This is a genomic window from Lysinibacillus sp. FSL M8-0216 (assembly GCF_038595555.1).
Lineage (GTDB): Bacteria > Bacillota > Bacilli > Bacillales_A > Planococcaceae > Lysinibacillus > Lysinibacillus fusiformis.
Window position 1 is genome coordinate 3,286,757 of the sequence record NZ_CP152007.1, and the last position, 56,893, is coordinate 3,343,649.

Here is a 56,893-nt window from a genome sequence, read left to right on the forward strand (position 1 = left end):
GCTGTTTCTGTTGAGCAAGTGGGAGTCGTAGCTGTACAATCATCAGGCAATATTCAAAACGTAGCAGCTGCCTCCGAGGAGCAATCTGCAAGTATTGAAGAAATTACTGCATCCTCAAATAACTTAGCTGAGATGGCACAAGAACTTCGCCATATCATCCAGAAATTTAAATTATAAATAAACATAACCGCTATGCCTGAAGAAGGTGTAGCGGTTTTTTAGTAGAACAAAAAAATCTTCTACCAAGAAGGTAGAAGATTAAGCAATAATACTTTTCACAACTTTTGAAATCACTGCACCTTCAGCTTGACCAGAAAGTAATGGTTTAGCAATTTTCATAGCCTCTCCCATATTCATTCCTTTTTCAACACCAGCGGCTACTAATTTTTTAGCAATCTCTTCTTCCGATAATTGCTTTGGTAAGAATGATTTCAAGAGTACTAATTTAGCTTCTTCTTTCTCAATTAAATCTGCTCGTTCAGCCTTTTGAGCACCCTCTAAAGCCTGATTTGTTTGTTTGACCTCTCGATTTACAATGGCCATTTCTTCTTCAGCTGTTAAAGCCTCTCCCTTTTCTTTTTCAGCCAAATCTAAAGCCGATTTTAAAAGAGATAATACACCCTTTGCCAAAATATCTTTTTCTTTCATTGCTGTTTTTAATTGTTCAAATACCTCTGTTTTTAACATTGACCTCACTCCTTCAAGCCTTTATATTCCAAAAAATTATACCACAAAACTAGCCTGAACACTTTTAATCAGAACTTCACTTGATAATGGAGCATTCCTTTTAGTTCCCCCTGATAAGAAATGAGCTCCTGTTAAGCCATTTCCTCGCGCAATAAATTCTCTCCAATAAAAAACACACTAACAAAACTAGCTTAAAATTCAGCAGTTCGCCTAGTGTTGTTCATGTGTTCTCCTTTTATTAGGTTGTTAAAAAAACCTTCCCTTTATTAGTATGGCTAAATTCAACGGCGTCTATTGCCTTGTGAATGTCTAATAAAGGAAAGTACGCATTTACGTTCATCATTGTTAATGACCCATTATGTACGAGGTTGATTAGATGTTGCATAAATTGTTGCCATTTTTCTGTTGTCGACTGAAGTTGCCAGTGTCGTAAATGAAACATCCTTGCCTGGACATTTGCTTCCTTCACAATGTTTGCCCAATCCACCTGTACTCCTGATAAAAGGCCAATAGCTAAAAATTCCCCACCAGGTTTCACACAAAATGCAAGTTGATTGCCAGCATCTCCTCCTATGGAATCAATGGCAGCATCTGCACCTCGCCCATTTGTTAATGCCATCACCGTCTCATTCAGGGGCATGTAGGATGTATCAATGACATAGTTGGCACCAAGTTGCTGTAAGGCCTCCGTATGCCGACCATTTCTTGTAACCGCAATTAGCTGGAAACCTAATAATTTCGCAAATTGCGCATAAATATGTCCGATAGCTGAGCCACAAGCGTTCACTAATAAAACATCACTCGATCGTAATTTTAGAACCTCTGTACAAGTTACTAAAGCTGTAAGAGGATTAATATACATTTGTGCTGCAGTAAAATTATCCATGTCAGTAGGGATAGCTACAGCAAATTCAGCTTGGGTTTTCACCATTTCCTGCCAAGTCCCCTCTCCCCGTAGAGGTAGCACTCGCTGACCAAGAAGCTTGGGCGAAACAAGCGATCCGACAGCTTCAACAATTCCAACGCCCTCATAGCCAGGTACTGTTGGTAAAGTGATTCGATGAGCATATTTCCCCCATATTGGTATAAGATCAGATGGATTGATCGGCCTTGCTAGCATACGCACAAGAATTGCCTGTGGAGTAGGAGGTGTAATGGTTTTATTTTCAACCCTTATTACCTCTTTTGGATTTCCATATTCATATATTTTAAGAGATTTTACTTTCACTATTCTTTCTAGCTCCTTTATGGATTAACGATTGAACAGCATCATTCCAGGGGCATTTTTGCGTCACGTTTCTTAAACCAAAGCTTCTGATAAAATGATTGCTTCCCTTTAGCACAAAATAATTGAACCCACTTTATATTTTCCTGCTGACAATGCTTTAACAAGGTCTCCATCCCTATTGTACCAATTCCTTTTCGCTGAAAATCTGTGTGCACCATCACATCACAGATAAAGGTTCGATAGATGCCTATACTAAGTCAACTATTACTATTGCCTTGTTTAGTCGTTCATACAAATAAAGCCCCTTTGCATTCCAGCCAATTGTTTGGTGTCATGCTTGATACGCTTTTTTCGTTGGATAAGAGACTCACCTATTACATTTTAAGGTACTGTCATTGTACGACAGTTAGATGCCCCTTTTCGTTCATTATTAATTGGAGAGTGCCATTTATTTCTATACATATTGGACTGACCTGCGCAATCTTATCTGAAAAATACCACAGACGAGCACTAGGTCCTACTAAAATATTGGCTCCATCTTCATAGTTGCCTAGAAAATTCAGGGAATCTTGTTGAATATTTTTGTTATTAAGAGGCTTTATACCATATTCATTTAACTCTCCTGCTACTGCTAAAATATCATCTGTTGTTAAATTAATTTCACCAATATGTAACACTTGATCGATTGAAAAAGTCGTTGTATTGAGCTTTGGATTCACTTCCTGTCTAGAAATAAACTCCACTATATTGCCCTCTGGATCATAAAAATAACATGAATAGGCCTTTAAAAATTGAAAATAAACTTCATCCTGACCTTCCGAAAAAAGTAGGCCGACTCGTAAATTCGCCCAATCCTTTGCTTGTTGAAATAAATTACTTGGAATGTTTAAAGCAAAATGATACTGTTTTTGGATTTGAGAAGAGATCTTCTCAAAAGTCATCTCACTATCCCCAACAGCTATTGTAAAATAATCCTCTGTACCTTTGACCAATGCAAATCCCATTTGCTCACAATAAAATTGCTGCATTTTTTGTACATCATGAACAACTAGTTTAACCCTCGTAATTTTCATTCAAATCCACCCCTTGCTTGTAGTTAACTCTACTATACTGGTCATACAGGGCATTTTACTTCGTGCAAAAGAATGAAGTTTATTTAGATAACTTACAGATGCTCTCGATTTCCTTTGCTAGTTGTCTGAGAACTAATCAAAAATTCTACATCCCTTTGCCAATCATTTCTCATCTGTTGGCTGATTTGATGGTATTTTCATGTTTCATTAAATCAAACCGTCGTGTTTTTATTTCATGTAATGAAATTTGCCAAATCTCTCATGTTAAAAATTCTGATAAGCTTATTTTCTTTTTTTGATAATCTGCGCCAATCTGTTGTAGTTCTTTTTCTAATTGAACTGCACCCGCTTCGATACCTCTATAAATTAATAACGGCAACTGCTCTAAAGATTTTTTAGCTGTTGAATAATCACAGGACAGTCTCTTTTTAAGCAGTAATAAAGTTTTAAGCTTATCCTTTCCATTGCCGGTAATATACATCTCATAGTAATTGTAAGAATGATCTTCCAACTGCTCCTCCTCTAAATTAGGTGGTACAAGAACACTCTGAAGAAACGCTACGAGATGATCATAAGCCATTTCAAAATCCCAACTACCTGTGCCATGATAGGCAGTGAAAATGGCCGTATCCCCTCTCGATACATCTATACAATATGGATCTCCCTCATCCGTAGCGATGACTACATAATGTTGTGGCCAATCAGAAATGATTTCTTCTGTGACTGGATTATAATTGTAACCATCCTGTCCTCGCACTAAATCCGTAGCCCCGTATATTTGTAGGTTTATATAGTCACCTGTATTCCATGTAATTCCTTCCACGACATAATGTTTCAAAAAGTAGATATATTCATCCGGTAATTGCCAATGGCTATCCATTAATTGACTACCATCTTCTTCTAGTGGCTGGTGAAAAATCATTGGGTATATGGCATAAAATGAAGGATCTTGTTGTTGAATCTCTGAAATAAAACTACGCATGTTCTCTATTACTTCATCTATGTCCTTAAATACTTCATTCATAGGTAGTTCCCTCCTTACTGCTTTGCATTTTATCATACCCCATCATTACCCAATGAAGGAGAACATGTTATAATTTTAAAGTGCACAGCCATAATTATTTCGTATATCCGTCTGTAATCTTATGACTTTTATCCAAGCCGTCACCATACTAAAAACATACATCAGATCTATTAAAAACAGTAAAAGGAGAAATCTCTTTTGAGAAATATAATCATCAGACGCCCTGAGCCAGCAGATACTCCTGTACTACATCAATTCTTTTTACATGTCATTCAGGATACTTTCGCTAAAGAAGGTCTTGCCGAACTGGTGGACGATCAACAACATGAATGGACAACGAAAAAACAATACTTAGCTGCTGACTTTGAAAGTCAGGGCCAAAAAAGATTTTTCTGGCTGGCTGAGGATGGCGAAACAGAAGAAATCATAGGCACCATCGAGTATGGTGAGTCAAATGAATTCATTCAAAAAACGATTATGGAAGACCTGTCAAATTGTCCAGAAATCGGGACCGTTTATGTTCATCCAAACTACCAAGGTTGTGGGATTGGAACGAGATTTGTGAAGAAAATGCTAACAACGTTAGAAATGAAAAACATCCCTAGCTTTTGTTTAGACAGTGGCTATAAACAAGCACAACTAGTTTGGCAGAGAAAATTCGGACAGCCAAACTATGTTCTTGAACATTTTTGGGGAACAAATAATCATCATATGATTTGGAAACGCGATTTTCCATTTCAACTAAAGGAGTAAAAGATGTCCTTACAAATCACACAACAATTAGATGCAAAAAATAAATCTTATGTTAATCACATGCTTTATGAATATAATGTAGAACACTTTCCAAAAGACCTACAAGGGCGCTATAAGGAAATTAATTTATTTCTAACGGATCAAGACAGTCAAATTTTCGGTGGCATATTAGGGGAGGTTTGCTGGAACTGGTTAGAAATACACACATTAATGGTCGATGAAAAATTTCGTGGTCAAGGATATGGTTCAAAATTGTTAGCAGCTATTGAGGAAATTGCTTTAGAGAATAAGTGCGATTTTATTAAGGTTGACACCTTAAGCTTTCAAGCGTTAACTTTTTATGAAAATCATGATTATGAAATTTATGGGACCCTCGATCAAGTAGGAAGAGATTTTAAACATTACTATTTAAAAAAGACTTTACAATATGATTTTGATGAGGCAAGCCGAGATTAAATCTTTGATGTTGAGTGATCCATCTATGTGAGCAGTCCTAAATATTTGTTATACTTTCCGATGAATGTTAGTATTGTTTATACAGATTTAGTTTTTAATAGTGAAATAGTAAAAAATATGTAAGAATTAATAGCTTCAACAGTGACGTTGAGGCTTTTCTCTTTTCGCAATTTGTAAGTGCCTATACTTATTATGTTTGGAGGGAAATGAAATGTTAAAATTCATTGATGATTTAGCCGGTGCGATTTTCGATGTATTTATGCTATTTTGTTATTTCTTGGCAGGCGTAATAATTGTAGGGGTCCCTATCTTTTTATTGGCTAAATTCTTTTTATTGTTTCAATAAATTGCAGGCGACACCAAAAGGAATCACCCGCTTTACGGTGATTCCTTTTTGTTTTCTTATTCATCTATGTCTATAGCTCAGCAAGCCCTTTAAACAATTCAACTCCTGTTACGATCAGGTCATCTTTAAAATCATATTCAAAGGTATGGATGTTTGGATAATCCTCTCCATTCCCTATATAGCAGTAAGAGCCTTTTGTCAGTTTTGTATAATGACCAAAATCCTCTGAAGCACGGAAAGCCTCCTTTAACTCGAGCATTGGTATATTTTTATCTGCACAAACCTGACGTATTTTATCGGAGCTCTCTTCGTGGTTAGCCGTTTCAGGGAATTCATCCTGATATTCAAAACGAATTTTCAGCCCATATTTTTCTGCTTCTGCTTGTGCTACATTTTCCAATTTATGCTGAAGTTTACCCATTTCTTCCTCATATAGAGCTCGGATAGTCAATCGTAATGTACCCTTACTTGCGTTGACACCAAATGCTTTCTCTCCGATATCAACTTGAACGACGGTACATAATACATTACCTTTATTCGCTGTTGAATCAATAAAGCTTGGAATGCTATCAATAATTTTTGCTATGGCAAAAGCAGGGTTTATGCCATTCTCGGGTTCATTTGCATGAGAAGGTACCCCCTCCATATAGATAGACATTCCTTTTGATGCATACTGAGCTGTTCCATTGATAACATAAACCGTATTTTCCTTAATGCCACTCATATTATGCCAGCCAAAAATCTCATCAATTTTCTTTTCTTCTATTAAGACGGCACATTCTACAGCACCATCACCAGTTTCCTCGGCATGTTGGAATAAAAAGAATATATTATTAATCCACTCTTCAGCCTGTTGTGTACGCCCTTGTAGTGTTCCAAGCAGTCTTACCTCTTCCAGCTTGTCCAACTGCCCCCAAGGAATTGTTAAAACAGGGGCAATTTGTTCGAGTGTTTTCATTATATCAGGATAGTTATAAAAATAAGTTGGTGCCACAATTAACTCTGGTTCGAGCTGGCGTATCTCTTCGAGTAGATCAAAGGACTCTATTTCCACAATGGTCGGTAATCGTTTATGCAATAGCTTAGAAGATTGAAGCAACTTCCGTGTAGTAGCAAGGGGTTGAATGCCCAATGCTACCAATGCCCCATGAAATTGTATACTAACTATACGATGAGAATGCCTCCTCTTACGAAAACTACTAGGTGAAAGATGAACATATTTAGTAAAGGTTTTCCCCAAATATGAACCGTCAGCGAATCCTGTTTTCAACGCAATATCCTGCAATTTGTCATTTGCTCCTAGTAGTAGAAGCTTTGCTTGGTCTACCCGAATTTGATTCACATACTCAGCAAAGCTCCACCCTGTTTCCTTCTTAAACAGCGATGAGAAATAGCTTTCGTTAAAACCAGTCATATCAGCCATAAAAGAACGCGTTAGCGGTGCTGCAAAATGTTGTTTGATATATGGAACAGCCTGTTGAATTGCTTGATCGTTCGTCACAAAACTGTTATCAATACTCTTTCTTTCAAAAATGGTATCGAGTAATTCACGCAGAAGCAAATGGAGCTTAGGGGTTGTATTCAGGTTTTGCGTATGCTGGAACTGTTCCAGCGAATTTTTAAGTAAATCTTCTGCATATCTAGGAAATTCCATGATCTGCCCATCTGCAGGCACATGCGTTAAATCAATCACATATAATAACCTAATTTAGTTCATGCTTTATCTGTAATGCAAAATCTTCAATCGTTTTTCGATCTTGATAAATGGTAATTCCAATCCCAGAACGAGTAGATCGACTTGACATATATTCACCAGCATCTATCCAACATTGGAATTGGTAAATTTGTTCTTCAATCAACTCACTTTTGTTTGCCGAGATAGACAACGAAAAGGAAGGATCCGTTGAATCCCATACTCCTGCTTCTAAAAATTCATCCCAATTTCTTAGAATTAACGTATGTAACATCATCAGGTCACTTCGTAAAACGAAAAATGTATAACCCAAATGATTATTACCACAATTAAAACTAATATTAATTGTACTAGAAACAGAACCCGTTTCCACTATCTTAAACTCCATACTTGTTTTCGAGGCACTAAATGATCTATCTTTTATGAATGCCATTCATCTTCACTTCCATACTAGTAATAAATTTTGAAGCAATCACTCTAGCGCTAGGATTACTACTTTTGAATTTTCTACATAAAGAAAATGAATATTTTATCTTTGTATAAGTATACTTGTCCATAGATTTTTCGACCTTCTGTGACCTCCTGATAAAAAGTATTCATATTCATTTACTATACATGAAGTTCACTGCTAGAATTATCTAATTTCTACACATACACAAAAACAACAAAATAAATTAATATGGCAGGAATTATGTAAGAGGAAATACCCATTAAACTCCATTTGTCTTCATCAAGTGACCAAAGAAAAAGAAATAAAGTTATCATAGTAATCCCAAAAGCGCTCATAATAATATTTAATAATCCAATAATCCCCATCCCCTTTTCTACCCTTTACATTACATCTAGTATATTCTTTAACCATTTAGACCATGCTAACCGCCTTTTCATATTTGAAGCATCCTTTACAAATAGCTGATAATTTTCATAAATGGTGTTTCATTAAATTTTAGAAATCTAAACCTCCAAAACTCATCCGATAATACATTTGCAAAAATACTTCGACGCATGAAATTATGTTTGTAATAAAGCGAATTACAAATTTTGTAAGTTAAACAACAATAGAAAGTACAGATTGAGTAGCACTTTATAGGATTTACTGACGGCTTAACAAGGCTGTCAACAAATCAACTATGAACTAAATTTACCCATTGGAATAATAAACTGAGTTAATAAATACTTTATAGCCTTAGTTTTTTACAAAATTTTCTATTTTAAAATAAATAGTAGCGTTCTAACGGGAAACAGAATAATTCACATTTCCAATTTATGTTATGTTAAATTCTTAAAAATGAGTTCCCTAGCTTTTGTTAATGCCAATGCAGTATTACCAACAACATATTTGCGAATAAAGTCAGTTTTTTAGTTTTTTTAAATACAGATATAACATCATGAGGAGAATGAAAGTGGATAATGACAAAAAGGCGAATTTATGGATCATATTTTTAAGTATTATTTTAGTTATTTGTTTGCCTTTTATTATTGGAAAAAGGGAAAATTATAATGATAATTTAGAAAATTTAATAGGTATCTACGGATTTCCATTTGATTGGTTACATATATATGCTAATAAGGGTTTCAGTTTTTTAGGTATGGGTTTTATAGTTAATATTATTTTTTTCTATTTTATTATTAAAAGTTTGATATGGATTTTCAAGAAAATTATTGGCTATGTGCGTTTTTTTTCGTAATTTGTTTTATAACACATAATGAAAGTATTTTCAGAAAAAAGTAATCAAATGACCACCAAAGGGAGGTCATTTTAAATATTTATCGATTAAATTGAAATAAACGAGGGATATTTAATCGGATCAGTTAAATAATATCTGTAGGAGGTGTCAAAAATGAAAAGAGATAAAAAAAATACAGAATTTGCAACAGATGAGCCAACAAAACAATCATTTTCTAGTGGAGCAGACCTAGGAAAAATTAAAGAACCTAATAGGGGTAAGGATGAACTCCCTCACCCAGATAAAGAAGACCTTATTATGAATGAGAAAAAAGGTAAGTCCACTTCATTATAATCTAAGACTATTTAACGTTTATCTATTTAGACCGCTCATTTGAAGTGGTCTTTTTTTACATTAGTAATTAATTTTTATTAATTAGTCAAAGGAACCTACTAATAGCAACAGACATTGACATAGCAAGCTACCATAACAGATTGCTGTCCACCTCAGTAAGAAAGTGGACAAAGATTTTACATACATCTCTTACTCATTCACTCAAGCTCTATAAGAATTGCTTAAATATTTTATAGTGGTAAACCCCCTTACTGATATAAAAGCACTTGTTTTATCCAACGCTGCTATATCAATATTAATTCGTGTCATCCATCTTCAGTACAGCCATGAATGCTTCCTATAGAAATGCTGTATTCATGCGTATCTTTTTATACTTCTATAGAGCCGACAATACTATGATATGTAAGGGTTTGTCGGTAGTTTTTTCATTTAATTTTATTCATGGATATTTTCATTTATCGAGCTTTATTTTCTACGACTGGTGGGGATATGATGGGGGAAAATTTAAGACCACCCATTTCGGAGTGGTCTTTTTCATATCTAACATAAAGTCGGAAAATATTTAGAATGACATACTGTACAGTCAAAGTATTGAGTATAGACTGAATCAGGTTCGCTTGTCACTTTGTCTTGAAAACCACGCATAAGACACATGGCTGCTTCTGCGCTGAAATAGGTTGTATACACATTCACAGGATGTCTATATCCCATTCGATGCGTCCATGCGTGGAATAAAGATCCAGTTAAATTTAGATTACTTATTAAAACATTTTCCAGCGCTTCAGGATTAATTGCAACATCCAGCGGTACACAAAATTCACTATATCCATTGCTACTGCACATTGTAGAATTTAAAGCCGGGTCTAGGTAAAATATTTTTGCTGTCCTTATCTTACCTGTACCATTTTCCCTAAAGAACTCTGTAAGTGTATCCATCAAAAAGTTGAGTGCTTTTTCTCCATTATCTATAAGATAACCCTTTTCTTTATCTATCCATATTGGTGTAATTTCCTTCTCTGCATACTTTTCTGCACATAATGCCCACTGCGAAGTCCCAGAAACAGCCTTTTCTTCATAGTGTTGCTCCCAAAAACTAATTAACATTATTATAGTGTTTTGAGTTCTTTCAAAATCTAAACGAGTATCTATATCAAAAGAAATGCTAAGTGGTAAAGGTTCTACCCCTGGTGGTGTTGGTAATAAAATTGTCATCCTAGTATATTCAGGTATTCAGGTATTCAGGTATTGTGGGTATACAATATTTATACGGTTTATAAGGCTTGTATGGCTTATACGGTTTATAGGGTTTATATGGATTACCACAACAAGAACATTTCTCATTCTCTTCCATCTATTGTCACCTCTAATCTTATTAATTAGTATTAATATATGGATAGAATAATGGAATTGGTGGTCTGATACCTTATTAAATGATTTTTAACAACTATTAAAAAACCACCCATCAAGGGTGGAGTTAATTTATGATTTTTTATCTTCTAATAAAGTTTTTAAAGCAACACTGCCAACACCTAATGCTATCGCACCAACAAAACCAAAAATATACTTAATATGTTTTCTTTCATTTTCCTCTCTATTGGCTTGATAATTACGTTGGTTCTCTTTTTCTTCTCTCATCCTATTTAAAATGTCTTCTCTTTGTTTGTGTAAATCAGATTTTTCTTCAAAAGATTTACACTCTTGAATTTCTTTATCAACAGACTTAAGTGCTTCATTTAGACTAGCCATGTACTCAGAAGTTGAAATAGTATCGTTTTCTGTAACTTTTTCGCTATTCGTATTTCGAATTATTTCTTCTGCTATTCCACTAATGTTTTTTATTACTTCCTCTGAATTGTTTCTATAATCGTTATCATCCATAATTTATATTGCACCTCACTAGAATTAATATAAAAATATTATACACTTCCATTTCTAAAATAAGGTATTTATGTTACATTTCACATACAATATTTTTCATTAATTTACTGTAAAAATTAAATAGCCTTACCAATAGTTCTAAGTATCTCCAAAAATAACGGAGACATCTGAATTAATACATAGCCTTTATTATTTAACGTGTCTTTTTATCAGGGACTTTGTGGATAGTTTCTTCCAAGCTTAAACCGAAGTTTTTTTAAGTTTGGTTTATTGTATATCTCTATTCTTCTATCACCTTGCCAGTTATATATGAAACATTAAATGATATTTTGAACAAAATTTGTTACGAATAAATAAACAAATATATGCAAAAAATAATACTAAATATGGTAAGGAGGAATTAACATGGAGTTAATAAAACAATTAGTTTTTGATAATACAAATGAAATTATTTGCCCTATTGATAGGCCAGGGATGATAAAAATCATTGCCTCAGGCGAACTAGCAGCAGAAGGAAAAGACCACCGATTGGTTATTCGACTTAATGGTTTAAATAGTTCCTATAAAAGTTTTATTCACATGAGTGGAGATGCAAATGAGGGTGAATGGGGAAATCCAGAAGAAGGAATTTATACAGGACGTAATGGTTGGGGGTTAGATGCAACTTTTATGCTCGATTATACCCTTACGATTAACAATGAGTACCAAAAAGTAGTAGGAAGTGGTACTTCATCTTTCGCATTAGGTGATAATAGAATTCTTGGTTATAAATCACATGGTTTCTTTGTATCTGGAAGTCCAATATTTAGTGTGGGATTAGGTATTACAAATGGTGGAAAAGTTAGAATTGGTGACTTGTTAGTGTATCAAATGTAATTTTTTGATTTTAAACAGATAACTACTATGGTTGTCTGTTTTTTTGTATACTTTCTTTGCGTAATTTCCTAAAATGGTAATATCAAGGGAGGTTTTTATTATGAAGAAATTATTTTACATTGGAGTATTGTCAGCATTTTTACTTGCTGCTTGTGGTGAGGAAGAGGCAAAACCAAAAGAAGAAACACCATCTACTGAAGAAAAGGAAGTCAAAGAGGAACCTGTTACTGCTCAAACAGAAGTAAACGAAACTAGTCCATCAGAAGCTCAAAATGCTACAATTGAAGCTTTTAAATCAAATGATTTTATGAAATTCGCAGATGCATTTTATGGATTAAGTGCTTCTGAACGTTCTGATGTTTATCGTTCAACTGTTGAAGGTGCAATGGTAACATGGACTGGAGTAATTACTGATTTAGAAACAATCAAGGATAGCATTATTGTTATGGGGAAAACCGATGCATATAATGGTGCTGATTGGATTACTTTAGGGAATGAAAATGCTGATTTAGTACCTTATGTAATTATCGTAGAGATGACTGATCCGTCGGTTAAAACAGGACTGAAAAAAGGCGATTCAATCACATTAAAAGGTGAGGTTGGCGCGCGTGGAGATAAAGAAGTAAATTATAACTGGAAATTATATAAAGGTGAGATTGTAAAATAATGATTTTAAGTCACTCAAACGAGTGGCTTTTTTAAATAAAAAGATTTTTATTATGGTATTTAAGTGTCATATTGGTTAAAGTTGTTTTTATAGGCTATTTATAATAGTCTTGTTAATTTAAAGGAGGATACATAAGTGGTAAATTTTTTTAAGAAAAGTTTGATTTATTTAGCGTTAATGCTGCTAGTACTAGTTAGCTTTAATGTTGAAAGTGCATCGGCAGCAGAGGTAGTTGATTATGAAGAGGGTGTTACTAATTTAAATAATACTCCTGAAAACAGTGCGGTAGTTGGGAGTAGGCTTTTAAAACCTGAAATCGGTTGGAAGCGATATGATGATTCGAATCTTAAAATTAAGTATCTAGGTGATGTATACAAAACTCAAAACGATCTATATTATAACTCGGGATATACATCTTTTTCTTTAAAGCATCCATTTAATAACGAATTAAATGGAATTAAATTTAACTTTACTGGTACGAAGATTAGACTTATAGGACTTAAAAGTTCTGTGTACCGCTCATCTAATATTGTAATAGAAATAGATGGAGTTATTGAACGTTTTAATCAAACTGGTGTTGATACTAAGATGGCATTAGTATATGAAAAAACTGGATTAACTGATATGCAACATTCCGTTTCTATTTATGCGGATGATAAAACGTCAAAAGTTGGGACTGACAATTCTATACGATATGATCTAGATGCTATAGATATAGATGGAGATTTAACTAACATAGACTCTAGTGAATCTATTTCATTAGATAGAATTTCATTAGAACTTTTGGAAGGTAGTCAAGATAAGTTAATAGCAACAGTTTCACCTGATACAGCAAAAGTAATCTGGTCATCTAGTGATGAATCAATTGCTACCGTAGATCAGGGTGGTAATGTTACGGCCCTTCATGAAGGTGAAGCAATTATTACTGCGAAAATTGAAGGCACTGATATTGCGGCAACTAGTACAGTAATTGTTAAAAAAACAAGTAATGAATCTTCAAATGCTATTCTAAGTATCACATTGGTGAACGGCATAACAAAAGAATATGATGTTACAAATACCGTTTTAAACAACTACTTAATTTGGTTTGATAGTGCACAAGGTCCATCCACATTCAAATTTTCTAAAACAATATCTCCTTATAAAAAAGTAACGGAATATATTGTTCATGATAAAATTGCTTCATTTGAAGTAAGAGAATATTAAATAAAAAAAGACTAGGTACTCACATTATGAACTGAACCCTATAAAGTAGACAGTTTAATAAAAGACCATTTGCTACATTAAACAGCGATTAAATGACTTCGGTATGCTGCCGGAGTCATTTTTTTAACGTCCATTGCTTTCTTGTATTGTTGTAGTGTCCATATAATCATCTATCATATATTTTAATTCTGATAAGCTTCCAGCTTCTTTATATTCTATTTCATCTTTAAAATGCCCAAAGAATGACTCCATTGGCGAATTTTCTAGGCAGTTTCCTCGGCGAGACATTGACTGAAGTAATCCCATTTCTTTGACGCATTTTTGAAATGCTGGGTGTGTATAATGGAAACCTTGATCTGAATGAATCATCGCTTCAGGATGTAAATTGTCATTGATATGCTCTTCTAATTTTTTTAGCGTACGATAAACAAACTCCATGCGTAAATTTGTCGATACCTCATATGCAACGATTTCTCGTGTTGCAACATCCTTTATACACGATAGATACGCTGTTTGTCCGCCACGATATTGTAAATACGTAATATCTGTTAAAAACACTTTGCCTGGCTCTGTTTGATGAAAATTACGATTTAGATGATTAGGTACTTGACGATGGATTTCTGTAGCTTTGGCAAGATTTCGATAAGGGTTTGCACGTCTTACTTTCGAATATAGATTGAATTTACGCATTAATCGTAGAATTTTTTTATGATTCATCGGGATTTCAAGTAGTTCTTCTAGTGCCATGTAAAGACCCCGATAACCAACTTTTCCTTTTGACGCATCATAAATCGTTTTTAGTAGGACGTAGTCCTGAAAATCTGCTTCTTCTCGCATCGCTTGTTTCTCACTATTTTGGAGCCATTTATAATAACCACTGGGGCTTACATTTGCCAAATCACATAAATAACGTGTCATATTTTTCAACTGATACAGCCGAACGGTATCATTAATTGCTTGATACTTTTCCCTTGGTATTAAAATAGCCGTTTCTTTGCCTGCCTTTCCATCTCGTCTAGCTTTTTTAACAGTGTTAATTCAGCTTCAAGTAAACGAATACGTGCCTCTGCTTTTTCTAATTTCTTTTCAGCTGACATGTGTTCTTTTTTTGGTCGACCAGTACCTCCTTTTCCGCGTCTTTCCTCTGAAAATGCTTGTTCTCCATGAGTTTTAAAAGATGCTCTCCAGCGTTTAATCGATGACCTTGCTTTTTCCACACCAATCACTTCTAAATCAAACCCGTTTTCTTTAAAGATTTGTACAGGTCCCTTACCAGCTAGATTTTCTTTGACCGCAAAGATTTTATATTCCGCTGTATATTGAATAGAACGATCTGATACAGATGCTACAAATCGATTCGCTTCTATTTGTCGTATCTGATGTTCGTTAAAAATGATTTTACTCATGCTAATTTCTCCCGTTCTTAATTTCGTATATTTAGTATAACGAGATTTTTTTGTGAAATGAACAAAAAACCCCGAATAGGGTCACTTTTTAAAGTGTCCACTATTCGGGGTTCAGTTCATTAATGAGTACCTGGGCTTTTTTTAGAAATCTCTAGTCGGAAAAATCCTTCTTTTCATTCTTATTCATTAAATATATTCCTGTGTCTGTTTGAATAACAAATTGATTTTTATATTTTAAAAACTCAAACGGTTTAGAATTCAGAGCGATATATTGTTCAATTTTTCCACTGTTTGGATTAAACGTTACAATTCGTTTATTTTCCATATCACAAATATATAATTTCTCATCGATATAAGAAATATATTCTGGGTAATTTAAACCTGTTAGCTCATTTTCACAATAAATTACATTGATTTCATTACTTATACCTTCTGACTTTCGTGGGAGTTCTTCATCAGGCATATAACGGTAGATTTTTTCTATTTCAAAACTCGGAAATTTATATTTTACAACAGAATTCAAAGTGGGAGATACGCCCCAGACTGCTTGTCCATCTGAACAAATTTTATACAATGTATCATAATAGTCAGAGGTTTCCAACAAAATATATTGAACAAGCTTATCATCCTCATTGAAGTGCAATATGATATTATGAGGCCACAGAAGGCAAATAGTTTCATTTCTTATAGCACATGTCATAAAATTAGTAACATCAGAAAAAATATTGTGAGGTATGATATTAATACCATATTCATGCTCCCAATTTTCCCCAAATGCATTAATATAGTATTCACTAAGACTAATTAATTTTCTTTTTCCTTCTTCATTTATCCAACAATTCGCTATACTTTCGATGTATGAATAATTTGACTCCTCCAATTGACTTGATATATCATCCCATTTATCACCAAATTTACTTTCCACATACGTTTTTTTTGATATTTCCTTTAGATTTTCACCATTATATTGATAATAGTAAGTTTTATCCTCTTGTTCAGAAAAACTTACGAAAGATAGTGTATTTTCATTTTGTATAAGTGAATGTCCGTTCGAATGTAATTTTTTCATGAAATTTTTCATCCTCGCCTCTTAATCAATAATCAAATTAGCACCTGGTTTAGGCGTACTTACAGCACGAAAGAAAATATCAAAACTTTCTATTTGACCATCCTTACTCACAAAGCATCTTACCTCAGCTGGCTGGTTATTGATATTTGTCCAAATTTGATTATGCCCTTGTTTCAACTTTCCGTTGTCGTCATTTTTTGATATTATATCAATCCCTCTGTCTACAATTTGCTGTCTATCTTTTCCTAATCTCAGTATACCTCCATCAAGATGCTTTTTTGAAAAAATATGAGCTTCTGTAGCTACAACATTTCTAGCAGTTTTTATTACCTTACCTGTTCTATTCATTGTTGAAATATATTTCCCAGCTTGTAAAACCACTCTGAATATAGCACCTACCCAAAATTGTTGTACTGCTTCCTCACCATCACCAATGTTATCAATAGGAAGGGTATTATCTAATCCTTCGGGATATTCATAATTTTCATTTCCAGATCCTTCATTTGTTTCTTGTGCAAAAGATATGCTTGGTAAAATCGTTGCGCATAATAAAAATGTAGATATTAGACTAATAATAAACTTTTTCAATATATTTACCCTCCATAAATTAATCGAATTTAATATTCTGTTAATAAGCTGATTACTATAGTAAGCACACCCTCGAGTTATTATTATCCTATCATTGGAAACTTTTTCATTTCAATTGTTGAATCACGCCATTTTTTGGCGTTAAATTTACACTAAATTTACAAAGACCGCCACATCACGCCATTAAGTACGCCACATTTTGGCGGTTCTTATATAAGAAAATGATACTAAAGTTACATTATCAACGTTTTCACTACATATAATTTGATGTTAATCGTAATATAGTAACCATTCATTTTGTAATCTTTAAATAACAATTTGTACTTGAATATCTGTTGACATTACATTGAATTTCTGATAACCAAAATAAAAAAACCCTTACCAATTAAGGTAACAGGCATTTGCTTTATCGTTGGGAGATTATAATTTTTAATCCTTCAAAGTCACCACTTGTCATTGTACCTTGGTCGAATTTATCAAGCCATGACTTATCAATTTTCTTTTTATCCACAGATTGTTTAATGTAGTCACGTACAGCAGCTTTAGTTGTTTCATTTGTAAATTTCATTGTGTCATCATCCTTTTCAATATTATTCGGGGGTGAAGGTTGCATATTTGCTTTAACCATTTGTAAAAAACTGCTCCACGGAATAGGTGCGCTTGTGGAACGCATCTTACTAGGACAATTTTTTCCGCTGTAAAAGTTGTGCTGTACCACATCATTAATTGTTAAACTTTCATCTTTAAGAATTTTTGCAACTAATGCTGCTGTATTTTGTACAGTCCTTACATAATCGCCATCACTATTTACACACATTTCTATATGGATAGCCTCATTGTCCCTGTGTACTACCTGCCGCCCAACATTGATAATCATGTGTAAAAGATTGAATTGCTTCTCTGTCGTCCACAGACCAATGCCAACTAGCTTGACGATTATTACCATTAGCTTGTAGTCGAGCGTGGTTGTCTGCTCCACTACCTTTTTTGGTATTATCAGTTTCATGAATACATACTTTTCTACGAGCGTTTTTTCGTCCTCCTGTTACTTTAATAGCAATGGCTGCTAACACTAAATTTCGTCTGATGTGCATCATTATTTTTCACCCTTTGGTTTGTTATAATTCAATGCTTGCTCACTGTCTGAGGTACCTTTGGTAGTCGGGTCGATAATAATACCAAGCAAACCTAATATGCTTAATACAGTCTCTGAAATGGCTGTGATTTGTGCATTGTAAATCGTAATATCGACATTAAAAATGCCCGCTGTTTGATTAGCGAGCACTAGTAATAATGCGATTAATGATACCCAAAATTGCTTATGTTGTAGACGTACTTTCCAGTTGATTTTCATATTACATCAATCCTCCTTTACTAATAAAAGCCAATACTGCACTTGCAAGACCGCCAATTAACAATCTCAATATCCATGTTGTATTGTCTTTAATCCCGCCTAAATCCTCTCGAATTTCCTTGATATTTGATTCAGCTACGGCAAGACGTGTTTTCACATCGGTCATATCACTCTCTAATCTTTCTATTCGTTGATCCATGTCAACACCTCACAAATAAAAATAGCACTGTTCGGCACAGTGCATTGCTTAGGTCTTGTTGTATAAAAATAGCCCTCCACAATTATCTGTGGAAGGCTTTAAAAAAGATTCACCACCAAATGGTGAGGTTTAATAATTAGTTGTCAACATTTATTACATACATACCTGTAACACCCTTACTATCAATATAATCTACTGTTATTACTGAACTTCCAGTTGATACCTTATTTATCTTTATTGCAGCACCATTTTCTAAAGATACTGTTACTACTGATGAATTCGAAGATGTTGGATTTCTAAATGTAACGGTCCCTCCTGAGTTTTCAAATATTATTGCTTCTAAATAATAAACAGTAACACTATTTATGGACATAGAACGTGCATGTCCACTCTCAAATCCAGGCATTATTGTTACATTCGGTGTTGATGGTACGCTATTCTCGTCTTATACCATTTTATCTCGGTTTTATAACGAGCCTTCACCGTACAGGCAACTTTCATCGCATACGGCGATCCGTCAACAATAGATAACTTATTTCCCCACTTTAACTATATGCATATATATATAAATTAAATATTGAGGAATGTTAATAGTTCTTCAAAATGTTAATGGTTAAGATTAATGCATAACGCTAGCTTATGTTGCGTCTACTTGTTTTCGATATCGTTTATTAAATGCTCGGATTTTTTCGCTTGAAGTGATACATCTATTCCTTCTTTTAAATCAGGTCGTTTGATAATGCATTCTTTATACGCCAATGCTCCAGAAGTAATACGATATACTAGGAAATCAATGATAACTTGATTCATATAATAGCCCCTCTTTCTCTAAAATAAGTGTTTGTATTATTTCTTCTAGTTGAGCGATTTTTTCCGAATCAGAAATTACTGGTTGTATAGGTTCTAGTGAATCTATGAAGTCTTTATATTCTTGCTCGGTAACTTGCGTGATGAACTCGTTATCTGGAACTGTATAATCAGTAACGTTGTAAATAAGATAACAAATCTTATAATCGGAGTTGTAGATAGCTGAGTTGGGGACAACCGAGTTTGGTGAGTTAATATCCAGACCATGATAATCCATATTTCAATTACGCGTTAGGTTTGGACATCCGGGTTTGTTGCATGGTCGTAGGTGTTTACTGTTCATGCTGCTCTACCTCTTGCTTCACCCTCGCCATGTCCTGTGCTATGGTGTCCTTAAGCTGTGCCTCGTCCTGCTTTAGTTGGTCTAGCTTATGAGCATCAGCCCACTTCATCTTGCGGTGTAGCTCACGCATCTTTGCCTGTAGCTTACGTGTTGATTCATCTGTATAAAAACAGACATACTCACGTCCACAGTTAGGGCAGTTGAAGTATGTCTTTTGGACTTTGTTATTTAGTTTGTCTAGCTTGAAGTGTTGGACATTGAACCTGTGACCGCATGACTTGTTGCACTTAACAATGATTGGTTCCATGTTATTCAATACCTTGTAATCGTGTTGATAAACGCTTCAAACCATTTGCAATATCCTCAGCGTTTTTATTATTTAAAGTACCAATTGATACTGTAAATTCTTTTTGCTTTTCAATATCTGCATTATCAATCGCATCCAACTCATCAGCCAATGCACCTACATGCTTGGCTATTGCTCGTAGCTTTAATTTAGATTTGTCATCGAAATTCAAATCAATAGTGATTGCAGACTTTCGTTTTGACGATTGTTTCTTTAAGTCCCTGTAATACGGAAGGTTACTATCCTTCCTCTCATCGTAAGGCTTAGGTAAGACAGGTCCTCCACAAATAGGACAAGACACACCATCACACCATCTAAATGTCTACCTTTAAATACATGAGACGAGTCATTCATACATTCACAAACTTGCATAATTCATCCCTCCACAATTCTTAGTTAATTGTATAATAAAAAGCCATCTCGATATGAGATAGCTTATAGCTATAACATTGGTTTGAATAAAAGAAAACCATATGCTAACCCTTTTACTCCATAGAACAGACTTGGAGCGAGTATGAACCATGCTAATTTTTCATCCAATTCTTCAACCTTTTCTTTACTAGTCTTTTTCTCTATAACTTTTTCTATAAACAAAGCAATAATAATAATCATACCTGCCAGTAGTAATGAAGAAATCATTTTCCACATTAATGAAGAAGCTAAGAAAAGATAGACTTCTGGGAACAGTATGAAATCGAAAATAGGTATGAACCAATCTATTATTGTTCCATCTAAAATGTTCTCTATTGATGGTTGTTCATTTGTTAGTTGCCTTTTAACTTCTTTAATAATTTCCTTTAAAAAATCTCTCATTATCTATTCACCCACAACTCATTTTTTATTTCCAATTATTTCTACGGAATTGGAGGTGAAAAGTTTCGTTGTAGATTTCAAATACCATCTCTCAAGGCATAATAAAAAGCCACACTCTAAATGAATGTGACTTGGTTACCATTTTTTATTTACCTGTTTGAAAGAAATTCTAAAGCTTCTCTTACATCTTCAATTGAATTTATTGGATAATCTGGCACTCGACGTTCAGAGATAAAATCTCTGGCCATTAAAAAAAGATGCTCTTCAAAATCTTTTTTGATTACTTTGTATTCCCATACTATCTCATTAAATTCTGATACGTATACGCCTTCTTGAACAACATTGTAAAAACCAGATTGCATACCCATGTACTTTTGGCACCTCCCATCTACCTATATCATAGGATAAATGGAATAGATTGTCATTATAAGAAATATAAAGATAATAATAAGCCGCAACTCATAATGAGTGCGACTATTATGTATTACTTGTTCGCTTCTACATATCTAAGTGTACTTAAGTATGCATCTAATTTATTAATTTGCCTGTTTGATAAAAAATAATAAATGGATAAGATAAATACATATCCAGCAACACCCAATAATGTCAGCATTCTTTCATTTTCAAAAGTAAACAAAACTATTGCCAAAGCAATCAGAGTACTAAATGATGACGTAAATAAACTTTTATGTCCAAGCAGTTGTTGTATTCCATACTCAGTTGTGCGAATCATTATATTTAATTCTTCTACACTTAATTTTTCTAAGGACTTTTCATCCTTATACTTTTTCATGATTTTACTAGTGTAAAATAAATCTTTATTATACTTTTGAATGATATTTGACAAATCAACCACACCTCCTTTGTACTATCATCTTAGTTTAAAGGGATTAAAATGTCACTTCTAGGAATATAATCATAATAAAAAGCCACACCCCATTAGATGGTGTGACTTCAAAACTTCCCATTTAATTTCTAGCAAATGTTTTATTTAACGCTTCTATTGCATGTTTGATTGATTCATTATTATCTTGACCATTAAAAATAATATCAATTTCTTTTTTTAGTGTATTGTTAATATCGCTTACCTTTGCAACATTAATATCTTCTGAAATTACAGGCTCATAGTTTATAATATTAAATGACTTTAACAACATAAATCGGCCTTGTACGATATAATTCCCAATTTCTGATCCCGATTTATCCATCCCCATGTTTTCAAACCACTCTACGGTAGATTGGAAATTGTAATTTTTTTTATGGATAAATAAATAATATGCATAACTTATAATTAAACCTTCAAATGTAAGGTCTTTAGTAATATTTTTATGTACATATTTTTTCCAATCTTCATCACTCATATTTAGATTAATGTCTACTGGAGAGTTATCTACCTTTTGCTCTGAAAATAAAGAAAAAGCACGAAATTCATTTGTAATTTCGTTTTGCATTTTTGAGAGAATGTTACTTAATTTTTCTTCTAGTTCTGAAACAACCATTTTAACGTTATTGTTTTTCAACTCTTTTGTTGTTACTTCCACTCTATTTGCAGATTCTTCTAGTTTCTTAGTAGATGCTACCGTAGTTGAACTTTGGTCAAATGTATACAAGATAGCAATTACAGCTAAAATTATCGAAACAATTGTACCAGCAAATGCCCAATTATCTAATATTAAGCTTTCATATTGGCCTATATCCAATTGCTTGTTTCTGACACACATTTACAAGATCCTCTCAAGCATAATAAAAAGACAATGAAAAAAAGCGTGGATTAGTTATCATTAACTCTCAACTTATTTTAGTTTTTCTCTTATTTCTTCTCAGTTAAACTTATAATATATTCATCAATTATTGATAAATCATTAAATTGCTTAAAACTCTTAAAACTCTTTCCGAGTTCATTACATTTATTAATTATAATTTCCTTATCCTTCTGTGGAATTTCTTCAAATTTACTTAAAACCCCTAAGTCTCTCATAATTGTATGAACAACTCCCATGGAAGCGTACATTGTACCTCTAAAAAACTCATCATTATTCCGACTCATAGTTAATTTTTTCGAAATATCCCTTTTTACTTCATTAGTTACAGCTTGATTATATTGCTGTAACTTAAAAATTGTATACGTGAATAAAACAATTAGGTACGGAGATTTGGGTAAAAATTTATTTACAAACGAATCTAATTCAATAATATCAATACTATCCCCTTCAGATGTATTACTAGAATACATCCTTTCAAATCCAGATTGAGCTAACTTGCTTATTTGTTCCTGAGTTGAATTAATTGAGTTTAGTTTGTCCTCAAAATACGATAATTTCTCTTTTAAGAAATCCGCAGCTTCATTCATTATTTTACTTGATTCAGTTAATCTTTCAGAATCTAAGTCAATTGTAGCTTTTTCTATTTTATCTGCAGATACAGCAATTTTTTCACTTGAAAGATTACTAGATAGTGTTTGAAACAAAGTGAACCCTATAGCTACCACGGCCAAAATAATTGAGACAATAGTTCCAGCAAATCCCCAATGACTAATTACCTCTGTTGCATCTTTATATCTAAAAGTAAAAAGACTAATTGTTCCTAAGCAAATAATTAAAAGCCAGTATAATAAATCCTTTTTTTCTATCCAACTCGTTAGGGTTTTATCATCACATTTTTTGTTTTCACTATCCTCTCCACTTATTTTTCTCTGCTTAGTGTTTGCTAATTGGTTGACTATTAATACAATTATTCCAATTAAGAGAAATAATAAAATCGGAATTATTAATAGCCACCAAGCAGAAATACTTATTGGAACCTGAGTACTCATAAATCATTTCTCCTTTTATGTAAATAACTACTAAATTATACATAAAAGAATACTAAAAGACTACCTCTCATTTAGAAATGTAGTCTAATATACTTGTTTCCGAAATACACGTACAAGCGAGCGTGTTTATTTTGTAATGCTTATTTTTGTTAGCGTATTTTTGTACGCTTTTGATAAAACTTGATAATATCAATTTACACTGTTTTTTTGCGAACTTCCCTAGTGTTAAGAAGTTCACTTTTATACCCATCCAATTCTTTCCGCTGTTTTATCTATTAAGATGTTACGTTTACGCAATACCTTATGACAAGAAATATATAACTTGTCAGCTATATCCTCCCATTCATAACAGCCATCTGTATCCCAGTAACGCATATCATCGTCTAACTCATTGTATAGGTCTTCCACAGTCTTGATGATGCGTTTTAAGTTTTGGTAATAATCGTCATTGGTTAGAAGCATTGCCTTCTTGGCTGTCGTGTCAGAAATCGTATTACTACGACCCCCAACCATTTCCCCACCTTCATTATGTGGATGCAACAGCTCCCATTCACGATATTTTAATTTCTTTCTATTTTACTCCAGCTCAATCCAATATCTTTCGATTGTCTGTATATCACTACGCGATAACGTAGGCATGTGCAGCACCTACCTTGTTTGTTTATTTCTTAAAAGTGAGCTATAGTCATTCCTTGCTACACTTTTAGTTTTATAATCTTATCCATTCAACTTTAAATGCATCTTGATCACCAACTTCATCGATAAAACAATATTCAACGTAGCCAATTCGATCTATAACTTTGCCTTCTTTATCGTAAAGTACATAAACATAAGTTATGATAATGTCGCATTCAAGACTATTTTTCTCGATAGTTTCTTCTTCTATATAACCTGCTTCTAATAAATACTTGTCAGCGCCTGAAAGTGATAAACCTTGTAAAATAAATAAACTAACCATTATATCCTCCAAATCCCTTTAATTGAATTACCTAGGATATATTTTAAATTATTTTAGATTATTAGCTAGCTAAGAAATGTATTTTTTTATCATTAATCCGCGTTCCCATTCCACATGTTCATGATGGTTAGAACGCCCCTCTCTTTAGATAGTTCTTCATTTGGTAATAGAAATGATGATATATCCAATTTCCACTAAACTTATTATCTAAGTAGACAATTTCGAAGCCGTAACGAGCCTTGAAAGTATTTAACGAGCCAAGCAAAGCAAGTGGATCGTATTTACTTCTATAAGTTCCGTTTAGAATTTTTTTATAGCCTTCTGGATCTTCAAGAAGGCTTGTGAAAGGCATATTTTGCGCTCGAATTAATTCATTTTCAAAGCGTGTACGCTCGTCCTTACCTAAGTTGCCCACAATCTCATCAACACTCGCTTTTCGTTCAACTCCACTGTTTAAATAAATATCTCGCATGATGCCAAGCTCTTCATTTTTCGGTAACATCGCTGTGTAATCGCCAGTGTCTAGCTTCTTCAATTTGATTGGTACATCCTTGCTTCGTAAATATTCAAGTATATGGCCATTTACTTGTTCGCGAGTATCAACTACAATCGTCATGGTTTTCATGATTTTGTTTAGCTCTGAATCGGTGTAAGCGTAATGAATCATTGCGAATCACCTAGCAATTCAGGATTTTCGTAAATGTTGGCAACAACTACATAAATATTATTTAGTTGGATTCTCGCACCCATGTCATTAATTTCATCTGTTTTACTGAAGTGATTTTTTGAATTACCATATGATTGATTTATTGAAAGTTTAAATGCACCTTCATCGAAAATTACAGTACCTTTCCAAGTAGCAAATTCATTTTTGAGTAAAACAATATCGCCTTCATAAATCTCCTTGCCGTTCTTGTCTTTTAAGCCTGTGTATTGCATCCACTCATAATCAGTGTGGAAATTAATATCAGCAATCGTATGATTTAGAGCATTTTCACTGAACCGTTTAAATTCTTTATCCCAAGCCCGAAACTTAATCTCTCTCATTCTCTTAACCTCCTTATTTTCACCTAATATCAGCACCGTACATACGTTCTATTTCGAAGTTGGATATATTTATCATCCGTCCTCTAAAACGTCTTAAAACGGCTGTAAATCACTTATTTTGATTAGAATATAAAACAGCACGTTCATACACTTTTTCTTCATGACATTCGAAGCTTCATTTTCAAATTGTCGATAGTCTGTATAAATGTCATTCCATCCGTTCTTAGCTAACGTTTCTTGCCACTCCATGAACAACATCAATGAATCAACGTCCGCGCATACCCACTCATTCAATTTCGGATTGTGCTGCCATCCACAGGCTTCATGTACCATATTTTGCATTGTTTGGTCAATACCGTTGGCACCTTCCCATGATTTAAGCCACTCTTTTACATCTTCAAAAATGGTTTCTCCAACCTTTATTGCATCTGCTGGAATATTATCACCATGATCTATATGAACATCATCTTCTTTCAGATAAATCGTTGCTCCTGATTTCCAAATGATTGATAGAAATTTTAAAACTTGCAATCTATCACCTCGCAATTAACGAAAGTTAAAAATCCGTTATCAAATTGTTACTGAAAATAACTATAAATTACCGAAGTGTTACTAAAAATAACCCTAACGAACCTCAGAGCCCCAAGGGTTTGAGGATTTTTGTTATTTTTATTACCTGTTACGGAGTTTCAGCCCTTATATATATTTTTTTTATTTTTTAATTTTTTATTAATATCCAAAACAATCCAAAACAAATAACAAAAGTAATTATTAACAATAAAAACAACCTTCAAACCATTGATACATAAGGAGATTTCTAAGTGATTTTAAAAGTGTTACTTTTCGTAACTTTTTCGTCCATTTCGTCATTTTCCAATAACTTTTGCTGAATTACAGTATCTTTTCGTTCTATGAAAGTAACCCCATAAATGAAATATTTATTTTGAGCTCCCCGTTCTCTCTTGAATCCTTGTGATTCTAAAATTCTATAAAACGCTCGATTTTTGAGTTGGTGTTCGCCATTCTTGTAGCACCAATTTGAATAAACTTCATACAATTCTTTTGCTTCAATTTTCGCGTTAACCTGTTTATGACAGCGTTCAAACATAAACGGCCCAAGGATGTCCATTTCATCTTTATAATCACCTGTAGCTTTCATCACGATCCTCGGTTCATTCAACCCCTTCTGCTGCCACTTCAAGCAACCTTCGATGGCCCAATTCAGGATGCCCGGCATTTCGAGCGACAACTTTTCAAGAAGTTTTTATCACACTTTTCTTTTGGCAGTTGTAGGTTAAATGGAATTAATCGAATACGTCGCCAAATACCTTCGTCCACACCTTTGATTACAGGTTTATGGTTAGTTGTAAAGAACACTTTAAATTCAAGAATGAACTCAAAATATTCTTGTCTTAAGAAGCGTGCTAACACTGGCTCCCCACCTGTAATTTGCTTTACGAAAGCCTCCGACAATTGTTCTCCATCTTCCGATTCAATCGCTGATACAAAACGGCTGCCGACCAATCTGGCAATGTCATTGTTCGCGCCAGTTTCCTTTTTCTTAATAAACGTGTCCGATTTAGCTTGTTTGCCGTATTCGCCCATGAGGTCCTTAACAGTATTAATAAACGTTGATTTACCATTACTACCCCCTCCAATCAGGAAGACCATGATTTGTTCGCTTATTTCACCTGTTAAGCTGTAACCGATTAAACGTTGCATATACTCAATCAACTCTTTGTCACCCTGGAATATTTGCTCTAAGAAACTTAACCATTCAGGGCATTTAGCTGATTCATCAAATGTGATATTTGTTATTTTTGTTAGGCCGAGCTCACGATCATGTGGGTGCAACTTACCTGTTTTCAAATCTACGATGCCATTCGCAACATTGAATAAATATTTATGTTTATCAAATTCTTCTCGATCACCTGGTACCAGCGACATTAAAAATGACAAACTGTTTTTATGAACATTTAATCGTTCACACATCTTCGCCCATTTTTGCTCGCCTTCATCTTCAGATTTGTACAACCCTCGTAAAACCTTGGCTGCAATGCGATAAATTTCTTTCCTGTTATCAATCTTCCATCAACAAAGGTTTATATAGCGATAACGTTATATGGATAAATAAATTGCTACCCACCCTACTAGAAAAATACTGCGTGCTTGCTGAGGAGGTCGGGCATTACCACACAACAACTGGTGATATTCTCGATCTAACCAGCATTGAAAACCGTAAGCAAGAGTTAAGAGCAAGGTCCTGGGCATATGAAAGACTTATTCCCATTTCAAAAATAATAGAAGCACATAAATTACACATAGTAAATCGCTACGAACTTGCTGATTTCCTCAATGTTACAGAGGAGTTTTTAGATGTTGCTCTGGAATGGTACAAGAGTAAATACGGATTATGTGTATATATCTATAATTTCACAGTTTGCTTTGAACCCTTGGGCGTCATTGAATTGTTTGAATGGCTTGATACACCAATTTTAACTTATGGCTCATGAATTAACTTTATATATTTTTTACCCCAAAACAGAACATATGTACTCAAAGGTGGTGATTACTATGTGAGATTAGCGAAAAAAACACTAACGTATGAGAGGAGATTGTTTTATGAAAGGCGGAGTTCGCAAGCGTGGGAACACGTGGTATTACTACTTTGATATGGGCATTGTGGATGGCAAACGTATTCGCCCAGAGTATTCAGCAACAGCTGAAGGAGCCAATACTAAAGCCGAAGCAGAGGCAATTTTAAGAAGAAAGATTTTAGAATATGAAAATGCAGGAACTGTTTTTAAACCCCAAGAAATTACATTACATGATTATTTAGATTTCTGGATGAAGGAATATGTTGAACTCGAATTAGAACCAAATACGTACTATAACTATGAATCAACTATTTGCAATCATATTACACCATACTTAGGAAAGTATAAAGTTAAATCACTGACTCCACATGTGTTGCAGCAATTCATTAATTTAAAAACACGTGAAGGTTACGCTCGGCAAACATTAAGTATAATCATAGGTATCTTAAGCAAAGCATTGAATCATGCAGTATACCCCTACAAATACATTAAAGAAAACCCAATGCATTATGTTGAGTTAATGAAAGATAAGAAACGGAAACCAACTCGTGAGGAATTAAAGATACAAACTAAAGAAAATCTAAGGCTTATTAATAGTTCTTTAGATGAAGAACACCCTTTTTATTTACCATTTCATATTGGGTTACATTGTGGGTTGCGGGTAGGAGAAGTTTGTGGACTCGAATGGAAACACATAAACTTTGAAGAAATGACATTGGAGGTTGAACAACAATTAGTTGCCATTAAAGATGAAAATGGGAAAGCACAATGGCAACCTAGACCTCCAAAATCAAAGGCTGGTTATCGAACAATTCCATTTGGTAATACGCTCGCAGAAATGCTTAAACGTATTAAAAAAGCACAATTAGAAAATCGTTTAAAATACGGTGAGTTTTATCTACAGGATCCTGAACATGATTATGTATGTAAAAAAGAAAACGGCGAACATTGTACGCCAAGTGTCATTAAATATAATACTAGAAAAATAAGCGAAAAGTTAAATATTAGTTTTAACTTTCATTCCTTACGCCACACACATGCTACAACTTTAATCGAAAACGGTACACCTGTCAAAACAGTACAAAAAAGATTAGGACATAGTCGAGCTGCCGTAACAGAAGATCGCTATGTCCACCTCACTGAGAAAATGGCTAGAGATGCTGCTAACATCTTTGACTCATTTGCTCAAGATATATAAGAAAAGAATTTCTAACTTATTTTTTTATGGTGGGGAATTGGTGGGGAACCCCACCAAATTGACACAAAATCAATTATTTAAAACCCCTATAAACGCTGTTACATCAACCTTACTTCGTATCATCCATCTTCAGTACTGCCATGAATGCCTCTTGTGGGACTTCGACTGAACCTACTTGTTTCATACGTTTTTTACCTTCTTTTTGTTTATCAAGAAGCTTGCGTTTACGTGAGATATCCCCACCGTAACATTTCGCTAACACATTTTTACGGATAGCTTTAATTGTTGAACGTGCCACAATTTTTTGGCCAACTGCTGCTTGAATTGGAACTTCAAATTGTTGACGTGGGATTAATTCTTTTAATTTTTCAACGATAATTTTACCACGATCATAGGCAAAATCACGGTGTACGATAAAGCTTAGTGCATCGACTTGCTCAGCATTTAGTAAAATATCCATTTTCACTAATTTTGATTGCTTGTAACCGATTAATTCGTAGTCAAATGATGCATAGCCTTTTGTATTTGATTTCAAATAATCAAAGAAATCATACACGATTTCTGATAAAGGCATTTCATAAATAATACTTACACGAGTTGTATCAATATAATCCATTGTCATGAAATTACCGCGCTTCATTTGACATAGCTCCATGACCGCTCCTACATAATCATTTGGCACCATAATTGTAGCTTTTACATAGGGCTCCTCTACACGATCAATTTTTTGTGGATCTGGCATAAAGGAAGGATTATCTACTTTGATGGAAGAGCCATCTGTCATATGGACTTCGTAAATTACCGAAGGCGCAGTTGTAATTAGGTCAATATTAAATTCACGCTCAATTCGCTCCTGAATAATCTCCATATGTAGTAATCCTAAGAATCCACAACGGAAACCAAAACCAAGTGCTTGAGATGTCTCAGGCTCATACTGTAGAGCCGAGTCATTTAACTCTAATTTTTCTAAAGCTTCACGTAAATCATTGTATTTGGCTGTATCGATTGGGTATAAACCACAGTATACCATTGGATTTAAGCGACGGTACCCTGCTAGTGGCTCAGTAGCTGGACGGTTTGCATAGGTTACTGTATCCCCTACTCGTGTGTCCCCTACATTTTTAATAGATGCTGTTAAATAGCCTACATCCCCAACCGTTAATTCAGATTGTGGCACAACTTTTGGTGTATGTACCCCAACTTCAATAACTTCGAATTCCGCTCCTGTTGCCATCATGCGGATTTTATCTCCAGGCTTTACAGTCCCATTGATAACACGAATGGAGATGATAACACCTTTATAGGCATCATAAATTGAGTCAAAGATTAAGGCTTGTAGAGGTGCATCTGGATCACCTGTTGGTGCTGGTACCTTTTCAACGATTTGCTCTAAAATATCCTCAATCCCAATTCCTGCCTTAGCAGAAGCTAATACTGCTTCAGATGCATCTAACCCGATGACATCCTCCACTTCTTGACGTACGCGTTCAGGATCTGCTGCTGGTAAATCAATTTTATTAATAACAGGTAATATTTCTAGATCATTATCAAGAGCTAAATAAACATTTGCCAGTGTTTGCGCTTCAATACCTTGTGCAGCATCCACTACTAAAATGGCGCCCTCACAAGCAGCTAAACTACGGGAAACCTCATATGTGAAATCGACATGTCCTGGTGTGTCGATTAAATGAAATGTATATACTTCACCGTTTTTTGCTTCGTACTTTAATTGAACTGCATTTAATTTAATCGTAATGCCTCGCTCACGCTCTAAATCCATTGAGTCGAGGAGCTGTGCTTTCATTTCACGGGATGTTAATGATTTTGTTTGCTCTAAAAGACGGTCTGCAAGCGTTGATTTCCCGTGGTCAATATGTGCAATAATAGAGAAATTCCGTATATTCTCTTGTCGTTTTAAACGTGCTTCTCGGTTCATCTTTTCCACTCCTAATTAAACTATAATGAATTATACTATGAACGCTACTCAAAGTACAACAGCAACTAGACTAGAAAGCCTATAATATCAATACTTTGGATGTTTGCTACCGCAATTAAATTTCATAGTTTTAAGTATATAAATACAGTGGGATTGGACTCCTCAATAAGAATTGATTGAAAAAAACATTATATTCTACGAAATAAAAAAAGTCAGCTACACAGACAAAAGCTGTATATACTGACTTTTTTATTCATTTATTTGTTGATGGATTGTTGAATAAGATTTGTTAAAACTTCTACACCCTTTTTCTCTAAATGAACACCATCTGGAGCGAAGTATTCTGGATGATTAAGGGCTGCCGCATGCCAGTCAATGAGTGTAATATTTTCATGTTCCTCTGACTTTTGGAGTAAAGACGCATTCACTTTCCCTTCCCATGAACGAGGCACACGTGTATTTACTAAATAAATATCTGCATGAGCAAATGCAGCAAGAAGTGTATCTATTTGGTCATTCGTAAAATAGCCATTTGTCCCTAATTGGATTATTATCGCATTATTAGATTGATTAAAACTCGCATAATTTGGTGCTAGCTTGACAGCTTGTGAAACTTGACGACCTATCTTCCCATCAATTGTAATGTTCGGAAAAACCTTATGTAAGCTCGTTGCTATATCGATCATAACAGAATCACCAATTGCTAGTATGTTTTGATAAGCATCCTCTTTCTCAGGCACAACATTTGTTTCGTGTTCTTCTGGCTTTGGTGTTTCTATATCTGGAACATCAACTTCTTCTTCCTTACTAGGTGAAGGATTGTCAGTTGTTTTGTCCGGTTCTTTTATTGGATTAGCAGTAGGTTCATCACCATTAATTTTAATGGCAGTTGGATACGAATCCTTTGAACTTTGCTGGCCTTCTCCCACGACCCCTGTAATCCCTGTGAAAAATACAAGAAGGAAAAGTGGAGCCATGACAGTAGATACTTTTCTTGAAAATGTGAGGCTCCCCCATTTCTTTTTATTGAATACGAAATATTTCCGATAATATGCCCAGAATCCTTCTTTACGGATCGGCATTTCAATAAAGCGATAGGAGCATTCTGCAATCGTCACGATGAGTACTAACTGAAGCGCAATTCGCCAATAGGAGGGGTTTCCAATTTCATGAATAGGTGTGCCTAATACCATGACGGGGTAGTGCCAAAGATAAATACCGTAGGATCGTGAGCCAATCCAACATAGTGGTTTCCACGCAAGTATTCTTCCTAAAATACTAACTGGATGACAAACACAAGCAATTAATACGGCTGCATTCAAGCAAAATAGGAACATTCCGCCTCTATAAAGGAATGTTTGAAATTCATCCACATACATAATGCTGACAAGAAAAATAGTAAACGAAATAAAGCTAATACTATTTAATTTCTTCATATGGTTTATTGATAATTTTTGTGATGATAGTCTTTTCATTGGCCAAATAAGCGCTAACCAGCAGCCAATTAATAATTCAAAACAGCGTGTGTCCGTTCCATAATATACACGACTCGGATCAGCACCTGGCTGGTAAAGTATTGCCATTAATAGGGCCGAGCAAATAGCTCCAATAAAAACAATCTTTGCTAGTTTACTTTGTTTTTTTACAACATACAGTCCTATCATTAAAAGTAATGGCCAAATAACATAAAATTGTTCTTCAATGGCTAATGACCATAAATTTTTTAAGGGTGATGGAGAACCGAAACTATCAAAATAAGAAAGTTTATGAAAAATGAACCACCAATTACTTGAATAAAAAATAGAAGACAGTGCATCTCCACGTAATGTATGAAGGAGCTCTTTATGAAAGAGCATTGCCCAAACAAATGATGTAATAATCATAACGTAGGCAGCCGGTAGTAACCGTCTAAATCGTCCAATCCAAAATTTCTTTAGACTGACTGTTAATTGGTTGCCCTTTAAAGGTAACATGGTAGAGGTGATTAAATAGCCTGATAGCACAAAAAAGATATCAACTCCTAAAAAGCCACCTCTAGCCCAACTGAAGTTAAAATGATAAGCAATAACTGCTAATACAGCTAATGCTCGAATCCCGTCTAGTCCAGGAATGTAACGATGATTTAATGACTTGCCTGACATACTATTCCTTCCTTCAATAATCTATAAAACCTATTGTCAAGTATTGTGAAACCTTGATTGAAAACCATCCCCTCTCAAATGATTAGTTTGTTCACTTATATGTTTGACGTTTGAGAAACGATAAAAGTTTTAGAGAAATATTGAATGTCATTACTTTTCTAGTCTCTTATAAAATTCATTCTCTACATATGTATTTCTAAAAAGGCATTACCATAAATGGTAGATACTACAAAAGCTCTTTCACCCTGTTAGCATATGCCTTCATTCATTATAAAATCGTGAGCCAACTTGAAAATTATAAGGCAAGAATTGAGCAATGGAAAGCCCAATAATTAGATTTTTTTCTGGAAATTTTTATTATAATAAAATATCAAAAAGCGAGCCTATAGGAGACTCACTTTTTGATTACTATGTTTATTTTTTTGAATCATTAACAAATGCCTTTGATATGGCTTTCCCGATTACCGCAATCGTTCGATTTACCTCTTCTTCTGTATTGCCAATCCCACCGATTTCAATAATCATCATTTGCTTTGCTAAATCTTGATTATATCTCCCATCGACACCATCTCCACTTTTGGAAATAACACCTTTTGATATTTTCGGAACGATGGCATTCAATGTGGAAGATAAACTCTCTGCATAAGCTGTGTTCCAGCGGTAATTAGCATGCTCTGCCCCAACGACGATAGCGATTTTCGCATAGTTTTCCCCATTATATGAGATCGTTGTAAGATCATGTTTTAAGGAATCACGATGTAAATCTAGTATTAAATCATAATTATTGGTTTCTAAATGTTTACTAAGAAAAGGTCTTATCACATCATAGGATTGATGATAGCCCTTCCCCTGTGCTTGTAATTCCTTCATAGTATCTACATCAAGAATATCCGTCTTTAAACCATTGACATTAAAATGATTCACAATCTTATCCTTCAAGCTCATAATGTTGACCGTTTCATGAGAAGTCGCTACCTTACCACTCACAGCTTTCACCATCGGTTCGTATGCTTCATGCGTATGCGTAAATAATACTAACACCTTAAACGGATCTAAATCTGGTTCGGGCTCTTTCGTTTGTTCAAGTACATTCTGTTCTTCTAGATTAGTAGCGGCAAACACGACTTGTTTATCTTCAGGTTGTTTAATCGGAGTCGATGCTTGCTTGTTGAACGGAAGTTGCCCAGCAATGACAGGTAATACGAAAAAGAACAATAATATACCAAATGACCATTGTAGTTTTTTTAGCAAAGTCACACCCTCCTCCCCATATCGTATGGAGGGGGGGTGTCATTTAGAACGTAAAAATTTTTCCTGATTTATGCATAATGTTAGCTAATTTTTATAAATCACTGGCCCAGTTCATCAGCATTGAAGCGACTAAATTTGCGTAACGATCAATCCAGTAATCCGCTTCTTTAGGCGTTACCATCAATTGTCTATGTGAGGCTGCAAAAGTTTCTTCAAACAATTGCTGACGTTCCTCTCTCGTCCATGTTGCCCATTCCCCGAAAATAGGTTCTACCAATGACATATCTAGCTCTTTGTCGATATTTGGCTGCCATGAGGATAATGATAGCTTCGATGAAGGATTACTACGTTCAGCTACGCGAGCCGCTATTGATCGCAGCATAACTTCTACCGCATCAGCAATTAAAACAGGCGCATCTACCACTGTCGGTATACCAATGGCTGTTACAGGAATGCCAAGCATTTCATAGGAGATTTCTTGCCTTTGATTCCCTACACCTGACCCTGGATGTATACCTGTATTCGTTAATTGAATGGTTTTGCAAAGTCGATTACTAGCTCTTGTCGCAAGCGCATCAACGACAATGACTAATTTTGGCTTTAATCGCTCAGCAATTGCGGCTACAAACTCTCCCGTTTCATAGCCCGTTTGTCCAGTGACACCTGGGGCATACATAACAAATTTATCATCAATCACATCTAAACTATGCAAATGATCAATCAGATACGGACCAATCGCATCAGGTGTAATCGTGCGATTACCCAAACCAATAATTAAAATTTTATCGTTCTCTTGCCAGGAGAGCGATTCATGTAATTTTTTAAAATTCTCTAGCAATTCTTGCTCCAGCTGTACAAATCCGTCCTGATCTTCTAATGTCAGTGTCGGAACAGAAAGGGTAATATATTGGCCTTCTTTTTTGCCAATTTGCTTCTCACCCTCTCCATCCACTAGCACATCCGTAATTTTCACTCGTCCGGCTGTTCGGTCCTCAATTTGAACGCCACTCGATTGTTTAAGCTTTTCTTTTTGCTCTTTCGTCTGATGGACAACTACCTCTTCAGATTCATCGATTAAATCTGTCCGATACCAGTTAAAATTTTGCATACAAATCACCTCAAGCAGTAGTTTGTTCAAACTGTCAAGTAAATATTCTTTGCATTTATCTATTGCAATTTAGCCAAGCGTTTGTTAAAATGATTTTTGTTGTATTGACACAAGAAATCAATGAGAAGATATCATCTCGTACCTAATTTAGGAGGTGAAATATATGCCAAACATTAAATCTGCGATTAAACGCGTAAAAGTTAACGAAAAAGCTAACATTGCTAATTCTCAAGCTAAATCTGCTATGCGTACTACAGTGAAAAAAGCTGAAAACGCTGTTGCTGACAATGCTGAAAACAAACAAGAACTTTTACAAGCAGCTTTCAAATCATTAGATAAAGCAGCTTCAAAAGGACTTATCCACAAAAACGCGGCGGCTCGTAAAAAGTCTCGCCTTGCTAAAAAAGCGTAATTGTTTAAAGGATCAGATACTCTATTAAGAGTAGCTGGTCTTTTTAATTTTTATCGAAAACATAAAAGCTGTCCGCTATTGGACAGCTTTTGTATTAAAGTTGACGAAGTAAAAAGAGCTCCAAATATCGTTCGCGATTACCACCTGTTGATTTCAACTGTAAATCGACCTCCGCTAGTTGATATAATGCTCTCAGTAAGCTTTCTTCTGACGGACGATTACGTTGCTCCGTCATTAATTTGACACGATACGGATGTATTTTTAAATTTTTGGCGATTTGCTGCGGATGGTACCCTTTTTTCAATAAATAAAAAACATTCGACATTGTGCGAACATTGGATGCTAGTAGTCCAACAAGCATAATCGGCTCTTGCTTTTGTCGCAATAAATCATGATAAATCGACAAAGCGCTGACCGAATCATTGGCCAAATAGGCGTTGAGCATTTTAAAGGCGTCCTGCTCCAATGTTTTTGCCACTAAATCCTCCACTAGCGATACCGTAATTTCTCCGCCTTCACCAAGATAAAGGGTAAGCTTGTCTATTTCCATTTGTAATTGAAGCATGTTCGCCCCAACCATCGTCACAAGAAGCTCGATCGCATCCTGTGTAATGCTATTGCCCTGTGCCTTAACATTACTTTGAATCCAAACAGCTAAATCCTGCTCTTTAGGTGTTTCTGCTTCGACCAGTAATGCATGGTCTTTCATCATTTTTGTCACTTTTTTACGCTCATCTAACTTTTCATATGGAGCAATAAAAACGGTTACGGAAAAATCAGAAGGGTTGGACAACCATGTCTCCAGTCGTTTCACATCATGGTCAATCTTTTCTTTGCCTTTCTCTGTCGCCTTTAAAAATGAAGCATTTTTGGCAATAATGAGCTTTTGCGCAGAGAAAAAGGGAATGGTATCCGCTTCATCCATAACAGCATCAACAGGCACTTCATCTAAATCAAAAGTACTCATTTCCAGCTCGTCTTCTGGTCCCATTGCTTCTTTTATACGCTTAATGGTTTCATCTATAAAATAGCTTTCTTCACCAACTAGTAGATATACTGGTGCCAGCTCACCTTTTTTTATTGTTTTCCAAACCGTTGAAATCATAATTTTCCCTCCATCTAGCAATACTATAAGTATACATGATTTTATCTGGATTGAGCAGGCTACAACCTTGATAGATGCCATACTTATATGGCGTTCATTTGGTAAGCCAATCCAAGATTACGGCTCTGTCGAGCAATCACCAAGCTATCTTAGGTGTCCTGTAGTGAGTTTGACCGAATTGTGTCGATTCCTTGCCAGCCGGGGAATTCTCCTTTTCGATATAGCTTTTATGTACATGTTGTCTTATAATAAATAACAGAATTGGAGGGATAACAATGAATCCATTTGAAGGAAAAAACATACAATGTCGACGTAACGATGCAATCGATTCAGGTGTTGGTTTCGGTGTATCATTTGGCGTTTTCACACTAATGTTTATTATCGCGACAATAGTAGAGTTCGTATCACAGTAATCAGACTTAAATACGAAGGAAAAAGACCTTGATCATTGGACAAGGTCTTTTTCTTTTGCTGTGACTGTCAAACGATTACCCTGAATACGTACTTCGATTGTGCCATCCACCCCCGTTGTCCAAGTAGCTAAATTCCGATTGACAAATCGCTCAACTACCTCTTCATGTGGATGACCATAACGATTTTGAAGCCCAGCACTGAAAACGGTGAATTGAGGTTGTACGAGCTCTACAAATGATTCGATACTAGATGTTTTACTGCCATGATGACCAGCCTTCAGAAGGGTTATATTAGCTATTAGAGGTCCATAATGCATCATAAGCTGTTGTTCGCCATATTTCTCTAAATCACCTGTAAATAACGCTGTAAACGCCTTCTGACGCATGTATAAAACAAGGGAGTCATCATTACCCTCGTAATAGGTATCCCGAGGCCATAAATAAGAAAAGCTAGTCTCGCCTTTCTGCCATGAAGTGCCCTTCATCTTTTCTTTTATAGGAACGTTTTGCTTTTGGGCTTCCCTTAACAAATCTCTCATAATAGGCTGTCCCAACGAACCAGGTGTAACGTGAATTTCTTTCATCCCAATCTCTTGTAAAATCTCCTCGGCTCCTTCCACATGATCAGCGTCTGCATGCGAAACAATAAAAATATCAATGGTTCGTATTCCTTTCCCTTTCAGAAATGGGACTACCACTTGTTTCCCCACCTCGTAAACTTTATTTGGCTTCTTCCATTGCTCTTGTTCAAAGCGTAAAAGGCCACCAGCATCAATGACATATACAGCCTCCCTAAATGGCAATTCAATCACAATGCAATCACCCTGCCCTACATTTAAAAACGTTATCTTTGTGTCACTATAAAGCATTGGGTAAACATGAATCCAGATCGCTGGGATGACTAAAACAACAATCGCATGCCCAAAACGTTTTGTTTCTAAGAAATAGAAACACTCGAGAACGCTTAGCATCGCTAAACAACAAAGCCAGATGGATGGTTTACCGGGTGACCATAATTGAAAAGGCAGTGCTTGTATTGAAAAAATGACATTCGTTAGCCCATTTCGCAGGGGCTCGTAGCCTGCAAATAAAAGGTTTGCTAATGGTAAGGAAATATACGTAAGAACTAACGCTACAATATTAAAAGGTAAAATAACGAAGGAAAACAATGGAACGAAAATAATATTGACAAAAAACGAGGAAATGGAAAGTTCATAAAAATGATGAAGTAATAAAGGATAGACGAGTAGCTGACAGACGAATGTGACGAAAAAAGAACGGGATATCCAATTGCCAGTCTGTTTAAAAATAAAACTCGAATAAACAAGACTAGCCGCTGCTAAATAGGACAGTTGGAAACCAATATGAAAGATTACTCCCGGTTCAAGTAAAACAAACCCTATAAAGCTAATAGCAAGTGAATCATCGATTGACAGCGTCCACTTCAAATAACGGAGCAACATCATTAATTCTACGACTGAAACTGCACGCCATACAGACGGAGCACCCCCCGCAATGACCCCGTAGATCGGTAGTAAAATGAGCAAGGCCACAGTCGCCATCTCTTTGCGAATACGTATGCGTAGCAAGCCTTCAAAAAATAACCATGACATCAGTGCTACATGTAAACCAGAGATTGCAAATAAATGAGTGATTCCTAGCTTTTGATAGGCTCGTTGTAGCTCATCATCCATTTGATCCTGCTCTCCAATGAGAAGGGCTTGAGCCTCCGCTACTAGTGTTTGGGGAAATGTCATTTCTATATGTCTTTTCATCTGTTGTCTCAGTTTAGCGAGAAATATGGTGGGGGAACTGCGCTTCTCCATAAAGGTCCAACTAGTGATTTCAACGATACCAGTTGCCCCCTTACTCGTTAAATAAGTTGACATAGAAAAGGCGTAATCATGGGCTGATGGAGAAGGAGTCACAAACTCACCTTTCGCAAGATACGTCATTCCTGCTATAGATGTATGTTCATAATTAACTTTTTCTTGTTCTGAGGAAAATGTATATACTACATATAACTTTTGACCATTTGTAGTTGTAGCAAATCCACGGAGCTTTTGGCCGCTTATTTTATAGTCGTTTGACCAAGTTAAAGGGAAAGAGGATGGCAGTGGGGTAGGTGCTATTAATTGAATTGTCACAAAAAAAATATGCGATAATAAGCCACCTATTAACACAATTATCACTAAGAAACGTGACTCACCCTTTAAGATGAGCCACAGGGCTAAAAGAAGTACTAATACGAGTAGCCATGCCGACTTGTGAGCAGCTAAGGAAGCGACAAGTACAGCGAGAGCTATATAAATCCATTTATGCCTTAAAGCTTTATACCAAATAGTGCACTCACCTTCTGTTCATACGGAAGCAATTTTTCTGCTGGCAATCCGTTCTCGCGAAGTTCATGAAGCATCTCTGTATACAAGGCTAGTTTTTCATCTCGTAAAAAATCGATTTTCCGTTCATCAAATGGTACATGGACGACTGTCACACCTGCTTTTTCAAATAATTCTTGAGCATATGGATTATTTTTATAATCAGTTGCATAACAAACACGCTCAATGCCTGCTTGAATAATAGATTTTGTACAGGGGAGACATGGGAAATGAGTCACATATAAATCTGCACCTTTTGTTGGTGTGCCGTATTTAGCACATTGTAGTAACGCATTCATTTCAGCATGCACAGTACGCACACAATGGTTGTCCACCACATAGCAGCCTTTTTCGATACAATGCTCATCACCCGTAATGGACCCATTATATCCCCCTGCTATAATCCTCTTATCGCGGACAACAGTCGCTCCTACCGCTAGTCTTGTACATGTACTACGCAATGCGAGTAAATGGCTTTGAGCCATAAAAAATTGATCCCAAGTAATTCGCTCCATATGACTACCTCCAAAATTTTGCCTTACAAGTTTTTCGATCACGTTGCTTTTCTACTATAGTGTAGCCCTTTTGGAAAAGGGGCGTCAATATGTCATATGCTATTAGCTTTACTTAACTGTAATAGAATCCTTTAATTTCTCAAATGTTTTCTCACCAATACCACTAACATTTCTTAAGTCATCAATAGTTTGAAAGTGTCCGTTTTCCTCCCGATAACTAAGAATACTTTGAGCTTTTGAGGGGCCAATTCCTGGTAATGTGGCAAGAGTCTCCGTATCAGCGATATTGATATTAATTTTTTGATCCTTATTCTCGCTCTCTATAGGTGAAATGAGCAGATTTGTAGATGCATCTACAAGATGCTCACCCTTGATGGGAATATAAATGACCATTTCGTCCTGAACTTTTTGCGCATGATTAACAAGTTGCGTATCCGCATTCTCAATATAACCACCTGCAAGCTGAATGGCATCGATAATACGATTATCTGGCTGAAGCTCATAAACGCCCGGATACATAACAGCACCCTTTATATCAACAAATATCTGCTGTTGGACCGCCTCTTCCACAGTAGATACCACTTGATTTATTTCTTCAATAGGTTGGATGGTTTCGATGAGCTCTTCTTGGGGAAGTGAAGAGTCAGAACTCGAAAAATAGAAGTAAAAAAATAGTCCACTGATTACTAGTACGCCAGGGATTAGCATACCTTTTTTGTACTTTTGCCATAAAGATTGCAACATAGTACCATCCTTTCAATGCAAAAGGTCATCATATGGAGGTACCCTCATCATACACTAACAAACCTGAATTGCAAACCTGAAAGCAGGGACGGAAAGCTCTCATTTGATCGCTCGATTGGTTATTTTTGTGGTTCTATCCGCCACTTTTGCGGTTCTATCCGTCACTTTGACTACTTTATCCTTCACCCTCGCTGTTTTATCCGTCACTTTTGTTGCGCTATCCGTCACTTTCGCGATTCTATCCGCCACTTTGACTACTTTATCCATCGCTTTCGCTTTTATCCTTCACCCTCGATGCTCTATCCATCACTTTTGCGATTCTATCCGTCACTCTTGCTGTGCTATCCGTCACTTTTGTGATTCTATCCGTCACTTTGACTACTTTATCCATCGCTTTCGCTTTATCCGTCACTCTCGCTGTTCTATCCGTCACTTTCGCTGTTTTATCCATCACCCTCAATGCTCTCTCCACCAGCTTCACAAAAAAAATCCACACTACCAATCGGCAGTGTGGTACTTTCCCATATTTACTTTACCGCACGGATGAAAATGCGTTCGCTTTCATATTCGGGTGCTTCGTCTGTAAAATCTGATGTTACTTCCAGATCACTAAAGCCGATGTCGTGAAGCCAAGTCATATATTGGTCGATAGGAAACGTGCGTTGAATATGTTCCTCATCAAAGCGTTCATATAAATCACTCGTAGCATCACGCACATAAAAGGTCATTTGATGGATAATGGAATGCTCAAAGTCTCCGGGCTCTGTATGCCATACATAACTAATGTCTCCATCGTCATACGTAAATGGACCATCTAAAAAGATTTCTGTCATTTTAAATAGTGAATGGACATCAAAAAATAGCTGGCCCCCATCTCGTAGTGCTTTATAGATCCGTTCTAATGTCGTATAGACTGCTTGCTCCTCTACAACATAATTCAGAGAATCAATGGCAATTGTGACCACATCGACTTCCTCAAAGCCATCGAGTTCGTCCATGGACATACAATAAAACGGAGCCTCGTATCCTGCATCAGTAAAACGCTCAGTCGCAATGGAAAGCATCTCTTCTGATAAATCAACGCCGCTGACTTTGTAGCCAGCCTGTGCAAATAACAAGCTAAGCACACCAGTTCCACAACCAATATCTAATAGCTTTTTGTATTGGCCGCTAGGTGCATGCTGTACAACCCAATCTACATAGAGATTGTAAGGAATATCAGTTTGTAGCTCATCATAGACATGGGCGAAGCGTTCGTAACTACTCACTTAGGCCTCTGGCATGTCTAATTGTGGTGCATCGCCCCATAGACGCTCTAAATTATAATAAGCACGCTCATCTTTATGGAATACGTGTGCTACTACATCTCCTAGGTCTACTAGAACCCAACGAGCTCCATCAAAACCTTCGACACGGCGAATTTCATAGCCATCTTTTTCGGCTACATCCTGTAATTCGCGTGCAATTGCTTGCACCTGACGATCTGAGTTACCATGGGCAATGATAAAGTAATCTGCTAAAAGAGAAATTCCTTGCATATTTAAAACGACAATATCCTCACCATGTTTGTCGTCGATCGCTTTGTAAGCTGCTTGTAATAAAGTTGAAGTCATCCTTCACTATCCTCTCTGTTCATCATATCGTTATAACATTCTATTGATAACGGATAAATAGGCTGCCTTGTGTCGATTAAAAATGCCAATGTATGACGGACACATGCACTCATGGCCTTATCCAAATTTTTTTGCGCCTTTTTGCGCAGACGATCCACACCAGCAAATTGGCGATTTGGTTCAATCATATCTGCGACAAAAATAATTTTTTCTAAACGACTCATATTAGGTCGTCCTGTCGTATGGAAACGAATAGCATTCAACAGCTCATCATCTTTGATGCGGAATTCACTTTCTGCAATATATGCACCAACTGGGCCATGAAGTAGTTCACTGCCCCAGCCAATGAGACGTTCATCTAACTTTTCCGTTCGGACGATTTGCTCCATCCATTCTATTTCTGCATATTTAGCAATATCATGAAGGATTGCAGCTGTTTCAGCCTTTTTCTCATCCTCGCCGTACATTCGTGCAAGATCGATGGCCGTTTCCATAACACCGATTGTATGAATATAACGTTTTTCCGGCATTCTGGGCTTAATCGCCGCTAAATACTGTTCGCGTTCCATAAAGACCTTCCTCTCGTATGAACGACTCTACCGCTTCTGGTAGTAAAAGTGTCACCGTTCCTCCAGTCGCTAGGCGTTCACGAATCAGCGTGGACGATAAATCGATTTGAGGCACCTCCACCATGCATATAGGGTACTCTGTAGTGGCTGCCGTTCCTGGACGCTTGACACCAACAAATTGGACTAGCTCTACTAAGTCATCTATACAATGCCATGTATGTAGCGAATCAATCATATCGCCACCGATAATAAAGTAGAATTTTACAGAAGGTTCCTTTCTACATAATGCCGAAAGTGTCTCATAGGAATAGGATACGCCACCCTTGTCTACCTCATACGACTCTACCGAAAAATAAGGAAATGGGCGAATTGCAAGCTCCACCATTTCAAGTCGTTCCACATTACTGGCATCATACCGTGCATGCTTATGTGGCGGTATGGCATTCGGCATAAAGCGTATTTCATCGAGTTGCAATGCATGAAATACCTCATTTGCCATTAATAAATGCCCCATATGTGGAGGATTAAACGTACCTCCTAGTAAACCGACCCTTTTCATCGTCTCACCTTATTTCGTTGCTTTTGGTAATACAATCTTTTTTTGATTGCGTGATTCTTTATATAAAACAACTGTAAGGCCGATTAATTGGACTAGCTCTGCATGTGCACCTTTTGCAAGTGCTTCTGCCACTTCATGTTTATCCTCTTCACAATTATCTAAAATACGCACTTTAATTAGCTCACGTACTTCTAATGCCTCACGAATTTGCTTAGTCATTTCATCATTTACGCCACCTTTTCCCACTTGGAAAATTGGTGATAAATGGTGTGCTTCTGCACGTAAAAAACGTTTTTGTTTACCTGTTAACATAAAAATTAGTTTCCTCCTAATTGCGCCTTTAGCTGCGCAATCATTGAATTTGTATTTGGATAGTTGCCCAACCAGTGCTCAAAAGATATGGCTCCTTGATGCACAAACATCCCTAAACCTGTCACAATTGTTGCCCCTTTTTCCTCAGCCGCTTGTAAAAAAGGCGTCATTAATGGATTATACACAATATCCGCAACAATTGCTCCTTTCTCAAGACGATTTAAGGAAAATGGCATTGAAAAATTGCCCGTAGCAAGACCTGCCGAAGTCATTTGCACAATGATGCTGAATTCAGCCAATGTCTCTTCCGCTTCCTTTAATGAAATGGCACGGCCAATACCCATTTCATCCACAATAGCTTGGGCATTGGCTACTGTACGATTGGTAATGGTCACATCATTATAGCCTTGCTGCTGCATAGCAAATGCTATACCTCGGGCAGCGCCACCTGCGCCAACAAGTAATACAGGCTTGTCTTTATGTGATGAACCTACTGCTTCTTCTAGTGAACGCACAAAGCCGACACCATCTGTATTAAAGCCTTTCAGCTTTCCGTTTGTTGTTCGTACAACTGTATTCACTGCTCCCATTTTTTGCGCCAACTCATCTAGCTCATCTAAATAGGGAATGATTGCTGTTTTATGAGGAATTGTTACATTCCAGCCACTTGTCCCTAAAGTTTTCAAGCCAGCAACTGCTGACTCTAATTGCTCAGAAGATACATGTATTGGAATATATGTCGCATCTATGGACATTTCCTCAAACCAAGCATTGTGCATGGCTGGTGATTTTGAATGTTCGATCGGATCACCAATAACTGCAAACCACTTCTTCATTTCCTAGTCCCTCTTCTCTCCTTCATCCTTCACCTTCTATATAAGTGATGGACGTATTGAAACTTGTACACCTTTAGGCGCGTATGCTGCTACTACTACATTTGCATGCTGTACAGTAATCCAACCTAGCCCAGAAAATACAATATCTGTTTTGGCTTCTTTGATGGAAAACTCATGGCGAACTAAAGGTGGAAGTTGGTCAATAAACTCTGCAGTCGGTGGTGCCAAAAGTTCTCCCTTATGTTCTGCATACAGCATATCTGCCTTCTCAAGCTTTGTTCGGTGAATCGGTAAATCATTTGCCACATGGATGGTAAAGGCAGAACGGTCTCCTTGAATAAAATCAAATCTCGCCAATGCCCCAATAAATAAGGTTTGTCCCGCATTTTGTTGGTAGACTTTAGGCTTGATTTCTTTTTTTGGCATAATGTATTTTAATTCACTTGAATCAATATGATGGGCCATTTGATGGTGATTAATAATACCAGGCGTATCATATAATGCACTTCCATCATCCAATGGAATTTCAATCATATCTAATGTAGTACCTGGGAAATGGGATGTAGTAATAACCTCACCCTCTCCTGTTGCCTGCTTAATAATGCGGTTAATGAATGTGGATTTTCCTACATTGGTACAACCCACAACATAAACATTTTGCCCTTGTCGATATTCATCAATGGCTTCCATTGCTTCGGCCATTCCCTTACCTTTATGGGCACTTACTAACAGCACATCAACAGGCTGAAGTCCTAACGCTTTTGCTTCGCGTTTTAACCAATTGATAACTTTTTTCGGTTTAACCGATTTCGGTAATAAATCAGCTTTATTCGCAATCAAAAGCACAGGATTCTTCCCTACAAAACGGTGTAGGCCAGGTAGCCAGCTCCCATTAAAATCAAAAATATCAACAATTTTTACGATTAAGCCTTGCTGTGTACCAAGGCCATTTAAAATGCGTAAAAAGTCGTCATCAGTTAATGACACTGGTTGAATTTCATTGTAATTTTTCAAACGGAAGCAACGTTGGCAAATGACCGCATCCTTTTCTAGTGATGATGGGGGTGCATACCCAACTGCTGTTTTATCTTCTGTTTGAATTGTTGTACCACAGCCAATACAATTTGGCATTTCAATCATTCTTGTTCCTCCCAAGTTATAATTCCTTTTCGTTTCAAATCATTAAACACTCGACGTTCAATGAATCGATTCAGTTTTGTTACAAGGCCATCAGACTGTGCAACAGGTTTTACTAGCACTGTATGCAAGCCTAAGCGATTCGCACCCATTACATCTGTAAGAAGCTGATCGCCTACCATGACTACTTCATTAGGACGCAAGCCTAATTGAATAAGGGCATTATAAAAAGCATTTCGCAATGGCTTTTTTGCCTTATGAATATATGGAATACCTAAAGGCTCTGCGAAGCGTTTAACACGTGCCTCCTTGTTATTAGACGCAATAATAACACGAATACCGGATTCCTTCATGATGCGCAGCCAGATAATCAATTCCTCTGTTGCATCCTCACGATCCCACTCCACAAGGGTATTATCTAAATCGGTAATGATCCCTCTAATACCTAATTCTTGTAGTTTTTCAGGTGTAATTTCGAAAATATTCGTCACAAATTCGTTTGGTAATAAAAAATTATACAAAATAGCGACCCCTAATCTTAACGTATTATTCGACCATTATAGCATATTTGCAAAGGCTTCACCCATTCGAATTGGGTTGCCCTGAACAACATTTTCAGTAAACTCAATTGAATCCTTTTCAAACAGCATCACAACTGTTGAACCAAATGAGAAATAACCGACTTCCTGCCCTTTATACCAGTGTATTGTTCTATTCGTGAGCACAATTGAATTCACGAAGGTCGCACCCACTTTTATAAACGCTACTTGCTGATTATGTGCAGTTTTCAACTCTGTCACTAAACGGTAATTATGGGAAATTGGCTTTTTACCGTATGTAAGACCTATTTGATTCACAGGATAAGATTTCTGACCAAGCGTATACTGTCTTAGTACTTCCCCATCAATCGGGCTGTGAATACGGTGATAATCAGCAGGACTTAAATAAAAGACAATAAAATGGCCGTCTACATAGTTGGCTGCTCGCTCCGAATGACCAAGTAAATCCTCAAGTGCATATGGCTTACCCTTTACAAGAAAAGTCATATCCCATTCAATCCTTCCAAAGGATTCTACCTTGGCATCTACAGGACTTACATACACCATCGGATTTTTTTCAATTGGTCGTGCTTCTTCTAAAAGCTCTCTTGTAAAAAAATCATGTAAACTTGCAAATTGTTGTTGTTTTTTTGAAACTTCTTCAAGGTTTATATCGTATAACTTCATGTAGCTTGGAATTATACGTTTACTCCACTTAGCTTTCGCAATAGCTTGCAAAAGGTTGGAGGATTGCTTACCATTCGTTAGTTCTATCAAGCGTTGATATAGTTTTTCTTTCATTAGTAAAAACCCCTATCCATTAATTTAGACTGTCAATTTTTTCGCATTCGAAGTATAATGGTACAATATCTTAAGTGCAAAGGAGTGATCCCCCTTGTTTTTTTATCACAAGTTGGTGGATACCACGGTTAAGAAAATGAAATCGCACGCAGCTAACTTCATTACAATTAGTAATATGTCCTTTGGAGGCGCGGCTATAATGGCCACTTTACATGAATACTATAGCTATAGTGTCTTGTTTATCTTTATTGCAGCTCTACTTGATCGCTATGATGGTAAGGTAGCTAGAGCACTCGGACAAGTGTCTGAGTTAGGTAAACAATTAGATTCTATGAGTGATATTATATCATTTGGCGTGGCGCCTGCATTATTAATGTACGAAGTTGTTCTAGTTGATTTTGGTTTTGTCGGCATGATGATGGCCGTCCTGTTTATCGTTTGTGGTGCGATGCGATTAGCCCGCTTTAATATTAGTGAAGCAAATGGCTATTTCACAGGTTTACCTATTACAGCTGCTGGTACGTTCTTAACTTTAACGTATTTTGTAGCGACTACGTTCCATCCGGCCTTTTATCTTTTCCTTTTTCCAATTTTAGCTTTCCTCATGATTAGTACATTTACGTTAAAAAAAGTGTAACAGCACAATTGCTGTTGCACTTTTTTCATTTCCCACAGCTTTGAAACATATACTGTCGAAAAATGGGGAAAGGATGAAATCATTCAATGAGCGGAATTTTTACATCAATGTTGCAGTTATGGCTTGAGATCCCAGCGTTACTTGGCTATTTAAAGGGGCAAACATTCCATAAACCCTTTTCAAAAGAAGAGGAAGCTGCTTGTATTGAACGATTTTTAGGTGGCGACGAGCAAGCACGCCTGGACCTAATAGAACGCAATATGAGGCTCGTCGCGCACGTCGTAAAAAAATTCCATCCAAAACATGAACAACTAGATGATTATATTTCCATCGGGACGATCGGGCTAATGAAAGCAGTAGAAAGCTATACCCCGGACAAAAAAACAAGACTTGCCACATATGCAGCTCGATGTATTGAAAATGAAATTTTAATGCATCTACGCACACAGAAAAAAGTGCAGAAGGACGTCTCTTTATTTGAGCCCATCGGAACAGATAAAGATGGCAATGCGCTTCAAATTCGAGATTTACTTCAATGTGATGAAGAAAGTGCAACCGAGAAAATCGAACATAAAGAACATGTGGCACAGCTATATCATTACTTGCATATGCTTGATGAACGAGAACTAGAAATTGTGACACTTCGCTATGGATTAAATCAACAAGATGCCCTCACACAAAAGGAAATTGCAGCTCGTTTAAATATTTCTCGAAGTTATGTATCTCGGATTGAAAAACGGGCACTCATTAAACTCTATCAATTATACAAACGAGACCAAAAGTCAATTGAGTAATATATTGTAAAATGTTCACTAGGAAAATTCAATGTATCTTTGGCGGAGAATGTGCCGATTTTATGGCATAAAAAAAGCCCTTTGCGACATTGCTATGTCGCAAAGGAACTTTTTACATTTTATGAATGTGCTGATTCTGATAATTCTGCCGTAATCAATGTACCTATTAAAGTAGTGATAATCACTACACCTACTGTTAATAATAGCATCATGAATGCCTCCCATTCTAATATGAAGAGATTTATTACAGCTAGTGTAGCATTTATACTATTCATTCACTGTGATTTTTCTCACATTAGAAACTACCCATTTTGACCGTTTTGTGTATTATAGTGAGGCGATCGCTTGTAAGACAACTTGTGTCGAGTGTTTTGCAGCAACTGGTAAAAACTCATCAAAGCTAATGTTTGACTCTTTACCTGCAATATCTGATAAAGCACGAATTACTACAAAAGGTGTAGCAAATTGATAACAAACTTGCGCAACCGCAGCCGCTTCCATTTCCACTGCTTTCATTTGAGGGAAATGATGACGAACTGCTTCTACACGCACAGGATCATTCATAAATGCATCCCCTGAGCAAATTAAACCAATACCGTATTGATGCTCTCCAACTGCCTTAACAGCTTCCTCAGCTACTTTCATTAATCGTTCATCTGATTTATAAGCTGCTGGCATACCAGCCATTTGTCCAATTTCATAACCAAAAATTGTGACATCCACATCATGGTGACGGACTTCATCCGAAATGACTACAGCTCCCACCTCAAGGGCTTCGTCGTAACCACCTGCAGAACCTGTATTAATCACAACATCGGGCTTAAACTCATGCAAAAGAATGGTAGTGGACATAGCCGAATTGACTTTACCAATACCACTTTTTAATAACACGACTTCCTTGCCTTCATATGTTCCTGTTGTATACTCACTACCTGCTATTGTTGTACTTTGTGCATTGCTTAAAGATGCTCGTAGTAATTCTACTTCCTGTTCCATTGCGCCAATTACTGCAATTTTCATGTAATGTTACTTCCCTTCTTTATCAACTCTATTAAAAATAATCAAAAGAGTGATTTTCGTCAATAGGCGCCTTCTAATGTATTCAGCTGCTCAAGCTTTACAGGCAACCATCCTTCATTATCCACCCATTCCATACTGACACGGTACATCTGTGATTTATCTTTTGTTGAAACTGTGGCAATTGAAGAATTAGGACCACCGTTATTTTGCATACGCCAAATAATCAAATTATCTTGATTAATACCCGTTACACCTGTAACAGTTGCTACTTTTTCAGACCAGTCTATGGATGAAGAGTCGTAGGAAGACACATGCTGTCCCGTTTGAGTTGTAGGTGTTGGCTGCCAATTTTTATTTGTGATAACTTTCTCTACGTTTGGATTATCTGAAGTTGATTCTTCTGGCACACCTTGTTCCTGCTGATTTTCTTCAGGGTGTGATCCATCCTCTTCCTCTGAAGCTTGATCTTCTTCTACTGCCAGATCCTTTTCATCCTCTTTCACAGGCTCTTTATCCACTTCTTTGTTGTCGTCTTTTTCCTCTTGAGCCGGTTCATCTTTCACTGTTTGTTCTGCATCATCTTGCCATTTAAACACATAAGTTGCTGTGATAATAATTAGTACAACTACTACACCAATTAAAACATTCAATAGTTTATCTAGCTTTTTATTACGAGATGGCTGCAAATGACGACTACTACGAGTTTGTCGTTCACTCATATTTCCTCCCCCTCTCTAGCAAATATTCTATCAAGTTCGACAGCACTTGCAAAACAATTATACTCATTAATTTATTTCGTGGCATTTCAGCCTGAAATATAAAAGCAGCTAGCCTCCCTGAATTAGAAAGACCAGCTGCTTGTCCACTTACATATTATTTAATTGAAACAATCTTAACTTTCATTTCGCCACCAGGTGTTTGAACAGCTACTTCTTCGCCTTCAGCGCGGCCAAGTAAGCCTTTCGCAATTGGCGATTCGTTTGAAATACGGAATTCCATTGGGTCTGCCTCAGCCGAACCTACAATTGTATAAGATTCTTCATCAGTTGATGGTTTACCATTAATAATTTCTACAAATGTAACCGTTTTCCCAAGTGATACCACACTGTTATCTGTTTCATCCTCAGAAATAATCACTGCATTGCGAATCATTGATTTTAAAGTTGAAATACGACCTTCTAAAAAGGCTTGTTCTTCTTTTGCTGAATCATATTCAGCATTCTCAGAAAGATCACCAAAATCACGAGCTATTTTTATACGTTCAACGATTTCTTTACGTGTTTCAGTTTCTAATTTCACTAATTCTTCTTCTAATTTACGTTTTCCCTCAGCTGTCATAGGGTACTGTTTTTCATTTGCCAAAGTCCTTCACTCCTTGTTTCTTCAATATAAAAACATAAAACTCGACTAAATGCTTGGTAGGTGCATTTAATCGAATTTTATTATTTTTAAACGTTTTTCAAATTACGCTTTGACCTAATAGTATGCATGCTTTTTTTAAATATGCATGTAAATATTGTCAATACCACTCTATCTTATTACAATACGTTGTCGGTTTCAAGAATAGTTTTAATTTTCGTTACCATTAAATCAATTGCTACCTCATTATCCCCACCTTCAGGAATAATGATATCAGCATAACGTTTTGTAGGTTCAATAAATAAATTATGCATTGGTCGAACCGCTGATAAGTATTGATCGATAACTGAATCTGTTGTACGTCCACGTTCTTTAATATCGCGCATAATACGACGAATAATTCGTAAATCAGAATCGGTATCTACAAATAATTTAATATCCATTAAATCACGCAGATCAGCATCTTCTAGCACGAGAATTCCTTCTAGAATAATAACATCTACCGGCTCAACATGGATCACTTCTGCTGCTCTAGTATGCTGCACATAATCATAAACTGGCTTCTCGATTGGTTGCCGCACTAAAAGTTTCTTGATGTGCTGTATTAATAAATCATTATCGAATGCTAACGGATGATCGTAGTTTGTTCCTAATCGCTCTTCAAATGTTAAATGACTTTGATCTTTATAATAAAAGTCTTGTTCAATAACAACAACTGAATGCTCTCGGAAAACATCATAGATGGCGCGCGTCACACTCGTTTTACCTGAGCATGAGCCACCAGCGATACCGATAACAACAGGACGCTTCACTTCCATTAGTTATTCTCCTTTCGCATCATGTTATGCGGCATTAATGGTGTGTCACATTTAAATTTAACAATTTGTAATGGATGACGTGCTGCATCTAGGCTATTGCCATCTTCATCCCAAATTTCTCCCATTGTCAGACGGAAATTCTCGATTTCTGGGCCAAAGAACTCTACTTCGTCACCAGGTTTAAAATAATTTCGTTGCTGCATCGTAACCATTTTTGTTTCTGGATCATGTTCTAAAATTAAACCAGCAAATTCATATGTTGTTTTTCGGCCATGAATACCAAACATTTGCTCCTCTGAGCCAGGTGCATCATGGAAGAATGCTTCAGCTGTATCACGGTTTGCACATTTATCTAGCTCCTCTAGCCATTCACGTTTAATTTTAAAATTATCAGGATCAGCACAGTAAGCATCGATAACTTTGCGGTATACGGATACAACGGTTGCCACATAGTGAATCGATTTCATACGCCCTTCTACTTTTAAAGAATCGATACCAAGCTCGATCATATGTGGAATCGCTTCGATTAATTTTAAATCTTTTGGACTCATAGCAAAGGATGCGTGATTATCATCAAACAGTGCTTTTTCTTCCCCATCTTCTAATTCATATAAATCGTAATCCCAACGGCATGATTGGCAGCAACCGCCACGGTTAGAGTCACGAGCAGTCATATGGTTAGATAGAACGCAACGGCCAGAATAAGCAATACACATGGCGCCATGAACGAAAGCCTCGATTTCAATATCGACTTTTTCCTTCATCATTTTCATTTCTTCTCCGCCTACCTCACGTGCTAATACAACACGATGTAAGCCCTCTTCCTTCCAGTACTGCACTGCCTTCCAGTTGGACAATGACTGCTGTGTAGAAAGATGAATTTCAAGTTTAGGGGCAGCTGTACGACATGTTTCGATAATTAGTGGGTCTGCAACGATAATACCTGTCACACCTGCCGACTCAATATCTTTTAAATATCGCTCCAAGCCTGCCATATTTTCATTATGTGCAAATATATTTGTCGTTACATAAATTTTCGCACCATATTGATTAGCAAACTCTACCCCTTCACGCATTTCATCTATAGAGAAATTATCTGCATTGGAACGTAGACCAAACTCTCGTCCCCCAATAAATACAGCATCCGCTCCGTAATGCACGGCTACTTTTAATTTTTCTAAGCTACCCGCTGGGGCAAGTAGCTCTGGTTTTTTTGTAATTACACGTTTACCGTCGACAATGTCACGGATTTTGTCATTTTGTTCTAACGCTAATGCCATGTTATTGCCCCCTCTTAGTAAACAGTTTCCTTGAAGATAAAGCCTGTATCTAATGGTCTAATGGCTGGTTGAATATCTTCAATTTTTGCTAATAATTCATCTTTTATGTCATCATATGCTTCTTCGGATAAGTCAAAATATGCATCGATGGCTTTGCGATAGGCCTCCGTCACAGTTACCACATATTCTGGAGTTTGTAGCACACCCTCAATTTTTAAGGCATCGATGCCACCTTCGAATAATTCGCCAAGTTCATCAATAACACACATGTCATTAGGACTAAAAATATGTGTACCGTTTACATCTTCGTAAATTGGATATTTATTATTGCGCTCATCATCATGTAGGAACATGTTACGATTATCTTTACGATTTTCAATTTCCATCACTTTATCTTGATATAAGAAATAATGGCCAAGAAGCGGGCGTTTTGATTGGAACATACAAGTCATACCATGTACTTGTACTTCAATTTCTAATTCTGCACTTTCTTTAATTTCTAAAACCTCATCAAGAGAAAGCTCACGTGCTAACACTGCACGAGTCGCGCCGCGTTTTCCCCAATAATTAGCCGTAAACCAGTTTGTTGCAGTCGTCTCAGGATTCCAATGCAATGGAATTGTTACGCCTTGCTCACGACGAATAATTAATACTGCTGGGTCGCCATAAATTAAACGATCCACACCGATACGTTGCATTTCTTTTAAATAGTCGGCAAGCGCCTCCAGTTTTTCATTATGGAAAAGGCCATTCACTGCAACATAAACTTTTTTACCTGCCGCGTGAATGAGCTTCGTTGCCTCTTCCACCTCATCTACTGAGAATTCTCCTGCTAGACGTAGACCAAATTGTTGTTCACCAATAACAAAAGCATCCGCTCCAGCGTCTAAAAGTGCTTTAATATGTTCTAATGATTGTGGTGTCACAAGCAATTCTGGTTTTTTCATAGTAGTCACCTCTTCAAACATAGTAATAAACCGTCACCTACTGGTAAAAAAGCACTAGTGTAATCTGGGTGCTGCATTATCCATTCTGTGAAGTTTTTTAAATTGCGGATCATTGTACGTTTTCGACGTGGGACATCCTTCAAATCTAGATCTGACAAGCCATGCATATACATATTGTCGATATACAAGACTCCGCCTGATTTTACGAGAGGCGCGTACTTTTCAAAGAAGCGCTGATATTGTCCCTTTGCGGCATCGATAAATACTGCATCGAACTCTGTGTCAATGGCCTTATCTTCTACCTCTAAAGCGTCGCCTTCAATGACCTTAATTCGATCAGATACGGTTGACCGTTCAATATAGGCTTTAGCTTTTGTCACACGCTCTATATCGCGTTCAATCGTAACGATATGGACATTTGGTAAAGCTTCTGCCATGCGAATAGCAGAATAACCAATTGCCGTGCCAATTTCTAAAATTTTTTGCGGATTTTGAATGCGCAACAATTGATTTAAAGCATCAATACCTGCAAGTTGCATAATCGGTACATGATTCTCCTCCGCGTATGCTTCCATTTCTAAAAGCAATTCATTACGTGGCTGTATAAATGATTGTATATATGCATCTGATAATTCCATTGTTCCACCCTCAATTAAAAGGCAACGTGCGCATGTAGCCGTTGTCCGTACTTCATCATTTATCAACAAAAAGAAAAAGACCAAACGTGATGTCTTGGTACTTTGCCATACAAAAATGAGCAATTGTTTTTGACATGCTCAAACAATTGCCACCACGCATATTTGTCCCGAATAAACGGATTGATCAAAAATCACACTTTATAATAGCATGAAAATAGAAGGAAAGCTATTTTTCTTTCCTTCTATTCCCTATGTTTGCTCTATGCCATTTACTCTTTGCTAACGCTTATTCTTCTTTTCGTAAATATTTTGCTACTTTCTGTAAATGTTCATCATATGTTTTCGAGAAGTGGTTGACACCCTCTTTATCTGCTAAGAAATAGAAATAATCTGTTTGACTAGGGTTTAATGTCGCCTCAATAGAAGTCTTTCCAGCACCCGCAATTGGGCCTGGTGGTAAGCCTTTATTTTTGTAAGTATTATAGGCATTATCTACTTCTAGGTCTTCATACAGCACACGATCTTTATGATCACCAAGCGCGTATAAAACAGTTGGGTCTGTTTGTAGTGGCATCCCTTCATCAATACGATTATAGAAGACACTTGCTATTGTCTCTCGATCTGTTTGAGCCGTAGCTTCTTCTTCCAATAATGATGCAAATGTTAACAGTTGGTGAACGGACATTTGTTTTTCCACTAAAACATCACTGTAATTTTTCACCACATTGTTCATAGCCCCTATCATTTCTTCAACAATCGCTTCTAGAGATGGTTTCTCCTCATAGTACGAGTAAGTAGCTGGATATAAATAGCCTTCTAAATCATAGCGAATATTGTCAGCTAACACTGCATCCGTTACTAGCTCAGGGTAGTTGGCCATCATTTGTTGAACAAATGTGTCACTTGTTACTAAATCCATAAATTCCTTTTGTGTATATGGCGTTTTCTTTTCAATAACTTTCCCAATTTGCTCAATTGTTAAGCCTTCAGGAATCGTCATTGTAAAGACAGGTTTTCGGTATACCTTCCCTGTTTTTAAGCTTTCGATAAGTTCATCAAATGTCATCGCTTGCGTTAAATCGTAATTCCCTGCTTGGAATTGAGATTCGTTTTTAAATTTTGCATAGTATTTAAAAACACGCGCATCTTTAATAACACCTTTTTTCTCTAATAATGTAGAAATTGAACTCAAGCTAGAACCGATTGGTACTTCTACTGCAATTGCTTTTGTCGCGTCAGGATCCAGTGGTTTTAAAGCACCCTTAACATAATTGTACCCAAATAAACCGACAATCCCTATAACGAGGACAAAAACAATTGCCACAATGGCAACGATTTTTCTCACGATTTTTACCTCTGATTTTTTTTCTTGCATTTTTGAAAACATTTCTTGTTTTTTAGTACCGTTATCCACGGGTTTCCCCCCTATCACTATCCAATATCATACTAGAAATCAACTATCACGACAAACAGAAATCGACAATTCAGGAGAATTTGCATAAATAAAAAAATCTGCCAGCTATTTTTGCCAGCAGATTGTCTTGCTAAAAGCTTTGTGAAATAGCTTTAATATCATTACTTTACAA

72 protein-coding genes and 2 pseudogenes (1 of these 74 only partly in view) are annotated in these 56,893 nt (G+C 36.2%); 15 read left to right on the forward strand and 59 right to left on the reverse strand.

Annotated elements, in window-relative coordinates; genetic code table 11:
* On the forward strand, window positions 1-177 hold the 3' portion of the coding sequence (locus MKX57_RS16110) for a HAMP domain-containing methyl-accepting chemotaxis protein (protein WP_043990609.1). 1,521 nt of this gene lie to the left of the window's left edge; the window shows 177 of its 1,698 coding nt (coding positions 1,522-1,698); its start codon lies off the left edge, out of view; it ends in the stop codon at window positions 175-177.
* 81 nt (window positions 178-258) lie between these two features.
* Here the strand turns inward: MKX57_RS16110 and MKX57_RS16115 are convergent, their stop codons facing one another.
* The 5 genes from MKX57_RS16115 to MKX57_RS16135 all read right to left on the reverse strand — a co-directional run bounded on the left by MKX57_RS16115 (window position 259) and on the right by MKX57_RS16135 (window position 4,012).
* Complete coding sequence (locus MKX57_RS16115) at window positions 259-687, reverse strand: GatB/YqeY domain-containing protein (protein WP_008179502.1); 429 nt, start codon at window positions 685-687, stop codon at window positions 259-261.
* Between the two features lie 238 nt (window positions 688-925).
* Window positions 926-1,915 (reverse strand): zinc-dependent alcohol dehydrogenase family protein, encoded by a 990-nt coding sequence (locus MKX57_RS16120; RefSeq protein ID WP_008179503.1) that lies wholly within the window; start codon window positions 1,913-1,915, stop codon window positions 926-928.
* 41 nt (window positions 1,916-1,956) lie between these two features.
* Window positions 1,957-2,133 carry a GNAT family N-acetyltransferase gene (locus MKX57_RS16125; RefSeq protein ID WP_342551130.1) on the reverse strand — a complete coding sequence of 59 codons (177 nt, stop codon included), beginning with the start codon at window positions 2,131-2,133 and terminating at the stop codon, window positions 1,957-1,959.
* A gap of 174 nt (window positions 2,134-2,307) precedes the next feature.
* The gene (locus tag MKX57_RS16130; protein WP_107922087.1) at window positions 2,308-2,988 is read right to left on the reverse strand and encodes a VOC family protein; all 681 of its coding nucleotides are present in this window, start codon (window positions 2,986-2,988) and stop codon (window positions 2,308-2,310) included.
* A gap of 259 nt (window positions 2,989-3,247) precedes the next feature.
* Complete coding sequence (locus tag MKX57_RS16135) at window positions 3,248-4,012, reverse strand: SMI1/KNR4 family protein (protein ID WP_008179507.1); 765 nt, start codon at window positions 4,010-4,012, stop codon at window positions 3,248-3,250.
* A gap of 198 nt (window positions 4,013-4,210) precedes the next feature.
* On the opposite strand from MKX57_RS16135, the gene MKX57_RS16140 reads away from it, so the two are divergent.
* The 3 genes from MKX57_RS16140 (at window position 4,211) to MKX57_RS16150 (ending at window position 5,567) form a co-directional block, all read left to right on the forward strand.
* Window positions 4,211-4,765 (forward strand): GNAT family N-acetyltransferase, encoded by a 555-nt coding sequence (locus tag MKX57_RS16140; RefSeq protein ID WP_342550411.1) that lies wholly within the window; start codon window positions 4,211-4,213, stop codon window positions 4,763-4,765.
* A gap of 3 nt (window positions 4,766-4,768) precedes the next feature.
* Window positions 4,769-5,221, forward strand: coding sequence for a GNAT family N-acetyltransferase (locus MKX57_RS16145; RefSeq protein ID WP_090002555.1), 453 nt, complete (start codon window positions 4,769-4,771; stop codon window positions 5,219-5,221).
* Between the two features lie 211 nt (window positions 5,222-5,432).
* Entirely contained in the window at window positions 5,433-5,567 is a 135-nt protein-coding gene (locus MKX57_RS16150; RefSeq protein WP_255250367.1) for a hypothetical protein, read from the forward strand.
* 70 nt (window positions 5,568-5,637) lie between these two features.
* Here the strand turns inward: MKX57_RS16150 and MKX57_RS16155 are convergent, their stop codons facing one another.
* Both MKX57_RS16155 and MKX57_RS16160 read right to left on the reverse strand, forming a co-directional pair.
* Window positions 5,638-7,221, reverse strand: coding sequence for a M20/M25/M40 family metallo-hydrolase (locus MKX57_RS16155; RefSeq protein WP_090256461.1), 1,584 nt, complete (start codon window positions 7,219-7,221; stop codon window positions 5,638-5,640).
* Window positions 7,222-7,270: 49 nt separating this feature from the next.
* Window positions 7,271-7,693: a hypothetical protein gene (locus MKX57_RS16160; RefSeq protein ID WP_008179514.1), complete on the reverse strand. Its 423-nt coding sequence runs from the start codon at window positions 7,691-7,693 to the stop codon at window positions 7,271-7,273.
* 970 nt (window positions 7,694-8,663) lie between these two features.
* Here MKX57_RS16160 and MKX57_RS16165 point away from each other — a divergent pair.
* Both MKX57_RS16165 and MKX57_RS16170 read left to right on the forward strand, forming a co-directional pair.
* Entirely contained in the window at window positions 8,664-8,948 is a 285-nt protein-coding gene (locus tag MKX57_RS16165) for a hypothetical protein (RefSeq protein ID WP_090002557.1), read from the forward strand.
* Between the two features lie 153 nt (window positions 8,949-9,101).
* Window positions 9,102-9,281, forward strand: coding sequence for a hypothetical protein (locus tag MKX57_RS16170; protein WP_008179517.1), 180 nt, complete (start codon window positions 9,102-9,104; stop codon window positions 9,279-9,281).
* 540 nt (window positions 9,282-9,821) lie between these two features.
* Here MKX57_RS16170 and MKX57_RS16175 read toward each other — a convergent pair.
* Both MKX57_RS16175 and MKX57_RS16180 read right to left on the reverse strand, forming a co-directional pair.
* Window positions 9,822-10,493 (reverse strand): hypothetical protein, encoded by a 672-nt coding sequence (locus tag MKX57_RS16175; protein ID WP_342530091.1) that lies wholly within the window; start codon window positions 10,491-10,493, stop codon window positions 9,822-9,824.
* 267 nt (window positions 10,494-10,760) lie between these two features.
* Complete coding sequence (locus MKX57_RS16180) at window positions 10,761-11,159, reverse strand: hypothetical protein (RefSeq protein ID WP_342530093.1); 399 nt, start codon at window positions 11,157-11,159, stop codon at window positions 10,761-10,763.
* A gap of 405 nt (window positions 11,160-11,564) precedes the next feature.
* Here MKX57_RS16180 and MKX57_RS16185 point away from each other — a divergent pair, with 405 nt between their 5' ends.
* From MKX57_RS16185 to MKX57_RS16195, 3 genes are all read left to right on the forward strand, one after another.
* A complete protein-coding gene (locus MKX57_RS16185) occupies window positions 11,565-12,035 on the forward strand; it encodes a hypothetical protein (protein ID WP_342530095.1) in 471 nt (156 codons plus the stop codon).
* Between the two features lie 100 nt (window positions 12,036-12,135).
* Entirely contained in the window at window positions 12,136-12,702 is a 567-nt protein-coding gene (locus MKX57_RS16190) for a hypothetical protein (RefSeq protein WP_342530097.1), read from the forward strand.
* 135 nt (window positions 12,703-12,837) lie between these two features.
* Complete coding sequence (locus tag MKX57_RS16195) at window positions 12,838-13,908, forward strand: Ig-like domain-containing protein (RefSeq protein WP_342530099.1); 1,071 nt, start codon at window positions 12,838-12,840, stop codon at window positions 13,906-13,908.
* Window positions 13,909-14,031: 123 nt separating this feature from the next.
* Here MKX57_RS16195 and MKX57_RS16200 read toward each other — a convergent pair whose 3' ends face one another.
* From MKX57_RS16200 to MKX57_RS16310, 23 genes and pseudogenes are all read right to left on the reverse strand, one after another.
* A complete protein-coding gene (locus MKX57_RS16200) occupies window positions 14,032-14,946 on the reverse strand; it encodes an IS3 family transposase (RefSeq protein WP_342551131.1) in 915 nt (304 codons plus the stop codon).
* Window positions 14,886-15,314, reverse strand: a complete 429-nt coding sequence (locus tag MKX57_RS16205; RefSeq protein WP_342550412.1) for an HTH domain-containing protein — start codon at window positions 15,312-15,314, stop codon at window positions 14,886-14,888. Before MKX57_RS16205 ends, MKX57_RS16200 begins: the two co-directional genes overlap by 61 nt.
* A 151-nt stretch (window positions 15,315-15,465) precedes the next feature.
* Complete coding sequence (locus MKX57_RS16210) at window positions 15,466-16,383, reverse strand: hypothetical protein (protein WP_342530100.1); 918 nt, start codon at window positions 16,381-16,383, stop codon at window positions 15,466-15,468.
* A gap of 21 nt (window positions 16,384-16,404) precedes the next feature.
* A complete protein-coding gene (locus MKX57_RS16215; RefSeq protein WP_342530102.1) occupies window positions 16,405-16,971 on the reverse strand; it encodes a hypothetical protein in 567 nt (188 codons plus the stop codon).
* Between the two features lie 406 nt (window positions 16,972-17,377).
* Window positions 17,378-17,788, reverse strand: coding sequence for a hypothetical protein (locus tag MKX57_RS16220; protein ID WP_342550413.1), 411 nt, complete (start codon window positions 17,786-17,788; stop codon window positions 17,378-17,380).
* Window positions 17,789-17,804: 16 nt separating this feature from the next.
* A complete protein-coding gene (locus MKX57_RS16225; protein WP_342530106.1) occupies window positions 17,805-18,068 on the reverse strand; it encodes a hypothetical protein in 264 nt (87 codons plus the stop codon).
* Entirely contained in the window at window positions 18,068-18,325 is a 258-nt protein-coding gene (locus MKX57_RS16230; RefSeq protein WP_342530108.1) for a phage holin, read from the reverse strand. Before MKX57_RS16230 ends, MKX57_RS16225 begins: the two co-directional genes overlap by 1 nt.
* 1 nt (window position 18,326) lies before the next feature.
* Entirely contained in the window at window positions 18,327-18,524 is a 198-nt protein-coding gene (locus tag MKX57_RS16235; protein ID WP_342530109.1) for a hemolysin XhlA family protein, read from the reverse strand.
* Between the two features lie 136 nt (window positions 18,525-18,660).
* The gene (locus MKX57_RS16240; RefSeq protein WP_342530112.1) at window positions 18,661-18,930 is read right to left on the reverse strand and encodes a hypothetical protein; all 270 of its coding nucleotides are present in this window, start codon (window positions 18,928-18,930) and stop codon (window positions 18,661-18,663) included.
* A 242-nt stretch (window positions 18,931-19,172) separates the two neighbouring features.
* Window positions 19,173-19,334 carry a hypothetical protein gene (locus MKX57_RS16245; protein WP_342530114.1) on the reverse strand — a complete coding sequence of 54 codons (162 nt, stop codon included), beginning with the start codon at window positions 19,332-19,334 and terminating at the stop codon, window positions 19,173-19,175.
* A gap of 329 nt (window positions 19,335-19,663) precedes the next feature.
* Window positions 19,664-19,981, reverse strand: coding sequence for a hypothetical protein (locus tag MKX57_RS16250; protein WP_342550414.1), 318 nt, complete (start codon window positions 19,979-19,981; stop codon window positions 19,664-19,666).
* 1 nt (window position 19,982) lies between these two features.
* Window positions 19,983-20,321, reverse strand: a complete 339-nt coding sequence (locus MKX57_RS16255) for a hypothetical protein (RefSeq protein WP_342530118.1) — start codon at window positions 20,319-20,321, stop codon at window positions 19,983-19,985.
* 140 nt (window positions 20,322-20,461) lie between these two features.
* Entirely contained in the window at window positions 20,462-20,833 is a 372-nt protein-coding gene (locus tag MKX57_RS16260) for a hypothetical protein (RefSeq protein WP_342530119.1), read from the reverse strand.
* Window positions 20,834-20,982: 149 nt separating this feature from the next.
* Window positions 20,983-21,201: a hypothetical protein gene (locus MKX57_RS16265; protein ID WP_342530121.1), complete on the reverse strand. Its 219-nt coding sequence runs from the start codon at window positions 21,199-21,201 to the stop codon at window positions 20,983-20,985.
* A 116-nt stretch (window positions 21,202-21,317) separates the two neighbouring features.
* A complete protein-coding gene (locus MKX57_RS16270) occupies window positions 21,318-21,680 on the reverse strand; it encodes a hypothetical protein (RefSeq protein ID WP_342530123.1) in 363 nt (120 codons plus the stop codon).
* A 121-nt stretch (window positions 21,681-21,801) separates the two neighbouring features.
* Entirely contained in the window at window positions 21,802-22,554 is a 753-nt protein-coding gene (locus MKX57_RS16275; RefSeq protein ID WP_342550415.1) for a hypothetical protein, read from the reverse strand.
* Between the two features lie 89 nt (window positions 22,555-22,643).
* Window positions 22,644-23,645, reverse strand: coding sequence for a hypothetical protein (locus tag MKX57_RS16280; RefSeq protein WP_342530127.1), 1,002 nt, complete (start codon window positions 23,643-23,645; stop codon window positions 22,644-22,646).
* Window positions 23,646-23,885: 240 nt separating this feature from the next.
* A pseudogene (locus tag MKX57_RS16285) lies at window positions 23,886-24,206 on the reverse strand (transcriptional regulator); the annotation flags it as partial.
* A 148-nt stretch (window positions 24,207-24,354) separates the two neighbouring features.
* Window positions 24,355-24,603, reverse strand: coding sequence for a hypothetical protein (locus MKX57_RS16290; protein WP_342530129.1), 249 nt, complete (start codon window positions 24,601-24,603; stop codon window positions 24,355-24,357).
* Window positions 24,604-24,730: 127 nt separating this feature from the next.
* Window positions 24,731-25,270 carry an ERCC4 domain-containing protein gene (locus MKX57_RS16295; RefSeq protein WP_342550416.1) on the reverse strand — a complete coding sequence of 180 codons (540 nt, stop codon included), beginning with the start codon at window positions 25,268-25,270 and terminating at the stop codon, window positions 24,731-24,733.
* The gene (locus MKX57_RS16300; RefSeq protein WP_342530133.1) at window positions 25,267-25,650 is read right to left on the reverse strand and encodes a YopX family protein; all 384 of its coding nucleotides are present in this window, start codon (window positions 25,648-25,650) and stop codon (window positions 25,267-25,269) included. The genes MKX57_RS16295 and MKX57_RS16300 overlap by 4 nt, the downstream gene beginning before the upstream one ends.
* Before the next feature lie 93 nt (window positions 25,651-25,743).
* Window positions 25,744-26,181 (reverse strand): hypothetical protein, encoded by a 438-nt coding sequence (locus MKX57_RS16305; RefSeq protein ID WP_342530135.1) that lies wholly within the window; start codon window positions 26,179-26,181, stop codon window positions 25,744-25,746.
* Window positions 26,182-26,467: 286 nt separating this feature from the next.
* Window positions 26,468-27,741, reverse strand: a pseudogene (locus MKX57_RS16310) (phage/plasmid primase, P4 family); the annotation flags it as partial.
* A 29-nt stretch (window positions 27,742-27,770) separates the two neighbouring features.
* On the opposite strand from MKX57_RS16310, the gene MKX57_RS16315 reads away from it, so the two are divergent.
* Window positions 27,771-28,163 (forward strand): ImmA/IrrE family metallo-endopeptidase, encoded by a 393-nt coding sequence (locus MKX57_RS16315; protein ID WP_342551132.1) that lies wholly within the window; start codon window positions 27,771-27,773, stop codon window positions 28,161-28,163.
* Window positions 28,164-28,272: 109 nt separating this feature from the next.
* Window positions 28,273-29,445 carry a site-specific integrase gene (locus MKX57_RS16320; RefSeq protein WP_342550417.1) on the forward strand — a complete coding sequence of 391 codons (1,173 nt, stop codon included), beginning with the start codon at window positions 28,273-28,275 and terminating at the stop codon, window positions 29,443-29,445.
* Between the two features lie 109 nt (window positions 29,446-29,554).
* On the opposite strand, the gene lepA is transcribed toward MKX57_RS16320, so the two are convergent.
* From lepA to gpr, 4 genes are all read right to left on the reverse strand, one after another.
* Window positions 29,555-31,381, reverse strand: coding sequence for a translation elongation factor 4 (gene lepA, locus MKX57_RS16325; RefSeq protein WP_008179541.1), 1,827 nt, complete (start codon window positions 31,379-31,381; stop codon window positions 29,555-29,557).
* Window positions 31,382-31,638: 257 nt separating this feature from the next.
* A complete protein-coding gene (locus MKX57_RS16330) occupies window positions 31,639-33,522 on the reverse strand; it encodes an acyltransferase family protein (protein WP_008179544.1) in 1,884 nt (627 codons plus the stop codon).
* 414 nt (window positions 33,523-33,936) lie between these two features.
* Entirely contained in the window at window positions 33,937-34,779 is an 843-nt protein-coding gene (spoIIP, locus tag MKX57_RS16335) for a stage II sporulation protein P (protein WP_225316126.1), read from the reverse strand.
* Between the two features lie 85 nt (window positions 34,780-34,864).
* The gene (gene gpr, locus MKX57_RS16340; RefSeq protein ID WP_342550418.1) at window positions 34,865-35,881 is read right to left on the reverse strand and encodes a GPR endopeptidase; all 1,017 of its coding nucleotides are present in this window, start codon (window positions 35,879-35,881) and stop codon (window positions 34,865-34,867) included.
* A gap of 163 nt (window positions 35,882-36,044) precedes the next feature.
* Between gpr and rpsT the strand changes: the two genes are divergently transcribed.
* Window positions 36,045-36,293 (forward strand): 30S ribosomal protein S20, encoded by a 249-nt coding sequence (gene rpsT / locus MKX57_RS16345; RefSeq protein ID WP_008180898.1) that lies wholly within the window; start codon window positions 36,045-36,047, stop codon window positions 36,291-36,293.
* A gap of 94 nt (window positions 36,294-36,387) precedes the next feature.
* Here rpsT and holA read toward each other — a convergent pair whose 3' ends face one another.
* Window positions 36,388-37,398 (reverse strand): DNA polymerase III subunit delta, encoded by a 1,011-nt coding sequence (gene holA, locus MKX57_RS16350; RefSeq protein WP_342550419.1) that lies wholly within the window; start codon window positions 37,396-37,398, stop codon window positions 36,388-36,390.
* A 275-nt stretch (window positions 37,399-37,673) separates the two neighbouring features.
* Here holA and MKX57_RS16355 point away from each other — a divergent pair, with 275 nt between their 5' ends.
* On the forward strand, window positions 37,674-37,811 hold the full coding sequence (locus tag MKX57_RS16355; protein ID WP_004226902.1) for a YqzM family protein: 138 nt from the start codon (window positions 37,674-37,676) through the stop codon (window positions 37,809-37,811).
* Between the two features lie 32 nt (window positions 37,812-37,843).
* On the opposite strand, the gene MKX57_RS16360 is transcribed toward MKX57_RS16355, so the two are convergent.
* The 14 genes from MKX57_RS16360 to MKX57_RS16425 all read right to left on the reverse strand — a co-directional run bounded on the left by MKX57_RS16360 (window position 37,844) and on the right by MKX57_RS16425 (window position 47,814).
* Window positions 37,844-40,003: a DNA internalization-related competence protein ComEC/Rec2 gene (locus MKX57_RS16360; protein WP_342550420.1), complete on the reverse strand. Its 2,160-nt coding sequence runs from the start codon at window positions 40,001-40,003 to the stop codon at window positions 37,844-37,846.
* A gap of 131 nt (window positions 40,004-40,134) precedes the next feature.
* Entirely contained in the window at window positions 40,135-40,704 is a 570-nt protein-coding gene (locus MKX57_RS16365; RefSeq protein WP_008180909.1) for a ComE operon protein 2, read from the reverse strand.
* Window positions 40,705-40,812: 108 nt separating this feature from the next.
* Window positions 40,813-41,448, reverse strand: a complete 636-nt coding sequence (locus MKX57_RS16370) for a helix-hairpin-helix domain-containing protein (RefSeq protein WP_089986653.1) — start codon at window positions 41,446-41,448, stop codon at window positions 40,813-40,815.
* A 99-nt stretch (window positions 41,449-41,547) separates the two neighbouring features.
* The gene (locus MKX57_RS16375) at window positions 41,548-41,697 is read right to left on the reverse strand and encodes a hypothetical protein (RefSeq protein WP_170110033.1); all 150 of its coding nucleotides are present in this window, start codon (window positions 41,695-41,697) and stop codon (window positions 41,548-41,550) included.
* A gap of 10 nt (window positions 41,698-41,707) precedes the next feature.
* Complete coding sequence (locus tag MKX57_RS16380) at window positions 41,708-41,899, reverse strand: hypothetical protein (protein ID WP_258954979.1); 192 nt, start codon at window positions 41,897-41,899, stop codon at window positions 41,708-41,710.
* A gap of 76 nt (window positions 41,900-41,975) precedes the next feature.
* On the reverse strand, window positions 41,976-42,716 hold the full coding sequence (locus MKX57_RS16385) for a class I SAM-dependent methyltransferase (protein WP_089986654.1): 741 nt from the start codon (window positions 42,714-42,716) through the stop codon (window positions 41,976-41,978).
* The gene (gene rsfS, locus MKX57_RS16390) at window positions 42,717-43,061 is read right to left on the reverse strand and encodes a ribosome silencing factor (protein ID WP_008180916.1); all 345 of its coding nucleotides are present in this window, start codon (window positions 43,059-43,061) and stop codon (window positions 42,717-42,719) included.
* The gene (gene yqeK, locus MKX57_RS16395; RefSeq protein WP_089986655.1) at window positions 43,058-43,630 is read right to left on the reverse strand and encodes a bis(5'-nucleosyl)-tetraphosphatase (symmetrical) YqeK; all 573 of its coding nucleotides are present in this window, start codon (window positions 43,628-43,630) and stop codon (window positions 43,058-43,060) included. Before yqeK ends, rsfS begins: the two co-directional genes overlap by 4 nt.
* A complete protein-coding gene (locus tag MKX57_RS16400; RefSeq protein ID WP_089986656.1) occupies window positions 43,599-44,189 on the reverse strand; it encodes a nicotinate-nucleotide adenylyltransferase in 591 nt (196 codons plus the stop codon). The genes yqeK and MKX57_RS16400 overlap by 32 nt, the downstream gene beginning before the upstream one ends.
* Before the next feature lie 9 nt (window positions 44,190-44,198).
* Window positions 44,199-44,501: a ribosome assembly RNA-binding protein YhbY gene (gene yhbY, locus MKX57_RS16405; protein ID WP_008180921.1), complete on the reverse strand. Its 303-nt coding sequence runs from the start codon at window positions 44,499-44,501 to the stop codon at window positions 44,199-44,201.
* 5 nt (window positions 44,502-44,506) lie between these two features.
* Window positions 44,507-45,337, reverse strand: a complete 831-nt coding sequence (gene aroE / locus MKX57_RS16410) for a shikimate dehydrogenase (protein ID WP_239354988.1) — start codon at window positions 45,335-45,337, stop codon at window positions 44,507-44,509.
* Window positions 45,338-45,373: 36 nt separating this feature from the next.
* Window positions 45,374-46,477, reverse strand: coding sequence for a ribosome biogenesis GTPase YqeH (gene yqeH, locus MKX57_RS16415; RefSeq protein ID WP_342550421.1), 1,104 nt, complete (start codon window positions 46,475-46,477; stop codon window positions 45,374-45,376).
* Window positions 46,474-46,995: a YqeG family HAD IIIA-type phosphatase gene (locus tag MKX57_RS16420; RefSeq protein ID WP_008180927.1), complete on the reverse strand. Its 522-nt coding sequence runs from the start codon at window positions 46,993-46,995 to the stop codon at window positions 46,474-46,476. Before MKX57_RS16420 ends, yqeH begins: the two co-directional genes overlap by 4 nt.
* A gap of 36 nt (window positions 46,996-47,031) precedes the next feature.
* A complete protein-coding gene (locus MKX57_RS16425; protein WP_008180928.1) occupies window positions 47,032-47,814 on the reverse strand; it encodes a phosphatidylserine decarboxylase in 783 nt (260 codons plus the stop codon).
* Between the two features lie 136 nt (window positions 47,815-47,950).
* On the opposite strand from MKX57_RS16425, the gene pssA reads away from it, so the two are divergent.
* Both pssA and sigK read left to right on the forward strand, forming a co-directional pair.
* Window positions 47,951-48,451, forward strand: coding sequence for a CDP-diacylglycerol--serine O-phosphatidyltransferase (gene pssA / locus MKX57_RS16430; RefSeq protein ID WP_008180930.1), 501 nt, complete (start codon window positions 47,951-47,953; stop codon window positions 48,449-48,451).
* 86 nt (window positions 48,452-48,537) lie between these two features.
* Window positions 48,538-49,245, forward strand: coding sequence for an RNA polymerase sporulation sigma factor SigK (gene sigK, locus MKX57_RS16435; protein ID WP_008180932.1), 708 nt, complete (start codon window positions 48,538-48,540; stop codon window positions 49,243-49,245).
* A gap of 327 nt (window positions 49,246-49,572) precedes the next feature.
* Here the strand turns inward: sigK and mtnN are convergent, their stop codons facing one another.
* The 8 genes from mtnN to mltG all read right to left on the reverse strand — a co-directional run bounded on the left by mtnN (window position 49,573) and on the right by mltG (window position 56,721).
* Window positions 49,573-50,265, reverse strand: a complete 693-nt coding sequence (gene mtnN / locus MKX57_RS16440; RefSeq protein ID WP_008180937.1) for a 5'-methylthioadenosine/S-adenosylhomocysteine nucleosidase — start codon at window positions 50,263-50,265, stop codon at window positions 49,573-49,575.
* A gap of 59 nt (window positions 50,266-50,324) precedes the next feature.
* On the reverse strand, window positions 50,325-50,984 hold the full coding sequence (locus tag MKX57_RS16445; RefSeq protein ID WP_096365193.1) for a YrrS family protein: 660 nt from the start codon (window positions 50,982-50,984) through the stop codon (window positions 50,325-50,327).
* A gap of 154 nt (window positions 50,985-51,138) precedes the next feature.
* A complete protein-coding gene (gene greA, locus MKX57_RS16450; RefSeq protein ID WP_008180941.1) occupies window positions 51,139-51,627 on the reverse strand; it encodes a transcription elongation factor GreA in 489 nt (162 codons plus the stop codon).
* A 176-nt stretch (window positions 51,628-51,803) separates the two neighbouring features.
* A complete protein-coding gene (udk, locus tag MKX57_RS16455; RefSeq protein ID WP_008180943.1) occupies window positions 51,804-52,442 on the reverse strand; it encodes a uridine kinase in 639 nt (212 codons plus the stop codon).
* A complete protein-coding gene (locus tag MKX57_RS16460) occupies window positions 52,442-53,722 on the reverse strand; it encodes a U32 family peptidase (protein ID WP_008180945.1) in 1,281 nt (426 codons plus the stop codon). The genes udk and MKX57_RS16460 overlap by 1 nt, the downstream gene beginning before the upstream one ends.
* Window positions 53,723-53,736: 14 nt before the next feature.
* On the reverse strand, window positions 53,737-54,669 hold the full coding sequence (locus tag MKX57_RS16465; protein ID WP_008180948.1) for a peptidase U32 family protein: 933 nt from the start codon (window positions 54,667-54,669) through the stop codon (window positions 53,737-53,739).
* Between the two features lie 5 nt (window positions 54,670-54,674).
* Entirely contained in the window at window positions 54,675-55,307 is a 633-nt protein-coding gene (locus MKX57_RS16470; RefSeq protein ID WP_036127267.1) for an O-methyltransferase, read from the reverse strand.
* Between the two features lie 286 nt (window positions 55,308-55,593).
* Window positions 55,594-56,721 (reverse strand): endolytic transglycosylase MltG, encoded by a 1,128-nt coding sequence (mltG, locus tag MKX57_RS16475; RefSeq protein WP_025114354.1) that lies wholly within the window; start codon window positions 56,719-56,721, stop codon window positions 55,594-55,596.
* Window positions 56,722-56,893: the final 172 nt, after the last annotated feature.

Bases quoted from the DNA above. Each gene is read 5' to 3' on its own strand.
- MKX57_RS16170 (WP_008179517.1), top strand. From the start codon at position 9,102: ATGAAAAGAGATAAAAAAAATACAGAATTTGCAACAGATGAGCCAACA.
- MKX57_RS16425 (WP_008180928.1), bottom strand. From the start codon at position 47,814: ATGAAAGAAAAACTATATCAACGCTTGATAGAACTAACGAATGGTAAG.
- lepA (WP_008179541.1), bottom strand. From the start codon at position 31,381: ATGAACCGAGAAGCACGTTTAAAACGACAAGAGAATATACGGAATTTC.
- MKX57_RS16225 (WP_342530106.1), bottom strand. From the start codon at position 18,068: ATGATGCACATCAGACGAAATTTAGTGTTAGCAGCCATTGCTATTAAA.
- MKX57_RS16470 (WP_036127267.1), bottom strand. From the start codon at position 55,307: ATGGAATTATCAGATGCATATATACAATCATTTATACAGCCACGTAAT.
- MKX57_RS16205 (WP_342550412.1), bottom strand. From the start codon at position 15,314: ATGAGTAAAATCATTTTTAACGAACATCAGATACGACAAATAGAAGCG.
- rpsT (WP_008180898.1), top strand. From the start codon at position 36,045: ATGCCAAACATTAAATCTGCGATTAAACGCGTAAAAGTTAACGAAAAA.
- MKX57_RS16125 (WP_342551130.1), bottom strand. From the start codon at position 2,133: ATGGTGCACACAGATTTTCAGCGAAAAGGAATTGGTACAATAGGGATG.
- MKX57_RS16280 (WP_342530127.1), bottom strand. From the start codon at position 23,645: ATGAGTACTCAGGTTCCAATAAGTATTTCTGCTTGGTGGCTATTAATA.
- udk (WP_008180943.1), bottom strand. From the start codon at position 52,442: ATGGAAGTGAAGCGTCCTGTTGTTATCGGTATCGCTGGTGGCTCATGC.
- MKX57_RS16155 (WP_090256461.1), bottom strand. From the start codon at position 7,221: ATGGAATTTCCTAGATATGCAGAAGATTTACTTAAAAATTCGCTGGAA.
- MKX57_RS16130 (WP_107922087.1), bottom strand. From the start codon at position 2,988: ATGAAAATTACGAGGGTTAAACTAGTTGTTCATGATGTACAAAAAATG.
- MKX57_RS16230 (WP_342530108.1), bottom strand. From the start codon at position 18,325: ATGAAAATCAACTGGAAAGTACGTCTACAACATAAGCAATTTTGGGTA.
- MKX57_RS16295 (WP_342550416.1), bottom strand. From the start codon at position 25,270: ATGATTCATTACGCTTACACCGATTCAGAGCTAAACAAAATCATGAAA.
- MKX57_RS16175 (WP_342530091.1), bottom strand. From the start codon at position 10,493: ATGACAATTTTATTACCAACACCACCAGGGGTAGAACCTTTACCACTT.
- MKX57_RS16210 (WP_342530100.1), bottom strand. From the start codon at position 16,383: ATGAAAAAATTACATTCGAACGGACATTCACTTATACAAAATGAAAAT.
- MKX57_RS16260 (WP_342530119.1), bottom strand. From the start codon at position 20,833: ATGAGAGATTTTTTAAAGGAAATTATTAAAGAAGTTAAAAGGCAACTA.
- MKX57_RS16135 (WP_008179507.1), bottom strand. From the start codon at position 4,012: ATGAATGAAGTATTTAAGGACATAGATGAAGTAATAGAGAACATGCGT.
- MKX57_RS16235 (WP_342530109.1), bottom strand. From the start codon at position 18,524: ATGGATCAACGAATAGAAAGATTAGAGAGTGATATGACCGATGTGAAA.
- MKX57_RS16220 (WP_342550413.1), bottom strand. From the start codon at position 17,788: ATGTGTGTAAATAGTGATGGCGATTATGTAAGGACTGTACAAAATACA.
- MKX57_RS16245 (WP_342530114.1), bottom strand. From the start codon at position 19,334: ATGAATCAAGTTATCATTGATTTCCTAGTATATCGTATTACTTCTGGA.
- MKX57_RS16290 (WP_342530129.1), bottom strand. From the start codon at position 24,603: ATGGTTAGTTTATTTATTTTACAAGGTTTATCACTTTCAGGCGCTGAC.
- MKX57_RS16445 (WP_096365193.1), bottom strand. From the start codon at position 50,984: ATGAGTGAACGACAAACTCGTAGTAGTCGTCATTTGCAGCCATCTCGT.
- MKX57_RS16265 (WP_342530121.1), bottom strand. From the start codon at position 21,201: ATGGGTATGCAATCTGGTTTTTACAATGTTGTTCAAGAAGGCGTATAC.
- MKX57_RS16180 (WP_342530093.1), bottom strand. From the start codon at position 11,159: ATGGATGATAACGATTATAGAAACAATTCAGAGGAAGTAATAAAAAAC.
- MKX57_RS16185 (WP_342530095.1), top strand. From the start codon at position 11,565: ATGGAGTTAATAAAACAATTAGTTTTTGATAATACAAATGAAATTATT.
- MKX57_RS16400 (WP_089986656.1), bottom strand. From the start codon at position 44,189: ATGAAAAGGGTCGGTTTACTAGGAGGTACGTTTAATCCTCCACATATG.
- yhbY (WP_008180921.1), bottom strand. From the start codon at position 44,501: ATGTTAACAGGTAAACAAAAACGTTTTTTACGTGCAGAAGCACACCAT.
- MKX57_RS16370 (WP_089986653.1), bottom strand. From the start codon at position 41,448: ATGTTGCAATCTTTATGGCAAAAGTACAAAAAAGGTATGCTAATCCCT.
- MKX57_RS16150 (WP_255250367.1), top strand. From the start codon at position 5,433: ATGTTAAAATTCATTGATGATTTAGCCGGTGCGATTTTCGATGTATTT.
- MKX57_RS16145 (WP_090002555.1), top strand. From the start codon at position 4,769: ATGTCCTTACAAATCACACAACAATTAGATGCAAAAAATAAATCTTAT.
- MKX57_RS16240 (WP_342530112.1), bottom strand. From the start codon at position 18,930: ATGCCTGGATTTGAGAGTGGACATGCACGTTCTATGTCCATAAATAGT.
- MKX57_RS16160 (WP_008179514.1), bottom strand. From the start codon at position 7,693: ATGGCATTCATAAAAGATAGATCATTTAGTGCCTCGAAAACAAGTATG.
- MKX57_RS16465 (WP_008180948.1), bottom strand. From the start codon at position 54,669: ATGAAAAAACCAGAATTGCTTGTGACACCACAATCATTAGAACATATT.
- yqeK (WP_089986655.1), bottom strand. From the start codon at position 43,630: ATGGAACGCGAACAGTATTTAGCGGCGATTAAGCCCAGAATGCCGGAA.
- MKX57_RS16380 (WP_258954979.1), bottom strand. From the start codon at position 41,899: ATGGATAAAACAGCGAAAGTGACGGATAGAACAGCGAGAGTGACGGAT.
- MKX57_RS16250 (WP_342550414.1), bottom strand. From the start codon at position 19,981: ATGGAACCAATCATTGTTAAGTGCAACAAGTCATGCGGTCACAGGTTC.
- MKX57_RS16460 (WP_008180945.1), bottom strand. From the start codon at position 53,722: ATGGCATTAGCGTTAGAACAAAATGACAAAATCCGTGACATTGTCGAC.
- MKX57_RS16355 (WP_004226902.1), top strand. From the start codon at position 37,674: ATGAATCCATTTGAAGGAAAAAACATACAATGTCGACGTAACGATGCA.
- MKX57_RS16320 (WP_342550417.1), top strand. From the start codon at position 28,273: ATGAAAGGCGGAGTTCGCAAGCGTGGGAACACGTGGTATTACTACTTT.
- gpr (WP_342550418.1), bottom strand. From the start codon at position 35,881: ATGCAAAATTTTAACTGGTATCGGACAGATTTAATCGATGAATCTGAA.
- sigK (WP_008180932.1), top strand. From the start codon at position 48,538: ATGAGCGGAATTTTTACATCAATGTTGCAGTTATGGCTTGAGATCCCA.
- MKX57_RS16365 (WP_008180909.1), bottom strand. From the start codon at position 40,704: ATGGAGCGAATTACTTGGGATCAATTTTTTATGGCTCAAAGCCATTTA.
- holA (WP_342550419.1), bottom strand. From the start codon at position 37,398: ATGATTTCAACGGTTTGGAAAACAATAAAAAAAGGTGAGCTGGCACCA.
- pssA (WP_008180930.1), top strand. From the start codon at position 47,951: ATGAAATCGCACGCAGCTAACTTCATTACAATTAGTAATATGTCCTTT.
- MKX57_RS16330 (WP_008179544.1), bottom strand. From the start codon at position 33,522: ATGTCAGGCAAGTCATTAAATCATCGTTACATTCCTGGACTAGACGGG.
- MKX57_RS16115 (WP_008179502.1), bottom strand. From the start codon at position 687: ATGTTAAAAACAGAGGTATTTGAACAATTAAAAACAGCAATGAAAGAA.
- aroE (WP_239354988.1), bottom strand. From the start codon at position 45,337: ATGAAGAAGTGGTTTGCAGTTATTGGTGATCCGATCGAACATTCAAAA.
- MKX57_RS16190 (WP_342530097.1), top strand. From the start codon at position 12,136: ATGAAGAAATTATTTTACATTGGAGTATTGTCAGCATTTTTACTTGCT.
- yqeH (WP_342550421.1), bottom strand. From the start codon at position 46,477: ATGATTGAAATGCCAAATTGTATTGGCTGTGGTACAACAATTCAAACA.
- MKX57_RS16275 (WP_342550415.1), bottom strand. From the start codon at position 22,554: ATGTGTGTCAGAAACAAGCAATTGGATATAGGCCAATATGAAAGCTTA.
- rsfS (WP_008180916.1), bottom strand. From the start codon at position 43,061: ATGACTTCAACTTTATTACAAGCAGCTTACAAAGCGATCGACGACAAA.
- mtnN (WP_008180937.1), bottom strand. From the start codon at position 50,265: ATGAAAATTGCAGTAATTGGCGCAATGGAACAGGAAGTAGAATTACTA.
- MKX57_RS16300 (WP_342530133.1), bottom strand. From the start codon at position 25,650: ATGAGAGAGATTAAGTTTCGGGCTTGGGATAAAGAATTTAAACGGTTC.